The organism is Streptomyces sp. NPDC086080 (genome assembly GCF_044540255.1).
Lineage (GTDB): Bacteria > Actinomycetota > Actinomycetes > Streptomycetales > Streptomycetaceae > Streptomyces.
Genome location: NZ_JBITRU010000048.1, coordinates 1 through 42,507, shown reverse-complemented (window position 1 = coordinate 42,507; position 42,507 = coordinate 1). Strand labels below are relative to the sequence as shown.

The 42,507-nt window shown below is 69.1% G+C and carries 37 protein-coding genes and 1 pseudogene; 8 read left to right on the top strand and 30 right to left on the bottom strand.

Translation table 11 applies throughout. The features are described 5' to 3' along the window. Positions 1 to 95 precede the first annotated feature (95 nt). The 5 genes and pseudogenes from ACIF9R_RS34775 to ACIF9R_RS34755 form a co-directional block, all read right to left on the bottom strand. A pseudogene (locus ACIF9R_RS34775) lies at positions 96 to 284 on the bottom strand (IS256 family transposase); the annotation flags it as partial. A 33-nt stretch (positions 285 to 317) separates the two neighbouring features. Beyond that, positions 318 to 884, bottom strand: a complete 567-nt coding sequence (locus tag ACIF9R_RS34770) for a hypothetical protein (RefSeq protein WP_399986541.1) — start codon at positions 882 to 884, stop codon at positions 318 to 320. Between the two features lie 183 nt (positions 885 to 1,067). Beyond that, positions 1,068 to 2,111: a hypothetical protein gene (locus ACIF9R_RS34765; RefSeq protein ID WP_399986539.1), complete on the bottom strand. Its 1,044-nt coding sequence runs from the start codon at positions 2,109 to 2,111 to the stop codon at positions 1,068 to 1,070. Positions 2,112 to 2,247: 136 nt separating this feature from the next. Further along, entirely contained in the window at positions 2,248 to 3,486 is a 1,239-nt protein-coding gene (locus ACIF9R_RS34760) for a hypothetical protein (RefSeq protein WP_399986538.1), read from the bottom strand. A gap of 561 nt (positions 3,487 to 4,047) precedes the next feature. Beyond that, positions 4,048 to 5,298 carry a bifunctional class I SAM-dependent methyltransferase/NUDIX hydrolase gene (locus ACIF9R_RS34755; RefSeq protein WP_399986536.1) on the bottom strand — a complete coding sequence of 417 codons (1,251 nt, stop codon included), beginning with the start codon at positions 5,296 to 5,298 and terminating at the stop codon, positions 4,048 to 4,050. 99 nt (positions 5,299 to 5,397) lie between these two features. Between ACIF9R_RS34755 and ACIF9R_RS34750 the strand changes: the two genes are divergently transcribed. The 6 genes from ACIF9R_RS34750 to ACIF9R_RS34725 all read left to right on the top strand — a co-directional run bounded on the left by ACIF9R_RS34750 (position 5,398) and on the right by ACIF9R_RS34725 (position 12,598). Next, positions 5,398 to 6,501, top strand: a complete 1,104-nt coding sequence (locus tag ACIF9R_RS34750) for a tyrosine-type recombinase/integrase (protein ID WP_399986534.1) — start codon at positions 5,398 to 5,400, stop codon at positions 6,499 to 6,501. Between the two features lie 9 nt (positions 6,502 to 6,510). Beyond that, positions 6,511 to 6,849 carry a helix-turn-helix domain-containing protein gene (locus tag ACIF9R_RS34745; RefSeq protein WP_399986532.1) on the top strand — a complete coding sequence of 113 codons (339 nt, stop codon included), beginning with the start codon at positions 6,511 to 6,513 and terminating at the stop codon, positions 6,847 to 6,849. Positions 6,850 to 6,852: 3 nt separating this feature from the next. Further along, complete coding sequence (locus ACIF9R_RS34740) at positions 6,853 to 9,531, top strand: hypothetical protein (protein ID WP_399986530.1); 2,679 nt, start codon at positions 6,853 to 6,855, stop codon at positions 9,529 to 9,531. Between the two features lie 900 nt (positions 9,532 to 10,431). Next, positions 10,432 to 10,560 (top strand): hypothetical protein, encoded by a 129-nt coding sequence (locus ACIF9R_RS34735; protein ID WP_257850902.1) that lies wholly within the window; start codon positions 10,432 to 10,434, stop codon positions 10,558 to 10,560. Between the two features lie 74 nt (positions 10,561 to 10,634). After that, on the top strand, positions 10,635 to 11,378 hold the full coding sequence (locus ACIF9R_RS34730) for an ATP-binding cassette domain-containing protein (RefSeq protein WP_399986528.1): 744 nt from the start codon (positions 10,635 to 10,637) through the stop codon (positions 11,376 to 11,378). A 320-nt stretch (positions 11,379 to 11,698) separates the two neighbouring features. Next, positions 11,699 to 12,598, top strand: a complete 900-nt coding sequence (locus ACIF9R_RS34725; RefSeq protein ID WP_399986526.1) for a hypothetical protein — start codon at positions 11,699 to 11,701, stop codon at positions 12,596 to 12,598. Positions 12,599 to 13,369: 771 nt separating this feature from the next. Here the strand turns inward: ACIF9R_RS34725 and ACIF9R_RS34720 are convergent. The 24 genes from ACIF9R_RS34720 to ACIF9R_RS34605 all read right to left on the bottom strand — a co-directional run bounded on the left by ACIF9R_RS34720 (position 13,370) and on the right by ACIF9R_RS34605 (position 39,451). Then, positions 13,370 to 14,272 carry an NUDIX domain-containing protein gene (locus ACIF9R_RS34720; protein ID WP_399986524.1) on the bottom strand — a complete coding sequence of 301 codons (903 nt, stop codon included), beginning with the start codon at positions 14,270 to 14,272 and terminating at the stop codon, positions 13,370 to 13,372. Between the two features lie 133 nt (positions 14,273 to 14,405). Beyond that, complete coding sequence (locus ACIF9R_RS34715; RefSeq protein WP_399986522.1) at positions 14,406 to 15,641, bottom strand: M15 family metallopeptidase; 1,236 nt, start codon at positions 15,639 to 15,641, stop codon at positions 14,406 to 14,408. A 29-nt stretch (positions 15,642 to 15,670) separates the two neighbouring features. Next, a complete protein-coding gene (locus ACIF9R_RS34710) occupies positions 15,671 to 17,158 on the bottom strand; it encodes an NUDIX domain-containing protein (protein ID WP_399986520.1) in 1,488 nt (495 codons plus the stop codon). A 56-nt stretch (positions 17,159 to 17,214) separates the two neighbouring features. Then, positions 17,215 to 18,303 carry an NUDIX hydrolase gene (locus ACIF9R_RS34705; protein WP_399986518.1) on the bottom strand — a complete coding sequence of 363 codons (1,089 nt, stop codon included), beginning with the start codon at positions 18,301 to 18,303 and terminating at the stop codon, positions 17,215 to 17,217. Positions 18,304 to 18,427: 124 nt separating this feature from the next. Then, on the bottom strand, positions 18,428 to 19,708 hold the full coding sequence (gene fxlM, locus ACIF9R_RS34700) for a methyltransferase, FxLD system (protein ID WP_399986516.1): 1,281 nt from the start codon (positions 19,706 to 19,708) through the stop codon (positions 18,428 to 18,430). Positions 19,709 to 19,731: 23 nt separating this feature from the next. Beyond that, the gene (locus ACIF9R_RS34695; RefSeq protein WP_399986514.1) at positions 19,732 to 21,723 is read right to left on the bottom strand and encodes an ABC transporter ATP-binding protein; all 1,992 of its coding nucleotides are present in this window, start codon (positions 21,721 to 21,723) and stop codon (positions 19,732 to 19,734) included. Next, on the bottom strand, positions 21,720 to 22,187 hold the full coding sequence (locus tag ACIF9R_RS34690) for an NUDIX domain-containing protein (RefSeq protein WP_399986512.1): 468 nt from the start codon (positions 22,185 to 22,187) through the stop codon (positions 21,720 to 21,722). The genes ACIF9R_RS34695 and ACIF9R_RS34690 overlap by 4 nt, the downstream gene beginning before the upstream one ends. Positions 22,188 to 22,556: 369 nt before the next feature. Then, positions 22,557 to 23,639, bottom strand: coding sequence for a hypothetical protein (locus tag ACIF9R_RS34685; RefSeq protein ID WP_399986510.1), 1,083 nt, complete (start codon positions 23,637 to 23,639; stop codon positions 22,557 to 22,559). Between the two features lie 67 nt (positions 23,640 to 23,706). Beyond that, complete coding sequence (gene fxlM, locus ACIF9R_RS34680) at positions 23,707 to 25,752, bottom strand: methyltransferase, FxLD system (RefSeq protein WP_399986508.1); 2,046 nt, start codon at positions 25,750 to 25,752, stop codon at positions 23,707 to 23,709. A 30-nt stretch (positions 25,753 to 25,782) separates the two neighbouring features. Beyond that, positions 25,783 to 26,853 carry a lanthionine synthetase C family protein gene (locus tag ACIF9R_RS34675; RefSeq protein ID WP_399986507.1) on the bottom strand — a complete coding sequence of 357 codons (1,071 nt, stop codon included), beginning with the start codon at positions 26,851 to 26,853 and terminating at the stop codon, positions 25,783 to 25,785. After that, positions 26,850 to 28,889, bottom strand: coding sequence for a lantibiotic dehydratase family protein (locus ACIF9R_RS34670; RefSeq protein WP_399986505.1), 2,040 nt, complete (start codon positions 28,887 to 28,889; stop codon positions 26,850 to 26,852). Before ACIF9R_RS34670 ends, ACIF9R_RS34675 begins: the two co-directional genes overlap by 4 nt. 87 nt (positions 28,890 to 28,976) lie before the next feature. Beyond that, positions 28,977 to 29,165 carry an FxLD family lanthipeptide gene (locus ACIF9R_RS34665; RefSeq protein WP_030862011.1) on the bottom strand — a complete coding sequence of 63 codons (189 nt, stop codon included), beginning with the start codon at positions 29,163 to 29,165 and terminating at the stop codon, positions 28,977 to 28,979. 130 nt (positions 29,166 to 29,295) lie between these two features. Beyond that, positions 29,296 to 29,763 carry a DUF6082 family protein gene (locus ACIF9R_RS34660; RefSeq protein ID WP_399986503.1) on the bottom strand — a complete coding sequence of 156 codons (468 nt, stop codon included), beginning with the start codon at positions 29,761 to 29,763 and terminating at the stop codon, positions 29,296 to 29,298. Between the two features lie 73 nt (positions 29,764 to 29,836). After that, positions 29,837 to 30,412: a DUF6624 domain-containing protein gene (locus tag ACIF9R_RS34655; protein ID WP_399986501.1), complete on the bottom strand. Its 576-nt coding sequence runs from the start codon at positions 30,410 to 30,412 to the stop codon at positions 29,837 to 29,839. Next, positions 30,409 to 31,059, bottom strand: a complete 651-nt coding sequence (locus ACIF9R_RS34650) for a hypothetical protein (RefSeq protein WP_399986499.1) — start codon at positions 31,057 to 31,059, stop codon at positions 30,409 to 30,411. The genes ACIF9R_RS34655 and ACIF9R_RS34650 overlap by 4 nt, the downstream gene beginning before the upstream one ends. Then, on the bottom strand, positions 31,056 to 31,535 hold the full coding sequence (locus tag ACIF9R_RS34645; RefSeq protein WP_399986497.1) for a LuxR C-terminal-related transcriptional regulator: 480 nt from the start codon (positions 31,533 to 31,535) through the stop codon (positions 31,056 to 31,058). The genes ACIF9R_RS34650 and ACIF9R_RS34645 overlap by 4 nt, the downstream gene beginning before the upstream one ends. A gap of 137 nt (positions 31,536 to 31,672) precedes the next feature. Beyond that, positions 31,673 to 32,926: an acyl-CoA dehydrogenase family protein gene (locus ACIF9R_RS34640; RefSeq protein ID WP_399986496.1), complete on the bottom strand. Its 1,254-nt coding sequence runs from the start codon at positions 32,924 to 32,926 to the stop codon at positions 31,673 to 31,675. 82 nt (positions 32,927 to 33,008) lie between these two features. Beyond that, entirely contained in the window at positions 33,009 to 33,647 is a 639-nt protein-coding gene (locus ACIF9R_RS34635; RefSeq protein WP_399986494.1) for a GAF domain-containing protein, read from the bottom strand. Beyond that, on the bottom strand, positions 33,647 to 34,234 hold the full coding sequence (locus ACIF9R_RS34630; RefSeq protein WP_399986492.1) for a GTP-binding protein: 588 nt from the start codon (positions 34,232 to 34,234) through the stop codon (positions 33,647 to 33,649). Before ACIF9R_RS34630 ends, ACIF9R_RS34635 begins: the two co-directional genes overlap by 1 nt. Before the next feature lie 52 nt (positions 34,235 to 34,286). Continuing rightward, the gene (locus tag ACIF9R_RS34625) at positions 34,287 to 34,694 is read right to left on the bottom strand and encodes a DUF742 domain-containing protein (protein WP_399986490.1); all 408 of its coding nucleotides are present in this window, start codon (positions 34,692 to 34,694) and stop codon (positions 34,287 to 34,289) included. Then, positions 34,691 to 35,206, bottom strand: a complete 516-nt coding sequence (locus ACIF9R_RS34620; RefSeq protein ID WP_399986489.1) for a roadblock/LC7 domain-containing protein — start codon at positions 35,204 to 35,206, stop codon at positions 34,691 to 34,693. Before ACIF9R_RS34620 ends, ACIF9R_RS34625 begins: the two co-directional genes overlap by 4 nt. Positions 35,207 to 35,274: 68 nt before the next feature. Beyond that, positions 35,275 to 36,795: an ATP-binding protein gene (locus ACIF9R_RS34615; RefSeq protein ID WP_399986487.1), complete on the bottom strand. Its 1,521-nt coding sequence runs from the start codon at positions 36,793 to 36,795 to the stop codon at positions 35,275 to 35,277. 28 nt (positions 36,796 to 36,823) lie between these two features. Further along, positions 36,824 to 38,725: a glycoside hydrolase family 15 protein gene (locus tag ACIF9R_RS34610; protein WP_399986485.1), complete on the bottom strand. Its 1,902-nt coding sequence runs from the start codon at positions 38,723 to 38,725 to the stop codon at positions 36,824 to 36,826. A gap of 228 nt (positions 38,726 to 38,953) precedes the next feature. After that, positions 38,954 to 39,451, bottom strand: coding sequence for a DUF6415 family natural product biosynthesis protein (locus tag ACIF9R_RS34605; protein WP_399986483.1), 498 nt, complete (start codon positions 39,449 to 39,451; stop codon positions 38,954 to 38,956). Between the two features lie 189 nt (positions 39,452 to 39,640). On the opposite strand from ACIF9R_RS34605, the gene ACIF9R_RS34600 reads away from it, so the two are divergent. Both ACIF9R_RS34600 and ACIF9R_RS34595 read left to right on the top strand, forming a co-directional pair. Continuing rightward, positions 39,641 to 41,029, top strand: a complete 1,389-nt coding sequence (locus ACIF9R_RS34600; protein WP_360396274.1) for a Tat pathway signal protein — start codon at positions 39,641 to 39,643, stop codon at positions 41,027 to 41,029. A 72-nt stretch (positions 41,030 to 41,101) separates the two neighbouring features. Continuing rightward, a complete protein-coding gene (locus ACIF9R_RS34595) occupies positions 41,102 to 41,584 on the top strand; it encodes an SAM-dependent methyltransferase (RefSeq protein ID WP_399986481.1) in 483 nt (160 codons plus the stop codon). A gap of 295 nt (positions 41,585 to 41,879) precedes the next feature. On the opposite strand, the gene ACIF9R_RS34590 is transcribed toward ACIF9R_RS34595, so the two are convergent. After that, positions 41,880 to 42,221 (bottom strand): ATP-binding protein, encoded by a 342-nt coding sequence (locus ACIF9R_RS34590; RefSeq protein ID WP_258039988.1) that lies wholly within the window; start codon positions 42,219 to 42,221, stop codon positions 41,880 to 41,882. Between the last annotated feature and the right edge of the window lie 286 nt (positions 42,222 to 42,507).

Sequence of the window (42,507 nt, the reverse complement as noted above, 5' to 3'; positions counted from 1 at the left end):
CGACGACACGACAAGCCGTCACTCCCACGAGATCGCCGAACCTATGCCCCACCAGCGAAAACGCAGCCCTCACGTCCGGAAAGACAACAGCTTCTGAGCTCGCCCTCCAGTGCGGACTCCAGCACCCGCTTCGTCAGCTGCTGCAGCAGGCCGCCCTCCCCGGTGAGCTTCACCCCACCGGCCTGAGCCCGGGCCACCAACTCGGCAACCAGCCCGTCATCCACGGCACCCGTCCCACTCACCACGGCCTCCCCGGCCTCGATGTCACTCGCCACGTCAGTCATCAACTGTCGCTTCCAGCTCGGGAGTTACACCGCTCACCGTACAGACCCCCGCCGGTCCCCGTTCAGATCGAATACGGGCATGGTCATGTTCGTACGGAGACGCAAAGCCTGCCATGCCTGAGCCGCTTGATGCGCGAGGCGACGTCGCTGGCGACCGACGCTCACCATCTTCCCTACGGCCCTGGCCGCCGCTGTGACCGTCGTCGCACTGGCCGTGGCGATGCTCAGCTGATGGGGGTCGAAGGAAAGCGCGGACGCTTCCGCGGCTTCATCATTGCTCAGGTGCCACGACCGCTGAATCTGGTCGTGCTCGGCCAGTTGCGCCGCCTTCCACTCTCGCAGCATCTCCGGGGGGAACCGGGCAGCGTTGTCATCGACCTCGTACGAATGCTCGATGCACAGCAGGAGCAGGTTCTCCCCGCTGCGGTTCGCCTCGTCCGACATGCCGGGGTTCCAACGGGGGCCGCCCTCTCTGCGTGCGTGGATGTGCGCCACGCGACTGTTGAGGGTGCGATCGCCGGTCTCGTTGTCCAGCCGGAACAAGGGGCGCTGGCAGTCCGGCTTGCCACAGCGGAATGCGGTTCCGTACAGCTGTTTCACTGTTGCTTCCGTCGGCGCGGAGTGCTCCACCGGGCAGCGATTCGGGTTCCCACCTGTCACCCGGACATTGTGCCCCAAGTGCCCACGACCAGTGGCAACTTCCGCACACCAGGGCCCCTCAGCTCGCAATGAAAGTGCGGCCTGGGTGGGGCAGGCGGGCGTCTGCCCCACCCAGGTCCGTGGTCACCGGTGCTTCGACTGGCTGAGCGAGGCTGTTGCGGCTCGGTCGAAGGGCAGGTCCTTCAAGGGGAGCAGGTGTTTCGTCAACTCTGGCACCGCCTTCGCCAGGCAGTCCATGGCGATTCCCAGGGCCTGTCGGTGCTCGCGGGCGAAGAGGTGATCGAACGCGGGCGCCTTCCAAGCGTCGCCGCCGAGTAGGGCGTCGAACACCGCCAGGTCGATGGTCTGCGGCAGCTGGCGGGCGATGGGGCTGCGGCGTCGCAGCCGTTCGGCGAGGTCCATGAAGTTGACCAGCCATGCTGGTGTTTGCGACATCGCGTCGCGGACGGAGGGGACGGGGCGCTCAATCGCGGGTGCGCCTGCTGACCGGTACGCCTGATGAATGGTTACGAGCTCCTCACGGAGCAAGGCGTCAGCCATCTCGGCCACTCGCAGGATCTGGCGGTCGTGAGGATCTCCGGTGTTCAACCCCTGCTCGATCTCTCGCCGCGCTCCCTCGAAGCCCACGGTGTCGGTCCGACCGCCGGCGCGCAGGGCTGCGGATACCAGCGCTTGAAGAACGTGCCCTGCCAACAGTTTGGCCAAGGGGTTGGGAAGAACTGTCCCGGTGCGTGTCACCTCGTCCAGGGTCAGCAGTGCTCCGAGGACTCTGTGAGGATCGGCCAGGAGCGCGTCGTGCCTGAGGAAGGAAACGAGTCCTGACGGCAGGTCTCCGATCTTCTTGAGCTGCTGGTCCGCGGTAGCGCTCTCCTCCTTGAAGGCGGTCTCCCCGATGGTGGCGAAGTGCTGCGGCAGGTGTTCCAGGACCTGCTCACGACGCTCCAGCTCGGAGTTGGCAAACAGGTCGACTCCGATGTGGCGCGCTACCCCGCGGCCGGCCTCAGTGACGGTTTGACGAACGAGTGCCGAGCGGTCCGCACCAACGAGGGCCTGCAGTCCTCGCAACCACAGAAGGCGGTCCTGCTCCCCGCTCTGTCCGCGGGTGGACTTGCACTCGCTGATGCCGATGTGGGGACGGAGTCTTGAGTCGAAGTCGATCGACAGCACGTCGACGTCCGTTACCGTCCGAGGCCGCCCTCCGACGCTCTGGGTGACGGGGTGGCGTACGCGGACGAGTGCGCCATCCGCGAACTCCGCCCGGGCGAATCGGCGCTCCAGTTCGTCGCCCTTCTCTTTTCCAGCCCTACCGGTCATAGCGCCGCCGCCCCATTTCCTGTCGAATTGCAGCGAGAATATCTTGCGAAGCGCTGGGGCTGGGGGCTGCTTCCTTGGGTGACTGAACCAGGCGCCGTGCTCGTTCCACTTCGGGGTGGCGGTAGCCGCGCTGTCCTTGGAGGGCACCCGACGTGGTGTTTCCGTCTGCACTGTCCTCCAAGTAGGTGATGGCTTCCTCGGCGACGTCCGCCTGCAGGAGAACGAACTTCTTGAACCTGTATGCCGGCTCGACACGGACGATTCCGGCGGTTTCGAGCATGGAGTAGTCGGTGCCAATATTGGAGGCGTCTCCTGCCTCTCCGTTGCGTACCAGCTTTCGCAGGAAGGCCGTCGGAGCGAAGAGCCGGTTGCTGGCGAATCGTCGAGCGAACACCATGGAGCCTATGAGCTGACGCACGTGCCCGGACGGGTCGGCTCCCGTCGGGGCGTCGAACACGGATCGCCCCATGTGCGGGGAAAAAAGGAAAGCTCGCTCCTGGCCTCCGAGTGTGGTGACGATAGCGCGCAGTAGAAGTCCTTGGGAGACGGCATAGTCCACCCACTTCCGTTCCCCGGACTGGATCTCGTCCTCGGGCATTCCCGCTGTTGCAGCCACCTCCTCCAGAACGCCGCTCAGTGCCGCCCGCACGACACCGTTCTCGGCCTGCAAGGCGGCATGAGAATGATCTTTGTCAACTGCCCAGACATTGGGGTTGAAAAGCACTTCGTCCCCGTCGGCGCTCCGCTGGTGGGTGCAGAGATGCAGGGATTCAAGGTTCTCAATTGCCCGGACGGCGAGGTCTTCGGGTCCGAGTGCCGCGCACTCTTCCTTTGCCGTCGAGATAGTGATCGGCATGATGGTGGTCATACGAAGAATCGTGAGAGCCATCATCTCTAGCGGTTCAGGCATGACGTTGCTGAGAACGCTGTCGGCGCGTTGGTAGAGGTCGTCGACAGGCGGGATTTCCTCAGACACCACCTTGATAACGCCCTCTTGGTCGCGTTCGAGGTCGACCAGGCCCAGGACCTCCAGCGTGGGAAGGAACTCCCTGCGGATGTCTCGCTTGCTGATGCCAGCGTTGACCCCAAGAGCCTCGACACGCTCGGGGGAGCTGACACCGCTGCCTCGGAGGCGGAGTGCGAGTTCAAAGATCCGGCCCGCGAACCTGAGTTGGGCCAGATCGGCCTTGGGCTGGCTGTCGCCGTAGGTGCTCAGGTGTCGTGACATGCCGACAAGAAGCTCTGCAGTTGGTAGCAACGGAGTCTCCAGGAGGGCAGCGACAAGTTGCCGCAGCGGTCGTTGTGGTCTGGCGGCCAAATGACTTCAACCGCAGTCCATGGTGCGCCACCCCTTGCCCGGATAGTCACTTTTTCAGGAGATCCGATCCCTGTCTTCGTGACGATCAGAACCCTGGCGTCGACGGTGAAGGTCAAGGTCACGTGTCGGCAGCTCGGTTGTGGGCTCCGGCGTCGCCGGAGCCCACAACCACCCAGGCGCGACTACCTTCCGGGGCCGACGATCGAGATCACCGTGTTGATGCGACCCTGCTGCCCTTGAGCTGGTCGTTCTCCGTCTCCAGGACGTTGATGATCCGGACGAAGGCTTCGGCCTCAGCCTTCAGTTGCTTGTTTTTCGGCCAGTACCTGAGATCTGGAAGGGCGGAGGCTCTTCCCGCACGCCCTCGTGCTCCTCGGCGAATACCCAGAGTTCCACGAGTACACCCGCGCTCACTTTGTCTCCTTCGACGGGAAGGCTGAGGTGACGCGACAGGTACGTCGGTGCCGGCGTTCAGATTGGGCCGTTGCCCGGCGTGGCCGCTGGTCCGGATGCGAAACGCGTGAAGTGCGCGGGCGGGTGGTCGATGGGCAAGTCGGGCCGCCACGCGGTGAGGACCTGGGCGCTGCACACGAACAGGCCGTCGGGGAGCTGATCGAGCGGGTACCACGCCCAGTCGCCGACACTCTCGCCCGGCTGCGTGGTCGGTTGTCCTTGCCAGGCGTGGACGAGCGCACCGACGGTGACCCGTAGGACACCTTCGACGCGGTCGACGAGCGTGCCCACGAGACCCACGTCGCCGGGCCGAGCGACTAGACCGGATTCCTCAGCGAGTTCGCGAACAACCGCGTCCTCGAAGGATTCCCCGGCCTCCACGCTGCCACCGGGCAGTTCGAGGGTGCCGCGGCGGTGCCGGCCCAAGAGGATGCCCTGCTCGCTGAGCAGGATCGCTCCGACGCCGACGGCCGCGTGGGCGGCCGGCGCTCGGGTGCTGCGGGGTCGGCTGGAGACGCGTGTGGACCGGTCGGGAAGGCGCCGGGCGCGGATGAGCTGCTGAATGACCGAGGCGCTCTCGTCGGGGTGCGGGAACAGATCGATGGCTTCGACACGGAAGCCGTACTCGGTGAGTAGGTCCTCCCACAGCTGCGGTGCCAGGACCCACATCTGTGTTGGCAGGGGCGGGTCGTCGCGCAGCAGGATCATCTGTTCGCGCGGCGCCACTTCCGTGGACGGGCCGTGGCCGTGCAGGTCGGTGTGCAGGAGCGAGAGGATCAGTGGGGCGCCGGGGCGCAGTCCGTCGCGATGTGCCGGCAGCGAGCGGTGCGGGTCGATGAAGGCGAGCGTCCCGATGGCGTACGCGGCGTCGAACGGCTCGGCTCCGGCCAGGTACTCGGTCACGTCTGCCTGGACGAACTCCACGCCGTCGACATCCGTGTGGGCGGAGACAGCGCGTTCGTGCTGGGTCGGGGACAGCTCAATGCCGGTGACGCGGGTTCCGTGGGCCTGGGCGAGGTGGACGGCGTGGTGGCCGGCTCCGGAGCCGATGTCCAGGACGCGGCGGCCGGTGACGTCGCCGAGGACTTCTGCTCCCGGTCCGATTCCTTCCCAGGGTGTCCAGCCGAGCCGGTCGGGGATGGGTGGGGTGTAGGCGCGGGTCAGTTGGCGTCGGCCGTAGATCTGCCAGGCCCGGGTGTTGGTGGACTCCGGGGAATTGCGTTTGATGCGTGAATCTGAGCTGCTTGAACTGGGGATCTGTGGCTTCAATGTGGCTCCTCATGGTGAGCGAGGCAGGCTCTTGAACTGGACTCTTGCTGTGGATCAGTCATCTGATGCATGATTCGCGCACCCTGAGGAAGGGGGCGCGTGGCGACGACGGACTTGAGCGAGGGCTCCGCCCGCCTGGTGCTGCTGAATGGCGTGACGCTGCTGCATCCCGAAGACGCGGTGTTCGACGCGATGTTGGAGGGCTGGACGCGGCAGCAGCGTGGCGGCCGGCGCATCCAGACGAAGACGATCAGCAACCGTCTGCGCGTGGTGCGGCAGTTCAACGACTTCGCGCAGGCGTATCCGTGGAACTGGTCGGCCGCCGCCATGGACGAGTGGACGACGCACCTGATCGCGGAACTTCATCGAGCGGCGTCGACAATCCGCGGCTACCAGACGGCCGTTCGCCTGTTCTGCGACTACGTCACCTCACCGCACTACCAGTGGCCGCAGGAGTGCGAACGGCGCTTCGGCACGCACCCGGTGCAGATCTGCCATGAGTGGAACACCGCCGCGCACCTCGTCGAATTCGAGGGCAGCGCAGGCCGCCGACCGATGACCCGCGAGGAAATCCAGCTCCTCCTCGACTACGCCGACGATCAGGTCGACCGGGCCATCAGACTCGGCCGCAAAGGGGCGCTGGCCGCCTACCGGGACGCCACCGTGTTCAAGGTCATCTACGGTTGGGGGCTGCGGTGCACGGAGGCGTCGAAGCTGGAACTCACCGACTGGTACCGAAACCCGAAAGCGCCGGAGCTGGGCCGGTTCGGATCGCTGAACGTCCGGTACGGCAAACGGTCCAAGGGCTCTGCGCCCCGCCGGCGAACCGTACTGAGCGTGATGCCCTGGGCCGTCGAAGCGGTCGACGACTACGTCACCAACATCCGACCCCGCTACCGTGCCGCAGCCGGAGCCGTCCTGTGGCCCACCGAGCGCGGCGGCCGGCTCCAGAGCCGCGAGATCGAGGACCGCTTCGCGGACTACCGCGAAGCCCTGGGGCTGGACTCCGCTCTCGTGCCGCACTGCCTGCGGCACAGCCACGTCACCCATCAGATCGAAGACGGCGCCGACCCGGCGTTCGTCCAACGCCAGGTCGGTCACCGCTACGCCTCGACGACCGCGCTCTACACCGGGGTGAGCGGTGACTTCATGAACACGATGATGCGCAAGGTCTTGGACAAAGCCCTGCACCAGGACCAGTAGGGAGACAGCGTGACGACGAAACTGGACTACCGGTGGCACCTGCGGGAGGTCATGGCCACCCGCGGCATGTTCTCCACCACCGACCTGCGGCCCCTGCTCGCCGAACGCGGCATCGACCTGTCGGCCAGCCAGATCTACCGGCTGGTGGTCGAGCGTCCGGAACGGCTGAGCCTGACCACGCTGATGGCGCTGCTCGACATCCTCCAGTGCCGCATGGAAGACCTGATCGAACCGGTGGCCGCCCGGGCGTCGGGCAGGAAGACGGCAGCGGCAGGAGGCGACGGCGCAGCTGCCGGGGTCGGCGAGCACCGGCCCAAGCGCGCCCGCATCACGCCCGCGGGGGAGTAGCGCGTGGACGCCTCCGACCTGCCCCGCTATGCCACCGACCCCGAAGATGTGATCGCCGAGGCGGTCGTCGCAGTCGAACCGGCCCTGGCGCCCGAGCTGGTCCGGTCGGTGGTGCGGGCCACCTTTCCCCGCGGCACGCAGCGTCGGAAGCTCGCCGAGCTCCTCCAGCAGGACCCGTCGTGGCTGACACAGGGACGGCCGGAGTCTCCCACCATCATCGAACGGATCATCCGCGCACTGCGTGAACAGGGCGCCGTCAACGTACGGCAGTTGCGCTGCGGGGCCTGCGGCCGGGCCAGCCGCCTGGTCGGTTGCCTTCCCGGCAGCGCGTCCCGTATCTGCAACACCTGCCAGGGGCGGCGCCGGCATGAGGCCAACCCCTGCGCTGTCTGCGGCCGCCACGACTTCGTGACCCGGGACCGAGACGGGCGGCCCCGATGCCGTAACCACCCACCAGACGACGGTGCCGACCCCCTGAAGGGGTTGTGCGGAGTCATCCAGCAGCTCTGCCCCGGCCTGTCTGAGCAGACAGTCTCCGAGGCCATCCGAGCGGTTGAGCCGGTGATGGGTCGCCAGCGGAGGCTGCTGTGGGCTCTGGAAGACCGGCCCGAACTGCTGACCGGCGGCCAAGCTGCCCACGGTCCCATCAAGGTCCTCCACCTCATCGCTGCTCTTCGCGAGCGAGGAGCGGTGAATCTCGTGGTCCCACCCTGCCCCTACTGCGGCCGCAACGTACCGCTGCCGCGGACCCGCAACGGCCTCCGCTGCTGCACCGAGTGCCGCTCCGCCGCACGCGCCGAGCCATGCGCCAGGTGCGGACGCGACCGGCCGGTGATGGGCCGCACCCACGACAACTTGCCCCTGTGCCACGCCTGCCGGCACCACAACCCAGTCGTTCACCAGGTGTGCGCTCAGTGCGGAGAACGCCGCTACATCCAATCCCGCAAGAACGGCCGACCGCTGTGCGAGCGCTGCCACCAATACCCCACCGCGACCTGCAGCGAGTGCGGGGAACAGCGCCCGTGCTTGCACGCCTCCACCGACGCCCCCATCTGCGTTCCGTGCACACGAAGGCGACGACCCCGCGCCATCTGCGTCGGCTGCCGCCGCGACAACATGGTTAGCTACCGCACGGCCGACGGCGAGCCGCTGTGCTCTTCCTGCGGCGCCACACACCGGCCCTGCGCCCAGTGCGGCCGGACACTGCGCATCCACGGCATCGCACCGAACGGCGACGAACTGTGCCCCACCTGCTGGCGCCACCACCCGGCCCGCAAGCGGCCGTGCAGCGAGTGCGGCACGGCCACCCACCTGCACCATTACGGCTTGTGCCCCGACTGCGCTGCCCGCGCACGCCTCCGAGACGTCCTCAGCATTGAGGGCCGCATGCGCCCCGGCATCGAGCCAGTCTTCAACGCCCTGGCCGGGCGGCCCGGAACCAACGTCCTGTACTGGCTGAACCGCCGCCCTGCCCGGCTCAGCGTGCTGCGCACCCTGGCAGCCGGAAGCGGGCCCATCACCCATGCCACCTTGGACGGCCTGCGCCCGGCCAAGGTGGTCGACAACCTCCGCATGCACCTGGTCGCCGGCGGCGCCCTGCCCGCGCGCGACGAACAACTCGCCGCCCTCGAACGCTGGCTCGCGGCGCGGACCGCACAGGTCCGTGACCCGGAGAGCCGCAAGGTACTCCAGGCGTACACCACCTGGCACCTGCTGCGCCGCCTCCGCCGCTTCTCGCGGCGCCGCCCAGTCAGCCAGGCACAAGCACACGGCGTGCGCGCCTATGTCACCCAGGTGGTGCGCCTGCTCAACTGGCTCCACACCCAGGGCATCGCTCTCAACGCCTGCACCCAGGACCTTCTGGACGCGTGGCTGGACGACTACCCCGGCCGCGGCCCACGGGTACACGGCTTCCTCGCCTGGACCAGCCGCAACGGCCACACCCGCCCCTTCGCCGTCGAACTCCCCACGCCCGCCTTCACCGGCCAGCTCATCGCTCAGGACGTGCGCTGGCAGCTGGTCAGCCGGCTCATCCACGACAACGAGATCCCCGTGTCCGACAAGGCGGCGGGACTCCTCGCTCTCCTCTTCGCGCAGGACCTGTCCCGGGTCGTCGCCCTCACCACCGAGCACGTGGAGGTCGCCCGGGGCGCGGTGCTGCTCCGGCTCGGGCAGGTCCCGGCCCAGATGCCGCCACCTCTGGACGACTACATCCGAACCCTCCACGCCCAGGCGGCGGCCACGAGTACCGCTGGAGAACGCTGGCTGTTCCCGGGCCGCTTCCCGACCCAGCACCTCAGCAGCAGCCAGTTGGTACGTCGCCTCCATGCGCTCGGTATCCGGCCCCGGATGGCCCGCAACACCGCCCTCGTCGAGCTGGCATCCGAACTACCCGCCGTCATGGTCAGCCGACTGCTCGGTGTTCACCAAAACACCGCCGACTCCTGGAAGCGCATAGGCGGGCAAGACAACACCTACGCGGCTGAATTAGCAGCACCGCCTCGGTCAAAGGCGCACGCAATCGCTCCAGCTCGGCTTGGAGATCCTCCACCCACACCGCTGCGGCCTTCCGCGGCACTTCCGACACCGCCCGCATCGACGGCATCCGCCACCACCACGACATCTCGGTTAGCACCGGGCCGAGACTTCCGCGCCGGCCCTCAGTTCACGCCTGACCAGTGAAAACCACACATAAGCTCCGGGCAGAGAACAACCTCTGAGGTGTCCTTCGCCCCATCCGTCTCAGGTGCGAATCGGAAGGGTGACTCGGTGCGGGGATCGGCGCCGCCGTCATCGATCAGGTGACCTGAAGGAAGACGATCACTATCAGACATGTTCGGCGCTCAACTTTTGCGTCCAGGACGGATTACTGCTTCACGAGCTCTTTCGAGTCCCCAGCGGGATCAGCAGATTCGACATTTCATCCTGCTATGACGAATAAGTCAGGGTGCGTACCGCCCAGAGGTCGGGAGTGGGACCCGATCACGGTCGCTGATCGCGTGAGGTCGCCCCTGGGGGTCCATCGATGCCAGCGCACGTAAGGCTGTAACCCTCGGCGCCGAGATGATGTTGCTTCGGCGTACAGGTGTTCCTCTGGGTAGCCGTGCTGAAGCTCGTGCGTAGTGCGGCAGGCGGGGAATGTACAGAGGGCCAATTATGCATATTACCTCGCAAACTACTCCTCGCTGCCAGGATGTCTGATCTTCGCGATCAGTCATTGCTGCGTCGCGTTAGGGAACGTACGGTCCAGGCCGTCACAGAGTCTTCACAGCGTCCTTGCGTGAAGGGTCTGGCTGTACGTGCGTCTACGAGCGAAGGAATGGCATGAGGGTGAAGTTGAATCGGGTAGGAGTCGTGATCGCAGCCGCTGCTGCTGCAACGTTCACCTTGGCTCCGCCGGCTTCTGCCGAAGGAAGCTGGAGCAGTTACATATCCAATTGGCAGGGAGGAGATGAGTCCCGCCGCTGGACGGACAACCACAGCGACGGGTCGAGCACGACGGTGAGCTTCTCCGGCTGCAGCTTCGGAGGACCCAGCAGCGCGACTCTCGAGCTCGACCACGTCAGAGACTTCCTTCCGGACGTGAGCCACGGCACGCGGAGTAACTCCTGCAACACGGTGTCCTGGGGTGAGGTGGGGAAGGCGGAGTTCTACTTCATCTACATCGGCTCTACTAGGCTCAGCGTCAACAGCGTCGTCACCCGCTACTGACAGCGTTCGGACCGACAGTGGCCCCTCGGGTATCCGGGGGCCACGCCTCTCAGGAAAGTTGACAGAGGGCCAGAATGACCATCCATGTCTCGCGCTGTTGCTTCGGCTACCGGCGCCGGAGACTCGTCCTGCAAGACCTGACGCTTGACCTGCCGTCAGGGTGCGTTGTGCTTCTCGGGCCGAACGGCGCCGGTAAGTCGACGTTGCTGGGACTCCTCGCATCCGCACTCATTCCAAGCGCAGGTAGCGTGACGCTCGGTGACCTGGATACCCGCAGACGGGGCGATCTGAAGCGGTACCGGCAGCAGGTTGGCTGGCTGCCGCAGCAGGTGACTCCGGTACCGGGGCTGCGTGTCAGAGAGCAGGCTGCGTATGCCGGATGGCTGAAGGGCCTGTCGCGGCGGGATGCATGGGACAGATCGCTGGGCGCGATCAAACAGGTAGGACTGGATGAGCTGGCCGACCGTTCTGCCGCGCAGCTGTCTGGGGGGCAGCTGCGTCGCCTGGGTATTGCTCAGACGATGGTGCATTCGGCGCGAGTGGTCCTGATGGATGAACCAACCGCCGGCCTCGACCCCACGCAGCGCAAGGTGTTCCGCGGCCTCCTGGACGACCTGAAGGACCAGGCGAGCTTCGTCGTTTCCACCCACCAGACCGAAGACCTGGAAGACAGCTACGACTCGGTCCTGCTCCTCGACCGAGGCAACATCCTCTTCCAGGGGCCGACCGTGTCTTTCCTCGACCTTGCTCCGGGCCAGGTGGCGTCCGGACGCCGGGCTGAAGCCGCCTATGCCGGTTTGGTGAAGGGGGAGGTGTAAGCGTGCCTTGGAGCACCGTACTGCGAGTGTCGATCGCGCCTCGCATCGGCCTTCTGCTAATCATCTGGCTGCTTGCCTACCGCGACAGCGTCACCGAGTTGGTGACCCGCGGGTATTGGGACTCAGTTGCCGGTCAAAGCTCGTCTCTCCTGGTTTGGACAGCACCGGCCGTGGCTGCCTGCGGCGCTTGGGAGGGGATGCGCGTCCGGCAGGCACGGACTCTGCAAGGGGCGCCGTCGCGGACGTTCACGGGGGTATCTCTCGCTGTACTCTCGCCCACTCTCGTCCTCGGAGTACTCGCGGTCACGCTGTCCCTCGGCATGCTCCTGCCGCAGGCTGCAGGCAGCCCCAACTGGACTACGGTGGCGATCCTCGCTCTGGAGCTGCTGGTCGTGGCGGCGCATATCGTCGTCGGATATGTCCTCGGGCTCACCCTGCCCCGATTGCTGGCCGTGCCTGTGGCACTGGTGGGAAGCTTCGTGTGGATGGCCTACCCGGCGGCGATGAACGTCTTCTGGGTGCGCCAACTGAACGGTACGAACTTGGCCGAGTGCTGTCAGCTGGACCAAGTGGCCGCCCCCCGCAGCATTGTCGCCCCGGCCCTCGCCTCAATCGGACTGCTCGCAGCTGCCTGGCTGGTGACGGTGCCGGGACGGCGACTGCGACCCCTCGCTCCCGTTGTCCTGACCGTCGCCGTAGCGATCTCGGCTTGGATTGTCCATCCCCTCGGTTACAGCGCAGCCGAATCCCGCTCCACAGCATCCCGCACCTGCTCAGGAACCCACCCGCAGGTCTGCCTCTGGCCCGAACAGCGCGACAATGCGAGGGACATCACCACGTGGGCAACGGACGCCCACAGGCGTCTGACTGTCGCAGGCGTCACGACAACTGCTCAACTGGCGCCCCGATCGACCACACCGACCTCCGACGAAGTCCGAGCCCTTCTCGCTTTGAGCGCCCTGCCCAAGGACATTCCAGCCTGCGCCCAAACCGGTGAGTGGCCAGGGAGCCGGGCCTACGGCCCACTGAGTGTCTGGCTCACCATCACCGCAGGCGCGGACCCTCAGACTGTCGCGTCCCGCTATGCGCCCCCCGAAGTCGATGTCGCCAAACGCGTTCTCGAACAGACTCCACACGACCAACAAGTCTGGTTCCAGCAGAACGTCGAAACACTCACTCGGTGTGATAAGCAGCCCGTCCTTGACACGCGGCACCTCTGAGTCCGCTACGACGAGCCAACCGACAGAGAGAAACGTCCATGGACTGGTGGATCCAGGTTCGTCGAGTACCCGCAATCTGTGCCGCCCTGGTGGCCTGCCTGGTACTCGGCGCCGTCGCCGACTCCATCCAGGTACCCGTACCGATCGTAGTAGGAGGAGTCTCCTTCTCCTTTCCCCTCCCCTTCCTGCTGCCCCTGGCACCGGTGTGCCTCATCCTTCACGGACAGTCCCGCGGAGGAAGCTCCATCGAAGCGACCGCCGTACGCCCTGTCGGCCTGTGGGACGCCGGACTCATGACGGCCTGCACACTCGTGATGCTCGCCGGAGGCTGGCTCATCTCCTCGACGTCCGGTCACATACTCGCAGCAGGCATGGCCCGAAACTTCCTGGGCTACCTCGGACTCGCCCTCCTGCTACGCCTCCTCACCAGCCCTCGCATCGTTGCCACGATCGTCACCGTCTTCCCCATCGCGTGCGCAGCGTTCGGAGTGCAACACGGAGTACCTGCACGGTGGGCATGGCCCTTGCACGAGCCCACCTACCTACCAGCGTTCATCGCAGCCATCGCCGTGGGAGCTACCGGACTGGCCGCATCTGTTCTCCCTCTTACCGCTGGTCGCCTGGCTCGGCTCTCGCGGTAGTGATGTGGTGGAGCACTCCGCAAGCCGTAATGCCCACGGCGTGCAGTGGCCTTAATTCCGCAAGTTCTGATAGCCGCACTTACCAGTATCCTCGGCGGGCACGGTTGCCTCCTGGTGGGTGTGCTGGGGGTCAGGTGTGCGTGATCAGGTAGGTGGGGCCTTCGCCGCGCCGGGCTCGTTCGATGGCGTCGAGGCGGGTGAAGGCGCGCGGCGCCATCAGTTCCTGCCAGGTCGCGAGGTCGTGGACGGCCCACATGTCGTGCTCGGCAGGATCAAGGCGGATCCGGCCGAGCCGGTCCGCGGTCAGCCGCCCTCCGTCGAAGATGAGCCCCACCTTGTTCAGCGGCAGGCGCGGTCCGGCGTGCAAGAAGTGCGTCAGGAGAAGCCTCGGCGTTCCCAGCCCCAGTTCGAGGCCCGTCTCCTCGACCGCCTCTCGCCGTGCGGTCTGCAGCGGGTCCTCGCCCGGGGCGTCCAGGTTGCCGCCCGGGAACTGCCAGAGTCTCGAGCCGTAGACCGAGCGGAGCTGGACCGGTCGGTCGTGTTCGTCACGGATGTACAGACAGCCGTACACCGTGTGGTGGGGGACGGTCCGCGCGTACTCCTCGGCCGTCATCGGCAGGAGGCGGCCGGGCCGGGCAGGGCGGTGGTCGAACGCGAGGGCGAGAACGCCGAGGGCTTCCTTGGCCGGCGGGTAGATGCCGCGGAGGTTGGCGAGCAGCTCGCCAGGCGGCCCGCCCGAGTCGATCCGCGTAGTGTCCTCGGAGCGGAGCAGATCCTCGAAGGAGGGGCACGGGGTGATCCGCTGCACGATGACGTCGAGTTCCCGCCCGGTGTCCCGGTCGTGGAAGACGACCGTGTCGCCCACGGCGACGGCGCGCTTGGTAGGGGTGGCCACCCTCACTTCGATCGTCTTGCGCCCTGCTTCCACCTGCCGGTAGTACCGCCCGAGCAGGTGCATGTGGTGCTCGGGCGGTACGTCCGCGCCCGACGGGCTTGGGACGCCTGAGATCGCCTGCTGGGTGCCGTCAGACATACGTGCCTCCGTTCGATGCTTTCCGTCCGTCGCGGTCGTGGAGTCGCGACCGTCGACGGAGCGGTGGCCACGCTCCTGCCTCTCTGGCTGGGAGCGGATGCGTGGCGAGGAAGTGGACGAGTCCGCTGCCGTGCTAAGGCAGTTCGGTCGGTCCGTAGCGCGCGTGCGGCTCCTGCTTCGTCAACGCGTCGTACCGGTCTGCTACCGAGAAGTGCCAGAACTCGGTCCCATAGTTCGTAAAACCCGCGCCCTCCATGGCGGTGAGCAGCAGCGTGCGATGGTGGCGCGCGTGATCGCTGAGGTTCGGAGCATGCGTGAAGCAGGCCCCGTTGCTCTCCTCCGGGGAGGCATTGACACGGGTGCCGAGATCGAGTTCGTGGCCGTCCTGGTCGACGAGGGTCACGTCCACGGCCGCGCCCGCGGAGTGGGGCGCGATCTCTGGCGGTGACACGTACCGGCTGGCGCCCTGGCGCAGCTGCTCAGGTGTCCAGTCAGGGTGGGCGGCGGCCAGCTCGTCGCGGTACTCGGTGAAGTAGCGCTGCTGGAGGGTAAGCGGCCGGTAGCCCTCGATGAACAGCAGGTCGGTGCCGGCGGGCAGGAGTGAGCGGGCGTGCTTCAGCCGGCCCAGGACGCCCTCGCGGACGTGGGCGAACGCGCCCAGCGGGTCTCGCTTGCGGGGGTCGACGCGGAAGTCGTGGTCGCGCACGTCGACGAGCGGCTCTCCGCACTCGCGCACGGGGATTGCCGCGACCTGCGGATCGGACATCAACACCAGAGGGGTCATCGAGTCTCCCTGTGACGGATTGCGCTGAGGCGGCGGGGCGGGGGCGGCAGCATTCAGATCGGTTTCGCGCACGATCCGGGCGACGGTGTCCTGCAGCGTGCTGTTGGCCGGGATCACGCTCTCCAGACCGCCGGGCAGCAGATCCAGCTCCCGGTACCAGGAGGCGAGGTGGTTGTCGGTGACTTGCGCCAGGTACGCGGCATCCGCCTTTGACGCGTGCCGGACCAACGTCGCCTCCAGCGGAACATCGAGGTAGTAGCAGCGGGAGACACCGCGGTGATCCCGGACCAGAGACGTGATCATGTGGCCGTAGCGGTCGGCGTACAGGATCCCTTCGAGCACGACGTGAAAGCCGGCGTCCAGTGCTCCGCGGGCAATCCTGCCCAGAAGGGCGATGTTGGCGCCTCGCGCCGTGTCATGCTCCCGCAGCACGTTCCGGCGGATCACGTCCTGCCCCACGATCGCGACACCGCGGCCGTAGTGATCTCGCAGGCCCTGGGCCACGCTCGACTTGCCCGACGCCGAGTTGCCGCGAAGGACTACGAGGCGGGTGTCCGGACGCCCGGCCGCAGTCGCAGAGGACACGCGACAGGGTGCGCCGCTCGGGGTGCCGGTCATGCCGGCCAGCCCGTCTCGCTGTACAGCTCGCCGTTCTGGATCTTTGCGATGGCCACCCGGGTGTAGGGGACGAGGTCGTCGGGAAGGGCGGCGGGGTCCCAGAATCTCCACTGGGTGCACTTGTCCGGCTCACGCAGCTCCGGCTCGCCGCTCCAGGTGCGGGCGCGGAAGAACAGGCCCATGCGGGGTCGATCCCCGGCCTTGTCGATGTGGTGGACGACGTGAACGAGTTCGACATCCTGGCGCTCGATGCGCAGACCAGCTTCCTCCCGTGCCTCCCTGATCAGACATGTGATGGCGTTCTCCTGCTCGCAGTGGCCGGCCAGGACGTGCCAGGTGGACGGCGCGAAGCTGGAGTCGGGGTGGCGCAGCCCGAGCAGCACCGTCCCGTCAGGCCGCTCCAGGTAGAGGTGGACACCGATGACGTTGAGGACCGTGCCGTGTGGCGAAGCTGGGCGACGCGCCTTCTGCGCTGCGAGCTCGCTCTGCGGCGTGGTGCTGGCCGGGCGGCTGGCGGCGTGGCGCCGTACGAGGTCGCTGGTGGTGTCGGCGATGCGCAGGCGGTGGAGGTTGTCGGGGGCGAACCAGGCCAGCATCACCCCTTCGGTCAACTGGAGTTCGCGGGGGTCACCGTTCCAGCGGCCGGCGTAGATGGCGATGGGCACGGTCGTGCCGGCGTCGTCGGTGGCGTACTCGGTGCCGAAGGGGGTCAGGTCGGCGAGGTCGAGGCCGGCTTCCTCGGCCAGTTCGCGCCGGACGGTGTGCTCCAGGGTTGCGTCCTGGGGCTCTCGGCCTCCGCCCAGCAGGGACCACATGCCCGGCTCCCAGATCTGGCCGGGGAAGTAGTCGCGAAGGTGGAGCAGGTACTCGCCGCGGTCGTTGTAGATCAGGGCGGAAGCGTTGGCCGTCTCCGGTCCGACCTGGAGCGGGAGCTTGAGGAGCTTGTCGCGCAGGGCCAGGGAGGTCACCCGGTCCACCGGGCGCCACTCGATGCCGCCGACCTCTTCTTCCTGCAGCACCACCGGCGTCTCGGGCGCGGTGTGCAGGCGGAAGAGGAACCGGAAGTCGAAGTGCTGGTGGCCTGGTTCGCCTTTGCCTGGGTGAGCGTCGATGTCGTGGGTGTCGACGTCGAAGGGCACGGTCTCATAGCCGGGCCACGGCGTGACGGCCTGGGGCGGGATCCCGGTCTCCTCGTGCAGCTCCCGCAGCGCCACTGCTGCCAGGCACTCGTCGGCGGGCTCGGTGTGTCCGCCGGGGGCGAGGACCTTTCCGCTCGCCAGATGCAGCACGTGCAGGACGCGGCCGAGCTGGTCGACGACGATCGCGCTGCAGGTGACGTGCCCGGTGAAGGTGAAACGGCTGGTGATGTCGTGACCGGTCCGGTCCAGGGCGTCCAGGAGTCCGCCGAGCTGCTCGCGCTCGTGAGGGTGACGAGCGAGGTAAGCATCGACGGTGGTGCGGATGTGGCGGTGTGACAACGGCATGCGGGCTACCTCAGAGGGGTGCGGAGCGGGAGGAGGCGAGACGGGGTGGGTTCGGGTCAGCTCAGCCGCATCCCCTCCGCCGGGATCTCCTCGATGGCGGTGGCGCGGGCGGTGGGCAGGCGCCACCGCTCCCGTGCCGTGTCCACCGCGAGCTGGGCTTGCTGGGCTCCGGGCGGGCCCCAGCCCAGCAGGGCGGCTGCCTGGGCGGGGGTGGCGAGCAGGCGGGCGAAGGGTCTGCCGGTGGCTGGGTCGACGGCCGCTGGACCGATGGCGGTGACCCGGGCGGTCAGGCGAAGCCGGGCGTTGGGCCCTACGCCTCCGTAGACCTCGCCGGTTTCGTCCAGCACCCAGCCCAGTCGCACCGGATCGGTGAGGGTGAGCTGGGCTTCTTCAGCGGCTTCGCGGTGCAGGGTGTCCTCGGGCGTCGCGTCGGTGCTCTCCACGGTGCCGCCGGGCAGCATCGGCAGCGCGCCCTGCGGGCCGGGGTCGGCCACGACGACGACCCGGCCGTCGGGGACGAAGCACCACGCCCAGGCTTGCTGCACGGGTAACCGCTCGGGCACGGGACTGCGGTGGAGAGGGCTGTTCCACAAGGGCCGGTAGCGGACGTGGACGTCGTGCCGGTCCAGCGCCGGGACGGCGAGAATGTGCCGTCCGTCGGCGAGGTGCGTGGTGGCGGTGTTGCCGAGCCGGGCACGATAGGCGGCGAGCATGATCTGCCCGTCCACGGGGCGCAGCCGCTGGACCGCGTCCCTGGTCTCCAGGAAGGCGTACTCGGACAGCTCCTCGGGCGGCAGGCGGATCGCCTCCACCTGGCCGGGGGTGAGGGACCCCCCGTCGAGGACGAACCGGACCTCGCCAGGACAGTGCGTGCCGAGCTGAAGGTCGGGGTGGTGCGCGGAGAAAGAGTGGACGGCGAGTACGGCCGACAGCGGCAGATCCAGCCCCAGTTCCTCGGTGATCTCGCGCCGGCAGGTGACGTGTGGGTGTTCACCGCGTTCGACGACACCTCCGGGCAGTAGCCACGAGCCGTCCTCGCGGTAGGTGGGGCGCACCAGCAGGACCTGGCCAACCTCGTTGGTGATGATCGCGGCGGCACCGAGCCACGCGGCATGCCGGGACGCGGCGTACTGCTCTGCGGGCACAGCGGCACGCGCTGAGACGTGATCCGAAGAGGACACGGGAGAGGTCACGTGGCTCTGCCTTCCGAGACGATGGACGGGAGGGTGTGCAGCGTGCCGGCGAGGGTTGCTCAGAGGGCACCGCCGTTCATCCGGTGCTGCGGCTCCCAGTGCTGTTGGGCACGATCGGCCAGTCCAGGGTGATGCGGGTGTGCTTCTTGGCGAACACGTGCGGTTGGTGGTCCGTGTCCGCCGGGGCACGGCCGGCTGCCGGGTAGGCAGTGATGCGGGGGCAGCGGGCGCCGCGGTGGTTGCGCTGCCAGTACTCCACCTGCTCGGCCATCTCCTGCGCAGCGACGTGTCCGTGGGTGCCATAGCCGTGGATAACGAACTCGTACCGGCCTTTGCCGTCGTCTCCGTCGCCGATGTGCTCATGGGCCAGCCGGGCGAGGGAGGCACCGCGGACGATGGCGGCGCCGGGCCAGTGCTGGGGCGGCGGGTTCAGGACTCGTTTGTTGATGTCGGGGTCGACCTCCAGGCGGCAGAAGCCGGGCAGGGCGCCGGCGAGGTAGAGCATGAGGGCGTCGAACGGTTCCTGGCCGCCGACGGTGATGTTGGTGCGGGTGACGGTCGGCTCGCGGTTGAGGGCGGGAGCGAGTTGGTCGACGGGTAGCGGGGTGCCGTCTTCCCAGGACAGGTGCACGCCGGTGCCGGGGACGGTGCGGCGGTTCGTGTTCCAGGCGCCGTCGCCCTGCATGGCGACGAAGCCGCAGACGATGAGCGGCTCGTCGCTGAGCAGTGCCCCATGGTCCTTGGTGAAGCCGATGGCCCAGTGGTAGCCGTGCAGCCGCAGCGGCGCGATGAGACGGCCGCCTTCGGCCAGGGCATCGATCCAGGGCAGGTCCCAGGTGTCGACGGTGACCACGATGGCGTCGAAGCCGCCGTCCGGAATCAGCCGTGCGGGCAGGTGCTCGGCGTCTGCGGTGACGACGCGGACGCCGTCGTACCCGGTCTCGGCGAGGAAGCGGGTGGCCCGGTGGGTGACGGCAGGGTCGATGTCGAGGGTGGTGACGTGACCGGTCGGACCGGCGAGTTCGGCGATCAGGGCGGCGTTGTAGCCGCCGGAGCCGATTTCCAGCACGTGGTGGCCGGGCTGGATGCGGGCGGCTTCGAGCATGTCGGCCTGCAGCCAGGGAGCGGAGATGGAGCTGACCACTCGGCCGTCGGGCGCATGGCGGGTGGCGACGATGTCGTTGGCGTACGCGGCTTCGAGAGACACCTCGGGGGCGAAGACGTGGCGGGGCACGGTACGCAGGGCGTGATCGACCGCAGGGGTGCGGGCATGTCCGGCGGCTGCCAAGTGCTCAGCCAGCTGGTGGCGCAGGCGGGCGGCTTCGCCTAGGTCCGTGGCGACGGGGGGTGTGGTCACGGCTGGCCTTTCGGGCGAGCGGGTCATACCTGGTCCGGGACGGTGGGCGCGGCGGGGTGGGGAATGGCCGTGGTCGGGGCGTACTGGGCGGCTTGGGCGTCGAACATGGCGGCGTATCGGCCGCGGGCGGTGATGAGGTCGTCGTGGGTGCCGTGCTCGGCGAGGTGCCCGTTGTTGAGAACGTAGATGTGGTCGGCGTGGCGGACGCCGGACATGCGGTGGGTGACCAGCACGACGGCCCGGTTCGGTGCGGCGAGGCGGCGGATGCGGTCGAAGGCTTCGATCTCGGCTTCAGGGTCGAGGGCGGAGGTCGGCTCGTCCACGATGAGGACGCCGTCTGCCTGCGATGTTGAGCTACGCCAGTGCGTGCGGGCCAGGCCGACTTTCTGCCATTCACCGCCGGACAGTTCGATGGCGCCGCGGAACATGCGGGCCAGCAGGCTGCGCAGGCCGTCGGGGAGTTTGGCGATGACGGGGCCGGCGACGGCGTAGTCGACCGATGGCTTCAGGTCATCGTCGGTTGCGGGGTGGTCGGGGCGGCCGAGGCGGATGTTCATCGCGGCGGTCACGGGCCAGCGCTGGAAGTCCTGAGTGAGCAGGGAGACGCGCTCGAAGACCTGGGCCCGGTCGAGGTCGGTGAGGTCCGCCTCGCCCCAGCGCAGCGTGCCGCTCTCAGGCAGCAGCATGCCGGAGAGGATCTTCATCAGGGTGCTCTTGCCGGAGCCGTTCTCGCCCACCACCGCAGTCACCGACCCCATCGGCAGCGTCAGGGACACCCCGTCCAGCGCCGCGGAGTCCCGGTCGGGGTAGCGGTAGGTGACCTGATCGAGAACGATCTCCTTGACGCGTTCCGGTACGGGAGCCCCGCCGACGGGCAGGGTCCGCTGGTCAGCCTCGGTGAGGAAGCGGCCGTGGTCGCGGACGTAGAGGCTCTCCTCGTGCAGCTGGTTGATGTTCATGACCAGCGCGCCCAGGCTCGCCGAGCCGGCACGTACGGCGATGACGGCGGTACCGGCGACGGCGAGGCTCATGTGCCCGGCCATGATCAGCCAGAACATGGCCCCGTAGGTCGCGGCCATCGCCAGTCCCGACAGTGCGGAGGCCACCCATTCGGTCAGGGCCTTGCTGGAGGCGAGGCGCTCTTGCTCTGCCTCGGCGCTCTCGGCCATGCGCTCATAGCGGCTGAGGAGGAAGGGGCCGACCGCGTGAAGACGGACTTCCTGCGCGGCGGTGCGTTCGGTGAGCAGGTTGCCGATGAGGCGGCTGGCCCGCACGTGCTCGATCCAGCTCATCACCGACACGTACCGCTCCTGGGCGACCCGCATGGCGCCCCAGCCGCGCGGGGCGGCGATGAGGATCAGCATGGGCAGCAGCGCGGGGTGCAGCACAGCGAGGACGCCAGCGGTGGTGATCAGAGAGATCAGGCCGTTCAGCGCGGCGACGCAGGAGCTGATCATGCGGCGCGCGGAGCCGGGGCCGTGCTGGGCGATATCCACGAGCCGCCGAAAGTCGGGATCGTCGATGGCCTCCAGCTCGACGCGGGCTGCGGCGGCCAGGTACTGCGTGGTGGCGATCCGCTCCACCTTGGGCTCCAGCCGCCCGGCGCGAGAGGTGGACCAGGCGGACAGGGCGGAGTTGACGACGCCGTTGATCGCTGCAGCCAGCAGGCCGGGTAACAGCGCGTGCAGCCGCTCGGCGGCGCTGCCACTGCCGGCGAGCAGGGCGTGCATGACCGCGTTGACCGCCAGCAGGCCGGCGGCTGCGGCAATGCCCTGGCCGATCTCGCTCACCCCGACCGACAGCAGGGCACGCCGGTCGGCCTGCCACGCCATGCGCAGCGTCGCACCGACGAGGCCGGGCATGGAGCGCAGCGCCGACATCATGGTCAGGTCCAACGTCGCGTGCTCGTGCTGGGACCAGCCCATGTCGTAGCGCAGGGGCCCGCCGAACAATTCGTGCTCGGCGTCGGAGACCTGCGGGTCGGCCATCGTGACCGGACCGAAGAACCTCTTCACCGGGCGCCTCCCGCAGGCCAGTTGGTGGCCCGGTAGGACGGGCCGTGGGTAAGCATGTGGAAAATCGTGGCGGTGTAGGCGTGGCAGTCCGGGGAGGGTCTTTCCATTGGCACCCAGAAGAGCCCTTCATGCTTGTCCGGCTCGGCGTTGTACGGCTCACCAGTCCACGACTGGGCCACGAGCACAGCGGTGATCCGATCCAGCCCGCCCTCGGCGTCATGGTGGTGGATGAGGCCGCAGAACTCCTGCTGCTCAGCGCTGATGAAAACGCCCGCCTCCTCCAGCGCTTCGCGCCGCGCGGCGTGATCGAGTGGTTCACCGGCCTGCAGGTGGCCGCCCACGACCGTGAGCTGTCCCGGTGCGAGGGCGGCGTCGGGTTTGCGGCGCACGCACAGGGCGGCGCCGTTGGACCGGAGCAGGACCTGGGCGACGTCGGCGATCAGCAGGTGAGGCTCCCCGCTCACAGGCGACCCTCCTGCGGCAGGTGCCCGGCGGTGTGCCGGTCCCGATCATGGGTGGCGGCGTGAGTCATGCCAGGTACCACGTATCCGGTCGTGACCCACGAGCGGGCGAAGCGTTGCGGTCGGCTGCGGAGTGCCGGGGAGTACCCGAGGGAGCGGTGAAGTTTTCGAACGCGGAATGAACAAGCGCAGGGCGGCGTACGGGATTCATGAGGGCTCCTCGGGCTGAGATGCGGACAGGTGATCGGGTAACGGCGGGTCGGCTGTCGCCGTAACGGGTGGACGCGGGCGAAATCTAGAACCTGAATTCGAATATCGGGCTCTCTCCTTCTGTGGTCGGGCGGGGCGAGCTGTGATGCTGCGTTCGATCACTCATGTGGGTTGCGGTACCTCCATCGGGGGATTGCCTGGTGCCGCCTGGTCGGCTCGGAGAAGTCGCCTCAGCTCGGCTTCGCCGAGGGCGACGGCTTCGGCCAGAGACCGCTGGTGATCGACGGGCAGGGTTCCGGCACCGAGACCTGCGTCAGCGACCACCGAGCCGAGCGCAGATGTCCGCTCGGCGCTGAGCAGCGCCCGGATAGTCGGGTGGTCCAGCACTTCACGCGCGGCATAGGCATCGAGGCGGGCCACGTCAGTGAGAGCTGAGAGGAGCGCGTTCGTATGCGGCCCGTCGGCGACAAGTTCCAGGGCGGCCAGGCCCGTCCGGGTCTGGAACACGGCGATCGAGGGTTCGGGATCGGCCAGGAGCAAGACGGCTGCGTGCTGGGCCTGGTCGACGTCGGCTCGCGCAAGTGGTGCCGCGACCTGGCGGCAGTGAGCGCGCAGGAGGGTGGCCACGGCCATCTCCCAGGGTTCCGTGGGCTGGGTGGTGTCGATCAGGTCGCGGGCCTGCTGGTCCAGGCCCTGCTCCATCAGGGCCATGATTTTGATCTGACGGCCGTCGAGGAGGCGGTTGCCGATGCCGCGGTGCTGGGCCATGGCGTCGGCGGCCTCGGTCCACCGCCCGATCTGGGCGAGGGCGCGGGCGCCGTCCACGAGCAGGGTGACGTACAGCTCCTGGCACACCGTGCGGTGGTCCTCGTCCGTGCCGGTCAGGGTCGAGAGGTCGACGGTGCGGCCATCGATATCGGTTTTGTTCCGGTGTCGGGCAGCGTCGTTGAGGCAGTGCAACAAGCTGTAGGCGAGTTCGCCGTGGCCGGCGCGGGTTTGCAGTCGGGCGAGGTTGACGAGCGGCATCAGCGACATGACGGCAATCCGTCCGCTGAGACGTCCGGCGTTGGCGAAGACCTGGTGCTGGCGCCAGCACAGATTCTCGGCTAAGCCGGGCAGTCCGACGTCGGAGGCGATGAGAGCCGCGTAGTTGAGGACCCCGCAGGCGCGGGCCACCAGGTCGTGGTGGCTCGCACCTGCCGGCGCGACGGTCAGCCCGGTGAGGTGGTTGATGCGCTCCTCCAAGGGGAGCGCGGGCGCCTTGGTGCGGCGGACCAGGGGGATGCGGCTGGCTATCGCGGGAATCATTGGCTCAGCCCTGGGATGCCCAGTCGACGACCAGTCGGCTGTAGGGCTTGTCGACGACGAAGCGCGGGTCGTCCGCCGTCAGCCGGTCGCGGGAGTCGGCGACGGCCATCCGGAAGCCCGGCTCGGGGACGTCGTTGCCGCCAGTCGCGTCCCAGGCGCGGATCTCGCTCACGACGCGCTCGGCGAGGTCGCCGCCGCCCTCGCCGTGGCCGATCACGCCAACCTCCCAGTACCGGCCCTTCTCGTCCTCACCCTCGCGGATGGTCAGGTACGCCAGCGATCCGCCGTCGAGGGCGGCCATGGAGCCCCACCCGAAGTGCGGGGTGAACCCGGGGCGCTGGCCCGGCAGGCGGGAGAGGCCATTGGGCAGCACGCAGGCCAGGTACAGGTACAGCCACTCCCAGGCGGAGCCCTGGCGGAACTTCACCCCGGTGTAGAGCTTGGTCTGCTGCTGGTCGAGGACGGTACGCAGGGCGTCGCGGTCGACGTCCTGCTCACTGAACGTCTCCAGGCGCACGTTGCCCTCGCCGGCCATCGGCACGAGGGTGTACACGTCGTCGCAGACGCCCTTGCGTAGCGGGATGAAGGTGGCCATCTCGCAGGAGACGGTCTTCCACATGTCCCCGTCGCGTTCGAAGGCGAAGGAGCGGGAGATGCTGCCGCGGATGCGCATCGGCAGGACCAGGCGTCCGCCGGGGGTGAGCTGGTCGAGGATCTTCACGGGGACGTCGCCGGCGCCGACGGTGAAGATGATCCGGTCGTAGGGGGCGTGCTCGGGCAGCCCGGCCGCGCCGTCGGCCATCACCGCGGTGGCGTTGTCGACGTCCGCCTCGGCGAGGTGCTTGCTCGCGCCGGCGACGAGGTCCTGGTCGACGTCGAGGGTCCACACCTGCCCGCCGGGGGAGACGATCTTGCCGAGGAGGGCGGCGTTGTAGCCGGTGGCCGCTCCAGCTTCCAGGACCTTGTGACCGGGCTGGGCGCCGAGCTGTTCGAGCTGGGTGGCGACGATGGACGGCGCGGAGATGCAGGAGATCATCTCCCCGTGCTCATCGTGCTTGATCGGGACCGCGTCCTCCTTGTATGCGCTCTCCAGGTCGACGCCGGGCAGGAAGGCGTGCCGGTCGGTGGTGCGGAAGGCGTCGATGGCCGCCTTGCTGCGCAAATGGCCGCTATCGGCGAGCCGTTGGGCGAGGGCTTCGCGCAGCTGGTTGGGGTCGGTTACGGGTGTCATGGTGGTCTCCATTCGAGGGAGGCTAGGGTCCGCGGAGGCGGACTTGCGGGTAGACACGGCAGCTCCTTCTCCGGTGGAGAAGGCGACGTGACGACCGAGCCACGCGGTGGCGGCCTGCGCGTCGGCAGGCACGCCTGCGCGGTTGAACGCGAAGATCGCGTGATGGGCGATGACGCCCCGGATTCCGCGTATCAGTCGGCCGTCGGCGGCGAGCCGGCGCAGGCGGCGGCCGGCGTCCTCGAACGCGGCGACGCGCTCGGCCCAGCCCGCCTCCGCGTCGGGGCGCAGGGCGGCGTCCGCGTTCATCAGCCGCCGCATCGCGGAAACGGCGTGTTCGAGGGCGGGGCCCTGGGGCGGGGTGACGGGGGGACGCAGGGCGGCCCACTGGGCGTACACGTCTCCGGCTTCGAACGGGTCCAGCCCGGCCTCGCGGATCATGGCGGACAGCAGCATCACGCTGCGTTCGCGGGCGCCGGGGGTGCCGGTCTCGGCGAGCGCGGCCGGGCTGTCGGCGCAGAACACGTCGTGCGCGACGGCCATGGCTTCGGGACCGCCGAAGGCATGGGTCTCCGGCTCGTACATCCCGCCCGTCCAGCCGGTGATTACGCGGTCGGCGACGAGCTGGTCCAGCAGGCCGGTGGCGGGCTGTTCGGTGCGCAGGCGCACGCCGGCGTCCTTGCGCAGGAAGTGGAAGCGGCGCCCGGACAGCGCGGTCGCCAGGGCCTGGGCGGCGCCCGCGTGCGGGGCGGGGAAGGCCACGGAGGCGTGCCACCAGGACGTGGCCGGAGGGTTCGGCAGGTTCTCGTCGTCGAAGGTCATGAGGAGATATCTCCTTGCGAGGCGGCAGGGTCAGGTGAGCAGGAGGGCGCGGGTCCAGCCGGTGGTGTCGGTGGCGCGCAGGGCGAGTTGGGCACCGGCGCGGCCTTCCATGAGCCCGGGTTTGGGTAGGCGCTCCCAGTTGGCGGCCAGCCGTCGGTGCAGGTCCTGGATGATGGGGGCGAAGCGTTCGGGGGCGGGGCTGTCGGCGGCGACCGCGCGGGTGAGGGTCAGCAGGCCGGCCCAGCCGTGGCAGAGGGTCGAGTCGGTGATGCGGGCGAGATGCAGCGGGTCGGTCAGGATGGTCGCGACGGTGTCCTCAGCCGCTTGGCGGCGGGCGGGGTCATCGAGGGCGATCGCGGCGAGCTGCTGGGCGCGGGCGATGCCGGGCTGGCCGTAGCACCAGGACTGGCGGGCCGGTTTCGCCTCTGGCGGCCGGTCGGCGTCCAGGTGCGCTGCGGTGGACCAGTAGTGGGCGCCGTGCCGGTCGAGCCAGGTCGCGAACGTGCCGACGGCTTCCTCCTGGCCGGGGACGCTGACGCCGGCGCGCAGGGCGAGGGAGAGCACGGCCAGGGGCCCCGCGATGCCGTGAGCCATGCCGTTGTTGCCGTGCCCGCCGGCCATCTCCTTCCCATCCGGGCCGACCGCCGACCACCACCCGGGCAGCATCCGGCCGTCACCGCGGGCAGGGTGTGCGAGCGCGACGAGGCATGCGAGCACGTCAGGCAACCGGGGCGCGATCGGGCGGCGGGTCAGCAGTAGTGCGGCGAGCCCGGTTAGACCGCGGATGAGGTCCCATTCGGCGAGGTGGGGCAGCACGCCGGTCGCCTGACGGCGGTGGGCGGCAGCGAGCCGGGCGTCCACGACGCGGTCGACGGCCGAGCGGACGTCGTCGCTGGCCCCGTGGGCGCGTGCCAGGACGAACTCCAGGGCTGGCGCGCCGTGGAAGAGGCTGGCGTTGCTTCCGGTGCTGACCCCGCGGGCGGTGGCCTGGGCGAGGTGGCGGCGGGCGGTGGACAGGTCACGGCGCTCGATGTCGAGCAGGGCCATCCCCAGGGGCCCCTCGGACAGGTCCTGCGTACGGGGCACGGTCGTTGTGGTCATGAGCGCCTGGCCAGGGGGACGACGATGCTGTGGGCCCGGCCGCCGATCCACCCGTCGGCGTCCGGCGGGGGCGCTTCATGCAGGGTGGCGATGCTGAAGGGGTTGGCGTCCAGGTGCGCGCGCAGGAGGTCGAGGTCGACGTCGCGGGTGAGGTCGAGGGGCAGCTGCTGGTCGTCCTCGGCGAGCAGGATCCGTTCCGGCACCCGGGACCGAGAGCGCCAGGCATGGAGTTGGTCCGCCCACTGCTGGAGTGGTGCGGTGCGGGCGGGCAGCGTGCGGCTGCGGATCTTCCACCGGGCGGCGGTGAGGATGGTGCGCCGGTAGGTGAGGGCCGGGGTGAAAGGCAGGGTCCAGGCGGCGCCCCAGTCGAACCAGGTCACCTGAGGGGAGGTGGCTCGGCTGATCTCGCCGAGGAAGCGGGCCATCGGCGGGGTGTAGTTGTTCCACAGGAAGTTGATGGCTGTGGGGGCCAGCAGCTCCAGCGGCTTGCCCGTCGCCGTTTCCACCAGCTGGGGGCGGCCGTCCGCGAGGGTGACCGACAGGTCGCGGGGGAAGAGGACGTGCGGGGCGGGGTGGCGGAATTCGCCGATGCTGACGACGCGGGGCAGGGCCTGGGGCGCGCGGGTGAGCAGGTCGGCCGGCACACGCCCGGCGTGGAAGGAGAGCTGCGCGAGTTCCGCCTGCGGATCGACCGTGGGCAGGTTCGCGTACGCCGTCTCGGTGCCGGGGAACAGGTGCCAGAACCGGCCGGTCATCGATCCGGCCGAGCGGGAGACGGTCAACACGCGCAGCCGGAAGTGGCCCCGGTCCAGGGCCGGAACAGAGGGCGCGTGGACCTGCGCGGCCAGTTCGAGGTGGGGCGCCAGGTCGTGAGGTTTGGCGCCGGCCGCTGCTTCCAATTCCTCGATCATTGCCCCGGTCACCGCGACGGTGCGGCTGCCTTCGGCGGCGGCGGTGCCGGCCAGCTCCAGCAGCAGGCGGTCACGTCGGGACATCGGCCGAGGTGGTTCGCTCGCCGTCACGAATCCTGCAGGGAAGCCCACGCCCCGGTCGGGATCCGTGGCCACGTCCACCGGTACCGCGGTGTTTTCGCCGTAGCGCTCGGAGAAGTGCTCGATCCACCGCCGCCAGGTCGGTGTCCCGGTCGGATGGGTGGCCAGGCGGGCCAGAACGGTCGCGGCAGTCTCCACTTCGGTCAGCACCTGCGCGGGCAGCCGCACGTCGGCGTCCAGCCGCAGGTCGCACGCTGCCTGCCGGTCGGCTGCCTGAGCGCGCGCCGCGGGCGGTAAGACGTCGGTGGGGTCGGCGACGGTGGCGGGCGCGCGCAGCGAGGAGCGCAACAACCGCACCCGCAGCAGTTCACTGAGCAGCTGGTCGCGCGCGGTGCCGCTTACGGCTGGGAACTCCGCGGCCAGCTTGTCGGACAACTGGCGGCATCCGATCGGCGATCGCGCCAGGTCGAGTACGAGACGCAGCGCGGAGCCCAGGGTGAGGCGGAACTCGGCGTCGCCCTCGGACGGCACGTGGATGTGCTGATCGCGCTGATAGATCAGGGTGTTGACGCAGACCTCGGCGTCGGCCATGCGCGCCGCGTCGCTCTCCCAGGCGCTGAGCACCTCATCGAGCCCGACCGGATCGGGGCGGACCACGGCCTGGTGCTCGTCACCGATGCGGACGGACGTAGTCTGGTCGAAGCCGAGCGGGGCGACGCCGGCGAACAGGCCGTAAGGCGTGGAGCGGCGTGCGTAGCGGATCGCGTAGCGGGCGGTGGCCAGCGCCGCCCGGCGCATCCGGCGCACCTTCGGTGTGCGGCCATCGATGATGGCCTGTACCTGGGCCGCCAGGTCAGGGCTCGCCTGTGACACGGTCCGACGGAAGTCAGTGTCGGACCACACCGTGCTCAGCCACGCGCGCCACTCGTTCACGGGCGCTATGGCCATCGGCCAGGGCGGCATGGCGGGCTCGGTCGTGTGCACCGCGGCGCGCAGCATGGCCTGCCCCGCTCCCTCGTACAGGCTGGGCCGATGCCGTGTCATCCGAGCTCTCCTCATCTTCTGCGTGGCGGGCGGGGCGGGCCGGCCGGGGAGAGCCCCGTCCGGCCCGCGTTGCCGGGATCTCCCGGTTTACGAGGTGGTGCAGGCGCTGGGGCAGGAGCTGCCGCAGGTGTCGCCCGTGCTGCACATCAGGACCGTCTCGGTCGCCGGCGTGCCCTCGATGAAGGTGATGTCGAGTCCGAACGGGTCGGCCTCGGTGGTGGTTGCCAGGTCCGACTGCACGGGGGCGGTCGGCCTCTCCGTCTGCACGGCGGTCATGCTTGCCTCCTAGTGGCGATGGGTGGTGCGGGATCCCGGGACCCGGTCGGGGCCCGGAGCTTGGTGCCAGACGGTGGCGGGCGGAGACACCGCCTGGGCCAGGACGTCTGGGAGTCGGTGTCTGGTGCCGTCAGGCTGCTGCGGGCCGTGCCTGCGGGTGGTTCTTCGCGGCCTTGTCCAGCACCCGGGTGAAATGCTCGGCGCGCTCGTCGCCCTCGGCTTCCTGCGCGCGGAGGTCGCCGAACCGGCGCCAGTATCGTCGGCAGACGTCGCTTTCCATGAGCTGCGCGGCGTACCACGGCAGGTGCCCGGAACGAACGAAGCCGAGGCGGTCGCGCAGGCTGAGCATGCAGATGAGCTGGTTGGCCTTCAACAGCTGCATGTACTCCTCGACGTCCATGCCCTCGGGCGTCCAGAGCTTGGTGAGATCGGGGGTGGTGGACATCTGGGCCAGCCAGTCGAGCTGGTTCCGGGCGAGGACCGCCTCGTTGCGCTCGGTCTGGTGGCGTGCGTCCTGCTTGAGCCGGGCGGCTCCGACCACGGCGGTGGTGAAGGCGACGGCGGTGCCTGCAGCGAGGACGGCCGTGGTGAGCTTCATATGGAACGGTCCTTTCTGAATGTGGAGTTGTGGACGAGCGTCCGGCTGGTGAGGTTTTCGGGGTTCCGCTTCTTCATGCGGCTCTTGCAAGCACGACGGCCGGGGCTTCTTCGGCATGACGATCCGAGGTGTACCGGCGACGGACCGATTCCAGGGCGACAGCGATGGGCGGCAACCCGACGTCGGCCCTTCGCTCGTCCACTGATTCAGGCGCGCGCAGTGGGTACAGTTCGATGCCGTCGGCTCGAAGGAGGAGCTGGGTTCCGTACTCCTGCTGGTGCCTGTTGTTGATCAAAGCGCGGTCGTGCAGGTGCGCCCAGTGCTGGATGAGTGCATCGCCAGACTTGACCGCACGCTCCAAGAGGATGGCCGCGGCGCGTTGGAAGTCGGGTTCGTCGTCGCTGTGAAGAGCGATGCTCCAGGCGGCGCGGGCAGCAGCAGGTCCGACGAGGTGGTGGCCGGGCCACTCGTGTTCGCCCAGGATGCGGCGCAGCACCTTGGTGTTGGCGTGGTCGGCGTGCCGGCCTTGGCCGAGTTGGACGGCGTTGAGCTGATTGCGCAGTCGGCGGGCCCGGTGCGCGGCCGACGCCTGGGCGCGGGCGATCAGCTCGCGAGCAAGGTCGGGTCGCTGTGGCGCGGCGGTCGTCACGCGCTGCCCCGATCGTCTGGGGCTGCCTTCGGCTCGTAGACCCGGCAGCCGATCAGTGCATGGAGTCCGGACCGGTGCTCGGCAGCCAGTTCCAGGCGGGCGACTCGGTCACCCTCCCGTCCAGTGCCGGAGCCCCGCACGTCCCAGCCCATGTCGGTGAGCCGACGCAGCAGGGCGGCGGTGGGCTCGGCTTCGAGTCCGTGACGGGCCAGGGTTTCGGCCCGTACGAGGGGGAGGTCGAGTCGGACGGCGAAGTCGGATGCCCACAGGGTGATCAGCCGGGTGATGTCATCGGGCTGGTCGGGCAGGGTGTGGACGCAGCCCAGGTGGAGGCAGGGGCCCTCGCCCCAGCTGAGATTGGGGGCGCGCTCGGGGATCATGCAGGCCAGTAGTTTCCCGTCCTCGAACAGGCCGGCTGGCTTCGCCTGCGGGTTGCGGAAGAGTGCTGGGATGTCGACTTGGGCGGGTACCGGAAGACCGCGCAGGGTGAGCCAGCGCTGCCGGTCCTGCACGAGGGCGGCGGCTTCCTCGCGTTCGGCGTCCGTGCGTAACGTGCGGACCTCGTATGCGGCGACCAGGGGTGCCGGGGCGAACGACGCCGTAGCCGGTCGTTCCCCGCGGGCCAGGGGAGTCGGGGGCCGGTTCACTGGTTCGCTCCGCTCCGCGTCGCGTGGGCCTGCTCGAGTGTCAGCAGGTTCCAGCCATGGGCCAGGATTACCAGGTGGGTGGTGTCCTGTGCGCCCGTGTCGGTGAGGAGCTGGTCGAGTGCGGCGCGCAGGTCGGCCGGGGCGAGCTTGGCGGCGACGGCGATGTCGCGGGCGTCGCTGTGCTCGGCGACGGCTCGGAGCAGCAGCAGCTCGTCCGGGCTGAGCATCGGTGCCGGCCTGTCGGCCGTGGGCGGGGCCACCTGCTGGGCGGCGAGCAGGCGGTGCACGATCACCGGGGGCTTGCAGCGGGGCGGGCAGTGGAGGCTCTCGCGGATGTCGCGGATGTACTGGCGGATGGTCACAGGTGACAGTCCGGTCTGGGTGGCGATCTCTTGGGCCGTGAGGCCGTTGGCGAGGTGCTGGGCGACGCGCTGCAGGGTCGGCGTCAGGGGTGTGATCGGTGCGCTGGTCGTCACGGGCGGGGTCACAGTGTCTCTCTCGGCTGGGTGGATGGTCACTGGAAGGGGTGCCGCCGGTCCCCGCGGGGGACGGGGGCCGACGGCACGGGCCCGGGCGCGGCGGTTGGGATTCACGGGGTGCCGCGCACGGGGGCTCATGCGGCCGTGGGGTCTGGTCGTGCCCAGGCGGATTCGGCAGCGAGGTGTTCAGACCACTGGATGTGGTCCTCGTCGAAGGCGGCGTCGGCCAGGCGTATGCGCTGGACTTCGCCGGTTCCGGCCGGTGGGTAGGTGTGCTGGATGTCGCGCCACAGGCGTTGGAGGACGTAGTCGCGGTCGAGGGCGTGGGCGCCGTGCAGTTCCATGGCGTCCTGGGCAGACTGCACGGCCCACTGGTGGCCGAGGTATTTCGAGTTGATCAGGTCGGCGTCGCAGGGTAGCCCCTGGTCGAGCAGGTGCACGGACTGGTAGGCGAGTATCCGGCCGGCGCGCAGGCGGGCCTCCATGCCACCGACACGGTCTCGTGGTACGGCCAGGTCGGACAGGGTGCCCCGGTAGCGGGGACGGGTCTTGAGATGGGCGGTGGTGGTGGCAACGACCGCCTCATGGATGCCGAGGCTGACGGCGGCCAGATTGGGTCGGCCGTACAGGATGCTGCTGCTCTGGGCCACGGCCAGCCCTTGGCCGACCTCGCCGACCACGTTGTCCGCGGGGACGCGGACGTGGTCCAGGTCGAGACGGCCGGCGGAGAAGCCATGCAGACCGAGGCCGGGGCGGTGGTCGGATACCGAGAGCCTGCGGCGGCCTGATTCGACCATGAACGCCGTCAGCGCCTGGGAGGTGCTCACGTCTGTCCCGGCCGTGCGGGCAACGACGAGGTGGCCATCCGCGAGGTGGCTGTTGCCGATATGGATCTTGCTGCCGGTGATCACCCACTCGCTGCCCACGTGTTCGGCGACGGTTTCGATGCCGCCGATGTGTCCGCCGGCTTGCGGTTCGGTCACCGCGATCGACAACAGCAGTGAACCGTCCGCGACACGGGGCAGCCAGCGGCCCTTCTGCTCGTAGGTGGCGAAGTGCAGCAGGGCGCCGACAGGGATCAAGGTGGCCTGCAGGATGGTCGCGGCAGCCGCCGAGACCCGCGCGATGCGGTGGACCAGGATCGTCTTGGCCACGTGCCCGGCGCCCAGCCCGCCAAAAGCGGATGGGACGGTGACGGCGAACCACCGCCGTGCGGCCATCAGGTCGGCGACCTTGCGCTCCACCCTGCCCGGTGCGGCCTCCATGCGCGCGGCACGCGGCGCGACGTGCTCGGCCGCGAAGGCGTCCGCCTCGTCCCACAGCAGTTCGTGGCGGGCGGTGAGGTAGGGACGCAGCGCCGGTGGCGGTGTGGTGGGCGTGGCGGACATGATCTCCCTCTCCCTGGGTGAAGGTCGCGCTGCGGAGCGGCCGGGGATCGTCTACGGCTCCCGGGTGGGGGTGTGCAACGGCTTAACGGACGGGTGTGCGGGCGATGTGGTCCATCAACTGGTTGCCGGCGTTGATCACGATGTCCCGCAGACGCCGGGCCTCGCTCAGGGGCCGCTTCTCCGGGTCTATGACGCACACCGTGCCCAGCACGGTGCCGCTGTCGTGGATCAGTGGGGCGCCGAAGTAGGAGCGGATCCCGACGGCGTCGACCACCGCGTTGCCGCTGAAACGCGGGGACGCGTGCACGTCGTGCAGCGGAAGGGCCTTCTTACGGGCCATGACCTCGGGGCACCAGCCGTGGTCGCGGCTCATGGTGCGGCCGACGATGACGTACCCGCTGTCCGCGGGCGGCTGGTGCAGTCCGACGAAGGTCTGCTCCTCCAGGAAAAAGTTGACGAACCCGTACAGGAACCCGGCCCGCTCAGTCATGTCGCGGGCCAGGTCGTCGAAGTCCTCGTTGGCCACGGTGGGAACGCCCAGCCGTGCGAGCAGCTCGTAGCGCTGCGCCAGCTCCGCTTGTTGGGTCGGCTGGTTGGTGAGGGCGGCGCTTGGCGGGGTGAACGGTGCGCGGGTGGCGTCCCGCATGTCGCGTCGCGGCAAGGATCGTGCGGGCGGGGTGGCCTGCGGTGTGCGGTAGGGGTCGGTGGGGTGCTGTGACATCAGGCGTCCTGGAGGGTGGTGGAAGGGGCGTGACCAGCGCGGCACGTGGCGGCGTTGTTCACGGCGTGGTCGACGAGGGTCAGCAGGACGCCGGCGACGTGGTTCGGGTCGCGGGCGTCGCAGGTGACCACGGGTACGGAGGCGGGCAGTTCGAGGGCGGTGCGGACCTGCTCGGGGTGGTAGCGGTGCGCGCCGTCGAACTGGTTGACGGCGACGACGAAGGGCAGGCCGATGTCTTCGAAGAAGCTGACGGGAGTGAAGCTGCTCTCCAGACGGCGGGTGTCGACCAGGACGACCGCGCCGACGGCGCCGCGGGAGAGGTCGTACCAGAGGTCGACGAACCGGTCCTGGCCGGGCGTGCCGAACAGGAACAGCTCCAGGGGCGTCGGCGCGTCGGGCAGGCTCAGGCGGCCGAAGTCGAAGGCGACCGTGGTGGTCTGCTTCGCCTCGATGCCCGCCAGGCTGTCCACGTCCGCGCTCGCCTCGGTCAGGTACTCCTCCGTGCTCAGCGGCGTGATCTCACTGACGGCGCCCACTGCGGTGGTCTTGCCCGCGCCGAAGCCTCCGGCGATCACGATCTTCAGCACAGTCGGAGCACCGGCCCGCGGGAGCGGCGAACTACGCAGCACCGCGGCCGGGTCATCCGGCCTGGGGATAGGCGACGGCATCAGGCCACTTCCTCTTCAAGCCCGCAGAAAGGGCTGCCAGCAGTTGGGTAGACGGACCAGATCCCGCACCGGTATCGGCATAGGACTGGGTCAGGGGGACGACCAGGGCGTCGGCGTCCAGGAGGTCGGAGACGAGCACCTTGACGGCGGTGACGGGCCGGCCAAGGCGGCCCGCCAGCTCGACCACCGACCGTCGGCGCTCCCGGCACAGGGCGAGAATCTCCTCGCACTCCTCGGCCTGCGTCGGGCCGGGCCTTCCCGGTCCCGCCTCCAGCACGGTTTCCAGACCGAGCAGGTGCCGCGGCTTGGTCCGCCCGCGCGTCAGGGTGTAGGTCCGCACGAACGCCGACTCCTCGGCCGCGGGACCGTACGTGGTCACCGGACCTCTCCGCCCGTGCCGACACGGACGGGGATCAGCATGTACGGGGCGAACTTCTGGACTAGGCGCCCCATCTCGAACCCGACGGTGCCCGCGTCGGCGTCCCTGGCGGCGATGACGGCGAGGATCGTGTCCACCTCCCCGCGTTCGTTGCCGGGGTGGGTGTCGAAGGCCGCGCTGCGCCCGGCGCTCTGGACGAAGAACAGGCAGTCGTCGCGCTCGATGATGACCTGCCGGGCCGGCCTCTTCTTCCTGCTGGGGCCGGTGATGTTCGCCGCGAGGGAGGCCACCCCGCTGAAGGCGGCCGACAGTTCGTCTGCCCAGTCCTTGTCGACGTCGCTGTCCAGCAGCCGCAGTCCGTCGCGCGAGATCAGGACGGCGTGCGTGACGCCCGGTGTCTCGGAGGCGAACTGACGCAGCAGCCAGACCATGCTGTCCCGCTGTCCGCTTGTGGTCGTCGCGGATGCGGGCGTGCCGCCGGTCACGTTGCTCATCGCGGGGTGGGTGCTCATAGGGATCGCTCCAGAAGGGGGAAGGGCCAGCGATGTACCTGGCCACCGGGAACGCGGAAGGACGAGGGTCAGGGTTTGGGGTGCTCTGTCGAGACGGTGGGGGAACCGGCGGTCCCGCCGGCCTGGAGGCCGTTGCGGAAGGCGGCTGCGAGCCCTGGCGTCGCCGCGGCCACGGGGGCTTGCTCCCGCTCGTGTGGTGGACGGAAAGATCCCGTCCGGCGTGTGCGCGTGGGAAGAGCGGGCGCGTCGGCAGAGTCGCCAGCCGATGCGGCTTCCGGCGTCCCTGTGATGCCGGGGCGTGCGACCTGACCCGCCCCCGGGGTGGCAGGAGTCGCGGCAACCTGCTGCGGCTGCCGCCCGGAGGGCCGGACTTCCTCGGGCGGCAGCGCGCCCGCGTCGTCTACCGGTGGAATCGCTACCAGAAGCCGTGCCGGTATGACGACCAGGGCAGTGGTGCCCCCCGTCACGTTCTCCTGCAGGAGGACGGACAACCCGTGTGACCGGGCGATCAGCGCGGCGACCAGCAAGCCGAGTTGTCCGGCCCGGACTTGACCGCTGACGTCGACCTCGTCCGGGGCCTTGAGTAGATGGTTCATCTGCGCCCGCGTCTGCGGATGCATGGGGATGGCCCGGTCCTCGACCTCGATGGCCAGCCCGTTCGCCACCCGCTGCGCCCGCACCATCACCTTCGTCGCCGGATCGGAGCACTCGCAGGCGTTCTCGATCAGCTCGGCCAGCAGGTGCGTCAGGTCCGGACCCACATGGCCGGGCAGACCCAGCTCGGCGCCCACGGACCCGGCCGCGACAGCGACCCGCGGATATTGCACGACCTCGGAGACGGCGCCGCGCAGGGCTGTCGTGACAGGAACGGGCCGGCGCACGCTGCGCAGGGACTGCCCGCCCAGCACCGCCGTGCTCTCCACCTGGCGGCGCATCCGCGTCACGAGGTGATCAATCTCGAAGATTGCGGCCAGCAGCTCCGGGTCGTCGGTCAGCATCTCCAGCCGACTCAGTGCCTGGAGTGCCTTGCTGACCAGGGTGTGCTCCCGCATGGCCAGGCGGCGCAGTACCTCCAGGAGGACTACGGACTGGGACTGGTCGTGCACGCGGATCAGCGACGCGATGGCCTGCGCCTGGAGGGCACTCAGCGCGTCGTCGATCTCGGCGTTCGCAGTGGGCGACTGCGGCGTCTGCGGGTCCGGCAACGGTGGGCGCTTTCCACGGCACAGCTCGTCCGCCGACCATTGCACCGATTTCTCGACGGCTGCCGCTGCCCCTGCGACCGCTTTCAGTGCCGCAGTCTGGGACTCCTCCACGGCCGACTGCACGGCTCTGGCGACGGTGCGCGCTCCGCGTGCCGCCACCGTGACGACGCCCGCCAGTCCGCAGATGAGGCCGGCCAGGACCCAGCCGGGGCCTACTGCGGACACCGATCGGAGAGCGAAGGCGGCGACCAGCACCGCGGCCAGGAACACCAGGGGCAGTGCCACGGCGCGCCGGGCGAGGTGCAGCGTGTTCGCGTCGACCGGGGGCCGCCGTCTGCGGTGGCCGGTAGCGGCTGGCCGTGCCGGGAAGGCGCTGTCAGACATCGGAATCCTCGTCAAGGGGTGGGGATGGTTAAGCGTGCTGCGGCGTCAGGTCTGCGGCGCTCTGGCGCGTGCTGCGGGAGGTCGAGCGGGGCGCCGGAACCGCCACCGCGCCGTGCTGGCGGGAGGGCCCCGTCGTCAGGTGCTGAAGGAGCAGGACGCTCTGGATCAGGCCCATGTGGCTGAATGCCTGCGGGAAGTTCCCGAGCTGGCGCTGCCGGACGGGGTCGTACTCCTCCGCCAGGAGCCCGAGGTCGCTGCGCAACACCAGGAGGCGCTCGAACAAGGCACGGGCTTCATCGAGGCGGCCGGTCAGGGCCAGGCCATCGACGAGCCAGAAGGAGCACAGGACGAAGGTGCCCTCATTGCCCTTCAAACCGTCCACCCCAGTGCGCTTGCCGCGGGTCCGATACCGATGCACGAGCCCGTCGTCCGTGGAGAGTTCACGATGTACGGCGTCCACGGTGCCGATGACGCGTGGGTCGTCGGGCGGCAGGAAGCCGGTGCGGGGGATGAGTAGCGTGGCGGCGTCCAGTCCCTTCGAGCCGTAGGACTGGGTGAAGGTGTTGCGCACCGGGTCGAAACCTTTGTCACAGACCTCCCGGTGGATCGTCGCCCGCAGTTCGACCAGGGGGGCCAGGTCCATGTCGAGCGCGCCGGCTTCGGTCAGGCGGATGGTGCGGTCGACCGCCACCCAGGCCATCACCTTGGAATGGACGAAGTGCTGGCGGGCCCCGCGGATCTCCCAGATTCCCTCGTCGGGCTCCTGCCAGCGCTGCGCCAGGTGCTCGACGAGCCGCTGGTGTAGGACTGCGGTGTCGGCGCAGTGGGCGACACCGCTCTGATGCGCGAGATACAGGGTGTCGATCACCTCGCCGTACACGTCCAACTGCAGCTGATCCGCCGCGCCGTTTCCGACCCGGACCGGGGCCGAGCCCTCGTACCCGGGAAGCCAGGGAAGCTCCCGTTCCCGCAGATCACGCTCCCCGGTGATCCCGTACATAATCTGCAGGTTCTCCGGGTCGCCAGCCACCGCACGCAACAGCCAGCGCCGCCATGCCTGCGCCTCTTGCCGATATCCGGTCCCCAACAGCGCGGCCAGGGTCGTGGCGGCGTCGCGTAGCCACGTGTAGCGGTAGTCCCAGTTCCGTCTGCCTCCGATCTCCTCCGGCAGCGACGTGGTCGGCGCCGCGACGATCCCGCCGCTCGGCCCGTACGTCATCGCCTTCAGCGTGATCAAGGACCGGACCACAGCCTCACGGTAGGGCCCGCTGTAGGTGCACTCCTGTGTCCAGTCCTGCCAGAAGGCGAGCGTCTCGGCGAGCGCGGCCTCCGGATCAAGAACGTCGGGCGCGGCGGCGTGGGACGGGCACCAGCTGAGCACGAACGCCACGCTCTGCCCGGCCCCGATGACGAAGGTGCCGACGACCACGCTGTCCTTCTCCACCTGCGGAACGCAAGTGTCAAGCCACAGAGCGTCCGCGCCGGCCTCCGCGACCATGCGCCCACCGACCTCGTGGATCCACGGGCTGATGCTGCCGTACCCCAGCCGAGGACGCATGGCCGAGACCATCTCCACCTCGCCGCTCAGGCCCTCGACGATTCGGATCACCTGCGGGGTGCCGTCGCGCGGCGGCATGAAGTCCAGGACGCGGACCGAACCCGCCGGGGTGCGCCACACCGATTCGAGGACGAGCGAGTCACCGCGGTACTGGCGCTCAGCGACCTTCTCTGAACCGCTCCGGCCTGCGGACGAGGCCGGAGCGATCTGCCAGGAGCCGTGCTCCTGCGTACCCAGGAGCCCGGCGAAGACAGCTGGCGAGTCGAAGCGGGGCAGGCACAGCCAGTCGATCGAACCGTCATCGCAGACGTGGGCGCTGGTCTGCGTGTCGCCGATCAGGCCGTACTGCTCGATTCGCGGAAGCCGTTTCATCGTGTGGATCTCCGTGAGTCCCGCAGGTCCGGGGTCGTATCGGGGCCGTCGCAGCGGCTGGGAACGGTGGGCGGAAGGCAGGCCGGTGTTCGCCGGGGAGAGGAGGAGCGTTACCGGGCGGCGGCAGGTGCTCGGCGGCTCGTGCAGGGTCGGCCGCCCGCTCGCCGCGAAGCATCAGCCAGACCATCGGCCCGAGAACCAGAGCGATGACGACGGCACCGGTCACCGTCATGTCCGCGGCACCGAAGCAGCGAAGACCAGGCAGGTCAGGGCGAGGGCGAAGACGGCACCGCGCAGCACGTTGACCGTCGGCCTCGGCCAACGCTGCCTGCCCTCCCCGCTGATCGGCCCGGGACCGCCGCGTTCCACGTAAGCCGTCAGTTCCTGGGTGGCCTCGGCGAGCCTGACCAGGTACACCCGGCTCGACACATAGCCCTCGGGGACGCTGCCGGAGCAAAGCTGCTGCGCACGCAGCAAGGCGGGAACATCCGGAGCGGTCCGTGCGCCCAACTGGGCAATGTGACCGCGCAGAAGGCGAACGAGGTCCTCCACGTCGGCAGCGCTCTCGGGTAGTGGTGAATCCTCGCCCAGTACCAGCGTCACCGTCTCCGACGCGGCCACCACGTGATCGCGCTCCGGCGCCGGCGCCTCGGTGACGGGTGCTTGCCGCCCGCGCACGCTCGCGAGCTGGTTGCCGTCTCGGCGAGGGTGCAGCGAAAGGCGCATGACACAACTCCTGTTCGGATCAGGCCAAAGTGAGCCGAGATCGCCCGTCGGAGGCGTCAGTCGGCGTGCGATGTGAGTGATCTGGCCGCTACGTTGAGCGAACCGCGAATCCCGTTCGAGGGGTATGCCTTCGCGGACGGGAAGGCCGCCAAAGGCGCCAAAGATCATTTCGGAACCGAGGGGCAGTCCATGGCCCGTGAACGCAACGTCGCCCTTGCCGCACTCCTGCGCGAAGCAGGCTGGTCCCAGCCGCAAGCAGCCGCTGCCGTCGCCAGGGTGGCCGCGGAGTGCGGAGTGCGTGAGCTGGAGGCGATCTCTCGCTCGCACGTCTCCATGTGGGTGCTCGGCACGAAGCCGAGTGGCGGAGCGCCGCATATCCTGCGCGAGACGCTGTCCCGCAGACTCGGCCGCCGGCTCTCCCTGGCCGACCTGGGGCTGGAAGAAGAGCCGACAGGCACGACCGACACCGGATCCGACTGGAGCGTCGACTCTCTGACTGCACTGGCCGAGCTGGGAAGCGACGATCTCGACATGCACCGACGCAAGCTGCTGGCTACCGCCGCCTACTCCGCAGCCGGTCTCGCCCTGCCCACCACCTCGTGGTGGGCAGCCGCCCCCGCCGCAGCGGCGAGCCGCCGACCGGCCTCCTCGCGCTCGGTGACCCAAGCCGACATCGATGACGTCCGCGACCTCACTGTCTACTACTCCGCACGCGACCAGCAGCGAGGCGGCGCAACCGGCCGCAAAGCCCTCGCCAGCCACTTGCTCGACGAGGCAGTGCCGCTGCTCGGCGGCCGATTCCGTACCGATCAGCTCCGCCGCGTCGCGCACTCCGCCGTCGCAGAGATGACGTACCTCGCCGGCTGGATGGCCTTCGACGCCGGCGAACACCGCACTGCCCAGCGCTACCTCACCATTGCCGCCAGGATCGCGGCGGAAGCCGGCGACGGACCGCTCGGCGGCCACGTCCTGCGCGCCCTCGCCCACCAGGCCGTCGACCTCGGGCACCCGCGCAGGGCACTCGCTCTGGCGGACGCCTCGATGTCCCGCGACCGCTACGGCCAGGCCAGCCACCGCGAGAGGGCGCTGCTGGCGATCGTCCACGCCCGCGCACTTGCGGCCGACGGCGACCGAGCCGGCACCCTCGCGGCCATCAGCCGCGCAGAGCGAGACCTCGCCCGGGCCGACACCAACGAAGCGCCTGCCCGCGTCGGCTTCTTCCAGGAAGCCTCCCTCGCCCACGAGACGGCCTGCGCTCTGCGCGATATAGGTCAGCCCCTCGACGCGGAGATCCACTTCAAGCGGAGTGTGGCCACGCGCCGGCGTCAGCAGTTCGCCCGTACCCACAGCGTGACGCTCGGCTACCTCGGCGCCGTCCAGGTCCAGCGGGGAAACCTCGACGAGGCGTGTGCAACCTGGAACGAAGCACTTGACGCCATGACGGGCGTCCAGTCCGGCCGGACGCGTGACGTCATCGTCCGAATCCAGAGCGACCTCTCGCCCGTGCGGCAACGCGGAGGCCGCCATGTCACCGCGCTGGACCGCCGGGCACGCGGCATGCTCCGGGCCATAGGCTGATCGCGACGCGGACGTTCGATGCCTCATGGCAGCCCGCGGACCAGCTTCGTCCGAGGAGAGGAACCAATACCGGTGACGACGTACGAGGTCGAATCGATCGCAACGGTCGTCGGCGGCCACACCCGCGTCCAGGACGATTACCAGGGCGGGGTCCAGTCGGTGATCCGACTCAACGAGGCGTACCCCCTCGAAACCCTGCTGGGAATCGACGAGTTCTCCCACCTGACTGTGACGTGGCGCTTCCACCTGGCACAGCCCGAGGACGTGCAGCTCCACGCCCGCAGCCCCAGGGGCAACGTGCGGTGGCCGGCGACCGGAACCTTCGTCCACCGAAACCATCGGCGCCCCAACCAGTTGGCTGTCAGCTACCCGAGGCTGCTGAGTGTGGACGGCCGCGACCTTCTGGTGACCGACCTCGACGCGGTCGACGGGACGCCGGTGATTGACCTGGCCCCCTACTTTCAGGAAATGGGGCCCCGAGGTTCTGTCCGTCAGCCCGCCTGGCCGGGCGAGATGCTCGCCGACTACTGGCGCGACGCAGCGGAGCGCCCGTAGGCAGGCTTGTCGTAACTCCACGACGCTGCAGCCACTGCGGGTGTACACCACGCTCTGCCCGCGGGGACGCGGAAGGTAGACCAGGAAGTACGAGCGGCCTCGCTGACGCCGCCCTCCCCAAAGAGGTCTCGCGTGAGGGCCGTGCCTCAACTCGAAGTTGTCATTCGATTCTTCCGAGCGCAGCGTCGCTGACGATGAGTCGCCGTCGGCCTTCGTGTCGGCCCCGGGGAACGGCGTCGAATGCCGGCACATGATGGTGGTCCTTTCGGGTCTCGTCAGAGGCGGGGGAATGCCACTACGCGGAGTGCAGGATCGTGACCCAAACGTCTTTGCCGTGGGCCGTGGACGAGCAGCCGTATCTGTCGCTGAGCGTCTTGATCAGCATCAGGCCGCGACCGCCCTCGTCGTTTTCGCCTGCCGAGACGGCGGCTGGGAGCCAGGGGTGCGGGTCACTGACGCACAGGAAGACCCCGTCGGGGGTCCGGGTGAGGACGACCTTCACTGGAACCGAGGACTCATCCTCCTTGCGGGCGTGCTGGAAGGCGTTCGTCAGTAGCTCGGACGCAGTGAGAGTGACCCGCCAGTCGAGTTCGGTCAGGCCCCACAGACGGAGGCACGCACTGACGAGGTCACGCACGCCCGAGACGGCAGCGGCTGTCAGAGCGACGTCGATTTCGCATGCTCCGGAACGCGTCCGGACCGCAGCGCTTGTGCCATCTGAAGCGGGCTGTTGAGCCCTCATCAGGTCTGCCTTCACGGGGAGTCCCTCGTTCGACGAAATCTCTCCAACCGGCGCCGGATGCGGTGTGTACTGGGGTGGCGGCCGTGAGAAGCTGTTGTCTTTCCGGACGTGAGGGCTGCGTTTTCGCTGGTGGGGCATAGGTTCGGCGATCTCGTGGGAGTGACGGCTTGTCGTGTCGTCG

Bases quoted from the DNA above. Each gene is read 5' to 3' on its own strand.
- ACIF9R_RS34760 (WP_399986538.1), bottom strand. From the start codon at position 3,486: ATGTCACGACACCTGAGCACCTACGGCGACAGCCAGCCCAAGGCCGAT.
- ACIF9R_RS34730 (WP_399986528.1), top strand. From the start codon at position 10,635: ATGACCATCCATGTCTCGCGCTGTTGCTTCGGCTACCGGCGCCGGAGA.
- ACIF9R_RS34725 (WP_399986526.1), top strand. From the start codon at position 11,699: ATGCTCCTGCCGCAGGCTGCAGGCAGCCCCAACTGGACTACGGTGGCG.
- ACIF9R_RS34720 (WP_399986524.1), bottom strand. From the start codon at position 14,272: ATGTCTGACGGCACCCAGCAGGCGATCTCAGGCGTCCCAAGCCCGTCG.
- ACIF9R_RS34710 (WP_399986520.1), bottom strand. From the start codon at position 17,158: ATGCCGTTGTCACACCGCCACATCCGCACCACCGTCGATGCTTACCTC.
- fxlM (WP_399986508.1), bottom strand. From the start codon at position 25,752: ATGACCTTCGACGACGAGAACCTGCCGAACCCTCCGGCCACGTCCTGG.
- ACIF9R_RS34675 (WP_399986507.1), bottom strand. From the start codon at position 26,853: ATGACCACAACGACCGTGCCCCGTACGCAGGACCTGTCCGAGGGGCCC.
- ACIF9R_RS34670 (WP_399986505.1), bottom strand. From the start codon at position 28,889: ATGACACGGCATCGGCCCAGCCTGTACGAGGGAGCGGGGCAGGCCATG.
- ACIF9R_RS34665 (WP_030862011.1), bottom strand. From the start codon at position 29,165: ATGACCGCCGTGCAGACGGAGAGGCCGACCGCCCCCGTGCAGTCGGAC.
- ACIF9R_RS34660 (WP_399986503.1), bottom strand. From the start codon at position 29,763: ATGAAGCTCACCACGGCCGTCCTCGCTGCAGGCACCGCCGTCGCCTTC.
- ACIF9R_RS34640 (WP_399986496.1), bottom strand. From the start codon at position 32,926: ATGTCCGCCACGCCCACCACACCGCCACCGGCGCTGCGTCCCTACCTC.
- ACIF9R_RS34635 (WP_399986494.1), bottom strand. From the start codon at position 33,647: ATGTCACAGCACCCCACCGACCCCTACCGCACACCGCAGGCCACCCCG.
- ACIF9R_RS34620 (WP_399986489.1), bottom strand. From the start codon at position 35,206: ATGAGCACCCACCCCGCGATGAGCAACGTGACCGGCGGCACGCCCGCA.
- ACIF9R_RS34615 (WP_399986487.1), bottom strand. From the start codon at position 36,795: ATGTCTGACAGCGCCTTCCCGGCACGGCCAGCCGCTACCGGCCACCGC.
- ACIF9R_RS34610 (WP_399986485.1), bottom strand. From the start codon at position 38,725: ATGAAACGGCTTCCGCGAATCGAGCAGTACGGCCTGATCGGCGACACG.
- ACIF9R_RS34605 (WP_399986483.1), bottom strand. From the start codon at position 39,451: ATGCGCCTTTCGCTGCACCCTCGCCGAGACGGCAACCAGCTCGCGAGC.
- ACIF9R_RS34600 (WP_360396274.1), top strand. From the start codon at position 39,641: ATGGCCCGTGAACGCAACGTCGCCCTTGCCGCACTCCTGCGCGAAGCA.